The sequence below is a fragment of the Paenibacillus sp. FSL H7-689 genome, from assembly GCF_000517905.1.
Classification (GTDB): domain Bacteria; phylum Bacillota; class Bacilli; order Paenibacillales; family Paenibacillaceae; genus Paenibacillus; species Paenibacillus amylolyticus.
In genome coordinates this window covers 1-57,671 of the sequence record NZ_ASPU01000028.1, presented here as the reverse complement: position 1 = coordinate 57,671, position 57,671 = coordinate 1, and the positions used below count along the sequence as shown (strand labels likewise).

51 protein-coding genes (1 of these 51 running past the window's edge) are annotated in these 57,671 nt (G+C 43.3%); 8 read left to right on the top strand and 43 right to left on the bottom strand.

All coding sequences use genetic code 11. The features are described 5' to 3' along the window. From C170_RS19960 to C170_RS19930, 7 genes are all read right to left on the bottom strand, one after another. Positions 1-3,077: the beginning of a non-ribosomal peptide synthetase gene (locus C170_RS19960; protein ID WP_036613509.1), read on the bottom strand. 8,812 nt of this gene lie to the left of the window's left edge; only the first 3,077 of its 11,889 coding nucleotides appear in the window; the start codon lies at positions 3,075-3,077; its stop codon lies beyond the left edge, outside the window. A gap of 272 nt (positions 3,078-3,349) precedes the next feature. Next, on the bottom strand, positions 3,350-4,555 hold the full coding sequence (fabD, locus tag C170_RS19955) for an ACP S-malonyltransferase (protein ID WP_036613506.1): 1,206 nt from the start codon (positions 4,553-4,555) through the stop codon (positions 3,350-3,352). A gap of 323 nt (positions 4,556-4,878) precedes the next feature. Beyond that, the gene (locus tag C170_RS19950; RefSeq protein WP_036613504.1) at positions 4,879-5,100 is read right to left on the bottom strand and encodes a hypothetical protein; all 222 of its coding nucleotides are present in this window, start codon (positions 5,098-5,100) and stop codon (positions 4,879-4,881) included. An 18-nt stretch (positions 5,101-5,118) separates the two neighbouring features. Further along, on the bottom strand, positions 5,119-6,384 hold the full coding sequence (locus C170_RS19945) for a YncE family protein (protein ID WP_036613502.1): 1,266 nt from the start codon (positions 6,382-6,384) through the stop codon (positions 5,119-5,121). A 176-nt stretch (positions 6,385-6,560) separates the two neighbouring features. Continuing rightward, positions 6,561-7,418, bottom strand: coding sequence for a Cof-type HAD-IIB family hydrolase (locus tag C170_RS19940; protein WP_036613500.1), 858 nt, complete (start codon positions 7,416-7,418; stop codon positions 6,561-6,563). Between the two features lie 74 nt (positions 7,419-7,492). Then, a complete protein-coding gene (locus C170_RS19935) occupies positions 7,493-7,936 on the bottom strand; it encodes an SMI1/KNR4 family protein (protein ID WP_268748591.1) in 444 nt (147 codons plus the stop codon). A gap of 74 nt (positions 7,937-8,010) precedes the next feature. Further along, on the bottom strand, positions 8,011-8,532 hold the full coding sequence (locus C170_RS19930) for a GNAT family N-acetyltransferase (protein WP_051447314.1): 522 nt from the start codon (positions 8,530-8,532) through the stop codon (positions 8,011-8,013). Between the two features lie 221 nt (positions 8,533-8,753). On the opposite strand from C170_RS19930, the gene C170_RS19925 reads away from it, so the two are divergent. After that, positions 8,754-9,911: a S8 family peptidase gene (locus C170_RS19925; RefSeq protein WP_036613498.1), complete on the top strand. Its 1,158-nt coding sequence runs from the start codon at positions 8,754-8,756 to the stop codon at positions 9,909-9,911. A gap of 121 nt (positions 9,912-10,032) precedes the next feature. On the opposite strand, the gene C170_RS19920 is transcribed toward C170_RS19925, so the two are convergent. The 11 genes from C170_RS19920 to C170_RS19865 form a co-directional block, all read right to left on the bottom strand. Next, complete coding sequence (locus C170_RS19920; protein ID WP_036613496.1) at positions 10,033-10,431, bottom strand: RidA family protein; 399 nt, start codon at positions 10,429-10,431, stop codon at positions 10,033-10,035. Between the two features lie 314 nt (positions 10,432-10,745). Then, on the bottom strand, positions 10,746-12,188 hold the full coding sequence (locus tag C170_RS19910) for a 6-phospho-beta-glucosidase (RefSeq protein WP_036613491.1): 1,443 nt from the start codon (positions 12,186-12,188) through the stop codon (positions 10,746-10,748). 34 nt (positions 12,189-12,222) lie between these two features. Beyond that, entirely contained in the window at positions 12,223-14,136 is a 1,914-nt protein-coding gene (locus tag C170_RS19905; protein WP_036613489.1) for a beta-glucoside-specific PTS transporter subunit IIABC, read from the bottom strand. Positions 14,137-14,581: 445 nt separating this feature from the next. Further along, positions 14,582-16,516 carry a beta-glucoside-specific PTS transporter subunit IIABC gene (locus tag C170_RS19900; RefSeq protein ID WP_036613488.1) on the bottom strand — a complete coding sequence of 645 codons (1,935 nt, stop codon included), beginning with the start codon at positions 16,514-16,516 and terminating at the stop codon, positions 14,582-14,584. Between the two features lie 166 nt (positions 16,517-16,682). After that, a complete protein-coding gene (gene licT, locus C170_RS19895) occupies positions 16,683-17,522 on the bottom strand; it encodes a BglG family transcription antiterminator LicT (RefSeq protein ID WP_036613486.1) in 840 nt (279 codons plus the stop codon). Between the two features lie 224 nt (positions 17,523-17,746). Next, entirely contained in the window at positions 17,747-18,052 is a 306-nt protein-coding gene (locus C170_RS19890) for a hypothetical protein (RefSeq protein ID WP_036613484.1), read from the bottom strand. Positions 18,053-18,109: 57 nt separating this feature from the next. Further along, positions 18,110-18,670 carry an AAA family ATPase gene (locus C170_RS19885; RefSeq protein WP_036613482.1) on the bottom strand — a complete coding sequence of 187 codons (561 nt, stop codon included), beginning with the start codon at positions 18,668-18,670 and terminating at the stop codon, positions 18,110-18,112. A 165-nt stretch (positions 18,671-18,835) separates the two neighbouring features. Next, positions 18,836-19,924: an acyltransferase gene (locus tag C170_RS19880; RefSeq protein ID WP_036613480.1), complete on the bottom strand. Its 1,089-nt coding sequence runs from the start codon at positions 19,922-19,924 to the stop codon at positions 18,836-18,838. 140 nt (positions 19,925-20,064) lie between these two features. Beyond that, on the bottom strand, positions 20,065-20,604 hold the full coding sequence (locus C170_RS19875) for a GNAT family N-acetyltransferase (protein WP_036613478.1): 540 nt from the start codon (positions 20,602-20,604) through the stop codon (positions 20,065-20,067). Next, entirely contained in the window at positions 20,579-21,052 is a 474-nt protein-coding gene (locus tag C170_RS19870; protein WP_051447313.1) for a putative immunity protein, read from the bottom strand. The genes C170_RS19875 and C170_RS19870 overlap by 26 nt, the downstream gene beginning before the upstream one ends. A 115-nt stretch (positions 21,053-21,167) precedes the next feature. Then, on the bottom strand, positions 21,168-23,888 hold the full coding sequence (locus C170_RS19865) for an alpha-L-rhamnosidase (protein ID WP_036613475.1): 2,721 nt from the start codon (positions 23,886-23,888) through the stop codon (positions 21,168-21,170). 134 nt (positions 23,889-24,022) lie between these two features. Here C170_RS19865 and C170_RS19860 point away from each other — a divergent pair, with 134 nt between their 5' ends. Continuing rightward, positions 24,023-24,892 carry an AraC family transcriptional regulator gene (locus C170_RS19860; RefSeq protein ID WP_051447312.1) on the top strand — a complete coding sequence of 290 codons (870 nt, stop codon included), beginning with the start codon at positions 24,023-24,025 and terminating at the stop codon, positions 24,890-24,892. Positions 24,893-24,917: 25 nt separating this feature from the next. On the opposite strand, the gene C170_RS19855 is transcribed toward C170_RS19860, so the two are convergent. The 4 genes from C170_RS19855 to licT (C170_RS19840) form a co-directional block, all read right to left on the bottom strand. Next, on the bottom strand, positions 24,918-25,484 hold the full coding sequence (locus C170_RS19855) for a 5' nucleotidase, NT5C type (RefSeq protein WP_036613472.1): 567 nt from the start codon (positions 25,482-25,484) through the stop codon (positions 24,918-24,920). 169 nt (positions 25,485-25,653) lie between these two features. Beyond that, a complete protein-coding gene (locus C170_RS19850) occupies positions 25,654-27,117 on the bottom strand; it encodes a glycoside hydrolase family 1 protein (protein ID WP_036613470.1) in 1,464 nt (487 codons plus the stop codon). A 49-nt stretch (positions 27,118-27,166) separates the two neighbouring features. Continuing rightward, positions 27,167-29,086, bottom strand: a complete 1,920-nt coding sequence (locus tag C170_RS19845; RefSeq protein ID WP_036613467.1) for a beta-glucoside-specific PTS transporter subunit IIABC — start codon at positions 29,084-29,086, stop codon at positions 27,167-27,169. Positions 29,087-29,218: 132 nt separating this feature from the next. Beyond that, entirely contained in the window at positions 29,219-30,073 is an 855-nt protein-coding gene (licT, locus tag C170_RS19840) for a BglG family transcription antiterminator LicT (protein ID WP_036613466.1), read from the bottom strand. 392 nt (positions 30,074-30,465) lie between these two features. Here licT (C170_RS19840) and C170_RS30195 point away from each other — a divergent pair, with 392 nt between their 5' ends. After that, positions 30,466-30,768, top strand: coding sequence for a stalk domain-containing protein (locus C170_RS30195; protein ID WP_051447311.1), 303 nt, complete (start codon positions 30,466-30,468; stop codon positions 30,766-30,768). 229 nt (positions 30,769-30,997) lie between these two features. Here the strand turns inward: C170_RS30195 and C170_RS19830 are convergent, their stop codons facing one another. The 4 genes from C170_RS19830 to zwf form a co-directional block, all read right to left on the bottom strand. Next, positions 30,998-32,101 (bottom strand): metallophosphoesterase, encoded by a 1,104-nt coding sequence (locus C170_RS19830; protein WP_036613465.1) that lies wholly within the window; start codon positions 32,099-32,101, stop codon positions 30,998-31,000. A gap of 247 nt (positions 32,102-32,348) precedes the next feature. Further along, positions 32,349-33,767, bottom strand: a complete 1,419-nt coding sequence (gene gndA, locus C170_RS19825; RefSeq protein WP_036613463.1) for an NADP-dependent phosphogluconate dehydrogenase — start codon at positions 33,765-33,767, stop codon at positions 32,349-32,351. Positions 33,768-33,827: 60 nt separating this feature from the next. Then, on the bottom strand, positions 33,828-34,493 hold the full coding sequence (gene fsa / locus C170_RS19820) for a fructose-6-phosphate aldolase (RefSeq protein ID WP_036613461.1): 666 nt from the start codon (positions 34,491-34,493) through the stop codon (positions 33,828-33,830). Positions 34,494-34,529: 36 nt separating this feature from the next. Then, complete coding sequence (gene zwf / locus C170_RS19815; RefSeq protein WP_036613459.1) at positions 34,530-36,053, bottom strand: glucose-6-phosphate dehydrogenase; 1,524 nt, start codon at positions 36,051-36,053, stop codon at positions 34,530-34,532. 112 nt (positions 36,054-36,165) lie between these two features. Between zwf and C170_RS19810 the strand changes: the two genes are divergently transcribed. Continuing rightward, complete coding sequence (locus C170_RS19810; RefSeq protein WP_036613457.1) at positions 36,166-37,050, top strand: LysR family transcriptional regulator; 885 nt, start codon at positions 36,166-36,168, stop codon at positions 37,048-37,050. A gap of 98 nt (positions 37,051-37,148) precedes the next feature. Here the strand turns inward: C170_RS19810 and C170_RS19805 are convergent, their stop codons facing one another. The 7 genes from C170_RS19805 to C170_RS19775 form a co-directional block, all read right to left on the bottom strand. Next, complete coding sequence (locus tag C170_RS19805) at positions 37,149-39,164, bottom strand: chemotaxis protein CheA (protein WP_036613454.1); 2,016 nt, start codon at positions 39,162-39,164, stop codon at positions 37,149-37,151. A gap of 14 nt (positions 39,165-39,178) precedes the next feature. Then, positions 39,179-39,604: a chemotaxis protein CheW gene (locus C170_RS19800; protein ID WP_017687852.1), complete on the bottom strand. Its 426-nt coding sequence runs from the start codon at positions 39,602-39,604 to the stop codon at positions 39,179-39,181. A gap of 24 nt (positions 39,605-39,628) precedes the next feature. Then, a complete protein-coding gene (locus tag C170_RS19795; protein ID WP_036613449.1) occupies positions 39,629-41,218 on the bottom strand; it encodes a methyl-accepting chemotaxis protein in 1,590 nt (529 codons plus the stop codon). Positions 41,219-41,767: 549 nt separating this feature from the next. Next, entirely contained in the window at positions 41,768-42,448 is a 681-nt protein-coding gene (locus tag C170_RS19790) for a hypothetical protein (protein ID WP_036613446.1), read from the bottom strand. A 207-nt stretch (positions 42,449-42,655) separates the two neighbouring features. Further along, complete coding sequence (locus tag C170_RS19785) at positions 42,656-43,252, bottom strand: cupin domain-containing protein (protein ID WP_036613444.1); 597 nt, start codon at positions 43,250-43,252, stop codon at positions 42,656-42,658. Between the two features lie 138 nt (positions 43,253-43,390). Continuing rightward, positions 43,391-44,347: an aldo/keto reductase gene (locus C170_RS19780; protein WP_036613441.1), complete on the bottom strand. Its 957-nt coding sequence runs from the start codon at positions 44,345-44,347 to the stop codon at positions 43,391-43,393. A gap of 135 nt (positions 44,348-44,482) precedes the next feature. Continuing rightward, entirely contained in the window at positions 44,483-45,289 is an 807-nt protein-coding gene (locus C170_RS19775; RefSeq protein ID WP_235200807.1) for a helix-turn-helix transcriptional regulator, read from the bottom strand. Between the two features lie 161 nt (positions 45,290-45,450). Between C170_RS19775 and C170_RS19770 the strand changes: the two genes are divergently transcribed. After that, entirely contained in the window at positions 45,451-46,989 is a 1,539-nt protein-coding gene (locus C170_RS19770; RefSeq protein WP_036613438.1) for a hypothetical protein, read from the top strand. A gap of 138 nt (positions 46,990-47,127) precedes the next feature. On the opposite strand, the gene C170_RS19765 is transcribed toward C170_RS19770, so the two are convergent. Then, positions 47,128-48,690: an FAD-dependent monooxygenase gene (locus tag C170_RS19765; protein WP_036613436.1), complete on the bottom strand. Its 1,563-nt coding sequence runs from the start codon at positions 48,688-48,690 to the stop codon at positions 47,128-47,130. A 113-nt stretch (positions 48,691-48,803) separates the two neighbouring features. Here C170_RS19765 and C170_RS30495 point away from each other — a divergent pair, with 113 nt between their 5' ends. Continuing rightward, positions 48,804-48,980: a TetR/AcrR family transcriptional regulator gene (locus C170_RS30495; RefSeq protein WP_081745997.1), complete on the top strand. Its 177-nt coding sequence runs from the start codon at positions 48,804-48,806 to the stop codon at positions 48,978-48,980. A 51-nt stretch (positions 48,981-49,031) separates the two neighbouring features. After that, positions 49,032-49,442: a TetR/AcrR family transcriptional regulator C-terminal domain-containing protein gene (locus C170_RS30190; protein ID WP_051447309.1), complete on the top strand. Its 411-nt coding sequence runs from the start codon at positions 49,032-49,034 to the stop codon at positions 49,440-49,442. 184 nt (positions 49,443-49,626) lie between these two features. Here C170_RS30190 and C170_RS31390 read toward each other — a convergent pair whose 3' ends face one another. The 8 genes from C170_RS31390 to C170_RS19725 all read right to left on the bottom strand — a co-directional run bounded on the left by C170_RS31390 (position 49,627) and on the right by C170_RS19725 (position 55,309). Then, complete coding sequence (locus C170_RS31390) at positions 49,627-50,391, bottom strand: glucoamylase family protein (protein WP_235200806.1); 765 nt, start codon at positions 50,389-50,391, stop codon at positions 49,627-49,629. A 159-nt stretch (positions 50,392-50,550) separates the two neighbouring features. Continuing rightward, entirely contained in the window at positions 50,551-50,979 is a 429-nt protein-coding gene (locus C170_RS31385; RefSeq protein ID WP_235200805.1) for a DUF3131 domain-containing protein, read from the bottom strand. A gap of 290 nt (positions 50,980-51,269) precedes the next feature. Further along, positions 51,270-51,773 carry a hypothetical protein gene (locus C170_RS19750; RefSeq protein WP_036613433.1) on the bottom strand — a complete coding sequence of 168 codons (504 nt, stop codon included), beginning with the start codon at positions 51,771-51,773 and terminating at the stop codon, positions 51,270-51,272. A gap of 73 nt (positions 51,774-51,846) precedes the next feature. Next, positions 51,847-52,218: a DUF3784 domain-containing protein gene (locus C170_RS19745; protein WP_036613430.1), complete on the bottom strand. Its 372-nt coding sequence runs from the start codon at positions 52,216-52,218 to the stop codon at positions 51,847-51,849. Between the two features lie 87 nt (positions 52,219-52,305). Then, the gene (locus C170_RS19740) at positions 52,306-52,686 is read right to left on the bottom strand and encodes a hypothetical protein (protein ID WP_036613428.1); all 381 of its coding nucleotides are present in this window, start codon (positions 52,684-52,686) and stop codon (positions 52,306-52,308) included. An 18-nt stretch (positions 52,687-52,704) separates the two neighbouring features. After that, positions 52,705-53,448 (bottom strand): hypothetical protein, encoded by a 744-nt coding sequence (locus tag C170_RS19735; protein ID WP_155985104.1) that lies wholly within the window; start codon positions 53,446-53,448, stop codon positions 52,705-52,707. Continuing rightward, the gene (locus C170_RS19730; RefSeq protein WP_036613422.1) at positions 53,448-54,755 is read right to left on the bottom strand and encodes an SPFH domain-containing protein; all 1,308 of its coding nucleotides are present in this window, start codon (positions 54,753-54,755) and stop codon (positions 53,448-53,450) included. The genes C170_RS19735 and C170_RS19730 overlap by 1 nt, the downstream gene beginning before the upstream one ends. A 284-nt stretch (positions 54,756-55,039) precedes the next feature. Then, positions 55,040-55,309, bottom strand: a complete 270-nt coding sequence (locus tag C170_RS19725) for a DUF6809 family protein (protein ID WP_036613419.1) — start codon at positions 55,307-55,309, stop codon at positions 55,040-55,042. A 253-nt stretch (positions 55,310-55,562) separates the two neighbouring features. On the opposite strand from C170_RS19725, the gene C170_RS19720 reads away from it, so the two are divergent. Next, a complete protein-coding gene (locus C170_RS19720) occupies positions 55,563-56,543 on the top strand; it encodes a serine hydrolase domain-containing protein (protein ID WP_051447308.1) in 981 nt (326 codons plus the stop codon). Positions 56,544-56,627: 84 nt separating this feature from the next. Here the strand turns inward: C170_RS19720 and C170_RS19715 are convergent, their stop codons facing one another. Then, on the bottom strand, positions 56,628-57,650 hold the full coding sequence (locus C170_RS19715) for a serine hydrolase domain-containing protein (protein WP_036613416.1): 1,023 nt from the start codon (positions 57,648-57,650) through the stop codon (positions 56,628-56,630). Between the last annotated feature and the right edge of the window lie 21 nt (positions 57,651-57,671).

Sequence of the window (57,671 nt, the reverse complement as noted above, 5' to 3'; positions counted from 1 at the left end):
ATCCCCGCCGCTTCAAAACCATGTCCAATGTTAGCTTTGGCAGATCCGATCGCACAAAATTGTTTCCGATCCGTATACTTCTCAAAAGCTTTACGCAAAGCATTGAACTCAACCGGATCACCTAATTTTGTCCCTGTTCCATGTGCTTCAATAAAGTTAAGCGTATCAGGAGAAATGCCGGCTTCTTTCCATGCCTGTTCGATCACATTGGTCTGAGACTCCGGGTTAGGTGCTGTGATTCCTACCGTCTTGCCATCCTGATTAATCGCACTTCCCTTAATCACACCATAGATATGATCCCCGTCCTTAATCGCTTGCTGCATTGGCTTCAACATGACCGACCCAACACCTTCGCCAAATCCCGTGCCGTTGGCATCTTCGCTAAACGTTCTCGTCAATGCATCTGGAGATTCCATATCCAGTCCGATACTTATCGGTAATAATGCCGTTCGAATGCCTCCTGCGATTGCCATTTCACAGTCTCCTGCGAGCAATCCTTTACATGCCATGTGAACAGCAACAAGTGAGGAGGAACAAGCGGTATCAATCGTTAAGGCCGGGCCTTTTAAATTCAAGAAATATGCAATTCTGCTCGCCAGTACAGATGGTAAATTTCCAATGATATAATTTTTGAGTTCTGCGGGGTAACTCGCCGTCACGAGCCGTTCGTAATCATACCCAACTTTGGAATACCCCACGTACACGCCCACATTTCTTCCATTGATTCCTTCCCCTGCATACCCAGCGTCTTCAATCGTATGCCATGCCGTTTGCAAGAACATCCTTTGATTCGGGTCCATAAATTGTGCAGTTTTTGGGGTTATGCCAAAGAAAGAATAGTCGAATTGATCAATCTGATCCAAGTAACCACCCTTGATCCATTGAACTTCGCTCATTTCACTTCGCATGGATTGTATATAATCCGCTGCGTCTTTTATCCGACTTTCCGGGTAGTCCCGAATGTTATGCGTTCCATTTTCCAAAACACGCCAAAAATCGCTTGCATTTGATGCACCAGGGAGATTCAAAGACATACCGATAATAGCAATATCTTTGGATGGCGTATGATCCTCTTGAGTTTTGTTGACTTGCATGGTCTCGCTGTAGCCTCTAGCCAGATATGCTGCCAATTCAGTTATCGAGGGATAGGTAAAGAGGTCCGTAACAGCAAGCTCTTCTCCGTATTTTTGTTCTATACGTTCAGCGATTTGGGCCAGCTGTAATGAAGTTGCACCCATATCAAAATAGCTATCCTCAAGTTCAACCTTTTTCCCAACCAGCACTTCAGAAAATAGTGAAGTTAATTCACGTTCTATGACTCGAACCGAAACAGCAGCCTTTCCCTTTGCCTTGTCATTGTCATTCTTGATCCAGTCATGGATGAATGCAGATTCTGTTGAGAATTTGCCTGCTTCATACTGCTTGGCTAACTGATACCGCTGGATTTTCCCACTTGTTGTTTTGGGTAATTTTTTGATGGGCAGTACCTCTTTGACACTCCATCCCCCATGTTTATATAGATGTCTTTTGATTTCTTTAACAAGCGTCAAGAAGTGTTCGATCTTTTTTTTGTACACGACAAACACAATAATTTCTTCACTTTGACTATTCGAATCATACACACCACAAGCAGCAACTCTTCCGAGTTCAATATCATCTAATTGTATGGCGACACGTTCAATGTCATGGGGATATACATTTTTACCATTGATAAAGATAATGTCTTTTTCCCGCCCTGTTACAACCAGTTTTCCATTCATGATGAAACCCAGATCTCCTGTATTCACCCATCCGTCGTGCGTTAATAACTTCTCCGTTGCAAGTGAATTATTATAATAACCTTGGGTGACGTTATCCCCCTTGATTTGAATTTTTCCAATAACCAAATCGGGAACACTGTTCATTTCCTCATCGCAAATTCTAACATGGCAATAATCAATTGCTTCGCCAACGGCAACAAATGATGCTACATGTTCAGCATGTTTCTCGACTTCGATGACACGCTCCCCTAAGTTCAGATGATCCCGGTGAACGTACACCGCAGTAAATTCTTCTTCTACCTTGGGAAAGGAGACGGCAACAGAAGCCTCTGCTAATCCATATACGGTAAACATGGCTGTTTTCTTTAAGTGATATGCTGACAATACATTTAGGAATTCATCACACACTTCGGGTAATATAGGTTCCGCCCCATTATAAATGACTCTGACAGATGACAGATCCCATCCCTCCGCTTTGTCTTCGCGAAAGAAATTCAGGAAGTATTTATAACCAAAGTTAGGAGAAGACAGTATGGTTGCTTTGTGTTCATTTACTTTTTTCATCCATAGAATCGGTTTGCGAATAAATAATTCCGTTGGGAGCAAGTACTGATGAATTCCTGCCACGAGGGGTACGAGATGAAATCCAATCAAACCCATATCATGGGTAAGGGGCATCCAGGAGAGAAAACTATCGTTTGAACTAATTTGTGTGCCATTAATAGCAGCACAAGTATTATAAATCAGGTTTCGATGGGTGAGCATAACGCCTTTGGGATCACCGGTTGATCCAGAAGAAAATTGAATAAATGCCAAGTCATCAGACTGAGGTTCAACTATATTATTAATAGATTCATAATGATATATGGTATCTTGGATCAGATCCGTTCTGACTTCTAATTGATGATGGAAATCAAGCATGTCATGTTCCAAAACAAATCTCTTCATTTTATCCAGCACCTTCTCAGATGCAATCATGAAAGGGTTATTTAGCAAATTCCAAATACGGCATACTTTCAAGTTTTGTTCTTCATCTTCACCAATACTTACAGGGATAGGGATCATTCCACCGAGTATACAAGCCCAGAATGCGACTAAAAACCGTTTGTTTTCTTGAATCTGAAAAATAATCTCTTGTTTAGGTTTAATTCCGATGGCTTGTAGATAACCTAAATACCCTTGTGCCTCAGTAAATAATTGATGATAAGATATAAAAGTTTCACGTTTGTCCGCATCGATAAAACGAATACCGCGGTCGGTTATTTTACCTCTGTCGCGGATAATATCCACTAGTGTTTGAAACTGATTAGTATACATATCTCTCCTCCAAATGAATCATCTCTAACATGCTTATCTAATTATTTACACATATTTCAAGCAAAATTTTACCATAGAAATATATGTAAAATCAATCAGTTTATTGTTACTATATGGTAAAAAATAGAGATTGATTTGTGAGTTATTGACATATTTATTACCAAATATCTGAAACTTCAACAAGTTCAGATGCATTAAAAGACAAAAAGACTACCTTATAAAAAGGCAGTCTGTCGCTGTAATATAGATCTTGCAAAAGAACAGATCGGGTACTAGATTGCATCAATCAACGCGGTTCCATCCAATGGAATTTTTTTTGCAATAATAATGGAATGACATACCTGTAGAGCATCATTTATCTCTTCTTCACTAAGTTCACATTCATTGTTGTTTACTTGTTCCTTTGCCCGTTGTAATTGGTGAAATAATGGCTCAACCGTTTTGGCATATGATATCGAATCTGGGTTATAATTCCGTGAAATGAGTGCCGTTACTATTAGTTCTGATAACAACTTTTTAAGAATCGTTAACCGTTTATTTTTCCTTTCTTGTGTATTTGTAAGCATTAGTAAATCGGAAGGCTGACTTAGCGAGTACGGTACAATACGCTTCGTTATTTTACTCATAAGACTAACTAACACATGTTTAGAGCCCAACTCTACAACTTCAGTGACTCCCTGTTTAATCAAATAGTTCATCGACTCTAACCATCTTACAGGCATCGTCATCTGCATGGTTAAATAATCCACGACAGATCGATCAGACTCATAGGGTGCTGCTGTAACGTTGGAAATAACCGGGTATTTTGCATGGGCATATTGATATTGATCCAATTCAACTTTGAATTGTTCTGCTGCGGTTTGCATCATGGGAGAATGATAGGGACCACTTACATTGATATACGAATGTTTCGTTCTCAGGGCTTCTGTCCTTTTAATAATTTCTTGTATAGAGTGCCGATGTCCCGAAATGACAAACTGCTGGTCAGCGTTCACACAAGCCACACAAGCAGGACGCTCGATCGTGGAAACTTGTTCGCATATGTTTTGAAGTGTATCTAAATGAATACCTGAAATGGCGGCCATGGTACCTTTCTGATCCGGGTCTGCATTGTGCATAATGATACCTCGTTGTCTTACCAGTTTAATGGCATCATGAAATGATAGAACACCTGCGCAGACCAGAGCCGAATATTCTCCCAAACTATGCCCAGCCAAATAAGCGGGTTCCATCCCTATTTCTTGCATATACACCTGATATGCTATGACACTAACAGTCAAAAGTGCAGGCTGAGCATTCATCGTCATTGTCAAATCAGCCATGCTACCTTCAAAACATAACTTTCTCAAATCGAAAGAAATGGCATCACTGGCTTCTTCAAATAACTTCTTAGCCACATCGAAGTTATTCCAAAAGTCTCTACCCATCCCAACCATCTGAGAACCTTGCCCAGGAAACAACAGAGCTACATTACTCATCCAGCATCCTCCATGTATCTACTTTATATTTCATGCACTTCGACAAACATAAACCAATAAATTCCTTGTTTGCAAATTTATAATAAACTTTCATTAGGAGTTATGCAATAACAAAGTCAAAAGGAGGGGCATCTATTTCTATGAACGGAAAAAAATTCGTCATTCTTTTTTGGCTCCCTGTTGGCCTCTATATTGGAACATTAAGTGCTGTTCTTTACTGGATCTTGTCTGTAGTCTGAGTACTATACAAATAGACACCTCCATTGAGGAGATGCCTGTTTTGTTCTAATCTGATCATTCAAGACTCGCCATTCCCCTTATCCTCAGAGAAAAGGATTCCTCTTTATTTCAGATCCGATTTTTTCGCTCGCTTCGTTCTCTGTATCACTCAACATCCGATCTGAAGATCGCACAGTTGAATAATCGTCCTGTAATACAATTACATACATCCCCTTACCTGGAATCCTAACTTGGCATACAGAATTTTCTTTGTTCATGGTGATCAGCTGCTCCATTAAGTCTGATGCCGTTATAACTTCTTTCATCCAAATCCCCTCACCTTTCTACGGATTTACACCTACTGCGAACGGACGTGCCCCCACCGGAATAGTAGCAATCACCGTATTTGTTTCGCCATCGATCACAGAAATGGTATTGTCATCTTGATTGCTTATATAAACTCGATTAGTTAACGGATTGGCGCCCGCTCCGTTTGGATTATTCCCGACCGGAACAGTAGTAATCACGGTATTTGTTAATCCACTAATTACTGAAACATTATCCGTGTCTCGATTGGGTACGTAAATGGCGTTTGTGGAGGTATTAACCGCTACTTCAGCTGGCGTAACGCCGACCGGAATGGTATCAATGACGGTATTCGTCAATCCATCAATAACGGAAACCGTATTACTGGTTAAATTCGATACATAAATACGGTTGGTGGCTAGATTGACACCTACACGGAATGGATTGACCTGAACGGGGATTGTAGCAATCACCGTATTCGTTTCTCCATCGACCACAGACACCGTATCAGAATTAAAATTAGCTGCATAGATGCGATTGGTTAAGGAATTGACACCTACTCCAGTTAAAAAATTGAGCCCCGGAATAGTGATCGCATCAATCACCGTGTTAGTTAATCCATCAATGACGGTTATATCTTCAGTTGTGTCCAATGAATTAAAATTTGCCGTATAAATAGCATTGGTCGCTATATCGACCCCTATGTCACTTGGCTCGCTCCCAACCGGAACAGAAGCAATCACTGCGTTGGTTATACTATTAATGACGGAAATGGTATTACTGCTTCTGTTCGCAACATAAATACGACTCGTTAATGGATTGACATCAATCCCTGCAGGATTCGTCCCCACAGGAATGGTAGCAATCACCGTATTCGTAGCGCCATTAATGACGGAAACATCGTTACTATTAAAATTGGCTACATATATGCGGTTGACTGACGTATTATCCCCCTCTATTTCAAGTTCGGAAGAAACTAATCGATGTGCAGCAACAAGCTGACCGTTTTCATTTTTGCCCCACACGGAAATCTCTGTCTGCTCTATAGCTACACCTTCAACTGCAAAGACAAATTCAAATGCATCAAGATTGGCAAAATAAGTTCTTGTCACTACCTGATCCGGATCAATTGAAATCTGCTCGCTGACATATAAAGTCCTCGTAGAGGTCAGATTATACCCTTGTATCAAAACAACGGATCCATCCAGAGAATTCCTGTTATCAATTTTAACGGTAACTTGTTGTGTTGGCCGTACATCACTGACGGCATTATTCTCGATAGGTCCGGTTGATAGAATGGCCATTTCGATTCTCTCCTTCACTTAGATGTTATGGTTTGATTAGAACCCTTTTGTAAAAATATAAATTGATCTGTTTTAAACCAAAAAAAGACCCTGCAATAATATATGCAGGGTCTAAAATAAGGTTTGGGACAAAGGGTGTACGTATTAACTGTTTTCCAGATTGCCTCATTTCTTTATCAAGTGATCAATCCATACTTCACAAAACTATGATACAATCCATCTTCCTCAACTGTTCCAGTAATATCATCTGCAATGGCTTTCAGTCCAGGCTTCGCATTACCCATGGCAATTCCGATGTTACAAAATTCCAACATCTCGGCATCATTCATGCCATCACCGATGGCAAATGTATCTTCTTGGGACATGCCCAGATGCTTCAGCAGATCGGCGATCGCAATGGCTTTGTGAATGCCAGGGATCATCAGTTCACCACTTCCCTCACCAAAGATCGGCACAGTGCACTGAATGACTTCGAATTTCCCTTCAAACTCTTGCTTGATCCGCTCAAACGGGATGGCTGAGCTCTCCAAGAAACATACTTTGTTGACATCATCCTTGTACAGGTCGGCCTCTCCATACGTTAATCCGGCAATAAACGGGTGCGGTTTCAGCTCCTTCTTCTCTCTGGCTACAGGGTCATTCTCCACATCGCCATAGATACGGCGTTCCAGGTGAGGTTGAAGATTGCTACTCGCATACAATGCCGAATTGGATTCAAGGTAGAAGTCAATGCCATTTTCATTAAAGAAATCGACCATATGTCGAACATCTTCCGCTGTTACCCTTTTGTGATATAACACGTCCTTGCCAAACTCCACATAACCCCCACCTGCACCAATCAGACCATCGAATCCGACATCCCAGATGGAATCATAAATTTCTGCTTTGGATCGGCCAGTACATAAATAGAGCAGATGTCCGTTCTCTCTGGCCTGTTTACAAGCCTTCTGTGCTGACAACGGAATGTTTCCATCATCGTCGACCAATGTGCCATCAATATCAATAAAAACAATTTTTCGCTTCGTTTCGTTCATCTGCCTAGCCCCCATCATGTATGTTGTCTATGTCTAACCGAGCGAGTGCCGACAGGCATTTTCCTTTTACAAAATTACCTATTCCGTGGTGTTCGCTGATCGATCAACTTCTCCAAAAATTCGGCAAAAGAATCCGCGTATACTTCAGGTTCCCCATTAAAGTAATCCAAACGCATCACTTTGTACTCTCCAAGGTGATCTGCCGTCCGCGTGTCAAAATAGTAATATTCATCTTCGTCCGGTACAAACAGTTCCAGCTTCCCTTCCTTCTTCGCGTCTTCGTCGGCAAGTCGGTATCTATACAAAATATCAGTGTCCGCATACTCTCGGTGTTCTGGAGGCGATATGGTCAGAATTCCGGTTCCACTTAACATCGCTATACCATAATTCAGAAGCCACCAGCGATAGGACGGAGGTAACGGAAAGCCCAACTCCTGTTCAATTTCGGTAATCCAGCTCTCTTGAACTTGATGATTCGGGAACCAGCGTATAACCTCGGTATGCTCCAGTTTCTCAATCAGACTTGAATATATGGATAGATCTCCCCCATTTTACCATCATAATGTCATTTCTCTTCAATAAATTCCAATGGTCACTTACATGCCAACTTGTCCATATGTACGGTTTGCCAATCATCATCCTGCTCAGCAATAACCGTAAACCCTTGGCGTTTCCAGAAATCTACGGCTCCTGCCAAGAAGCGATGTGTATGCAAATACAGCGTCGTATAGTGCATATCCTTTACCACGCTCTCCAGTTCGTTCATCAACATCGAGCCAATGCCAAACCTACGATACGCGGGATCTACATAACATTTTACTATTTCGGCAGCCGATCGAGCTGCATATCGACCTTCCACAGCTTCGATACGTCCATCATAAGGTAATATTCCAATAGAACCGACGATGCCCGCATCCTCCATCATTGCAACAAGAAAGATCGAACCATCGGAGTGCAGATAATGTTCTCTGAACTGCTCGAAGTCCACAGGCAATTTCGTATGATCCATCATCGGAAACACTTCTCTGCGTACACGCATGGCAAAATCAATGGCGTCATGAATCTGGTGTACCTGAACTGGTGTGACTGTCGGTATACTCTGAAGTTGTGTCAATAAAACCACATTCCTTATCCTCTGTATTTAGGAGTTACCTCTCGGCCCTGCCTTAAATCTTGTTCATGCCAAAGCGGCTCTCTTCATATCATCTTACCGAATTTATCCCTTCCTATCAATCTATCTACACTACTATCCAAATTGCAAGAGTGCCCGCGCAGTCTGATAGAGTTCGCATACGATAAGGCGTGTCACAAATCATATTGGAGGGATAAACGCTCATGTGGTTATGGTTAGGTATTTTTGTTTTCATTTTGCTAGTAATCGGGTTCATGTATCGTTATCTGGACCAACTTGCCGAGAGCAAGTTTCATCCGCACGCTCCCAAGCAGCTCTTCGTCAAATTCAAGGAAGGTACAACCGAGGATGAGATGCATACCCTTCACAAAAAAGGGAGATGTAAGGTCGCTGAGACCTATGAAGATTTAGGATGGTACCGTGTGGAATCCCGCAAAAAAATGCACCGGATGCTGAAACATTACAAAGATCATGAGCTTATTGAACATGCAGAGCCGAATTACCTCGTTGAGGCTTCCTTCACTCCTAATGACCCTTTCTTTCCTTATCAGTATAACCTGTCCAAAATCAATGCACCCGCTGCATGGGATATTACGCAGAGTAACAGCTCTGTCAAAATCGCCATTATCGATACCGGTGTACAGCTGAATCATCCAGAATTGGCCTCCAAGCTCCTCCCCGGTTATGATTATGTTGATTATGATAACATTCCTGAGGACGGGAACGGCCACGGCACCCATGTAGCTGGGATCGCTGCCTCCGTTACCAACAATGGTGTGGGCATCGCAGGCGCTGCTCCACTCGCATCCATCGTTCCGCTCCGGGTACTGGATAACAAGGGGCAAGGAACGATAGGTAATGTCGGTAATGGGCTTGTCTTTGCTGCCAACAACGGTGTAAAGGTTGTTAACCTGAGCCTTGGTGGGCCGATGGGAAATGCTTTCCTTCAAGCTGCCGTACAGTATGCTTGGGATCGAGGAGCTGTGATTATTGCCGCAGCCGGTAACGATAACACTTCATTCCCAATCGTACCCGCATCGTATCCCAATGTGATTGCTGTCGCTTCAACCAACCCTTCCGATCTCAAATCCAATTTCTCCAACTATGGTTCCTGGGTGGATATGGCTGCACCGGGTGATACCATTCTATCCACATACCTGGGTGGTTCCTATGCCTACCTTAGCGGGACATCCATGGCTACCCCTCATGTGGCTGGAGTGGCTGCACTTCTCGCTGCACAAGGGAAAACAAATGCTCAGATTCGGGACGCGCTGTGTTTCGCTTCTGATCCGGTATCAGGCTCCGGGATCTACTGGACATATGGTCGACTGAATGCTTATCAGAGCTTGCAGGTGCCATAATACACCACCTACTATCGCTCATGATTGCACACAGGCATATCCTTTCCATTTTTCACAAATAAAAAACGAAGGGACATCTGTAAGTAAGATGCTCCTTCGTTCGGTTAAAAAGTATTCGATGTTACACTTTTGCTGCCCAAAGCTCTATTTCAATTTTAATCTCTGGTAGACCTAACGCCGTAATATATCCAATCGTCATTGCAGGATAATCCGTACTAAATAATTGTCCCCACTCGGCATATAAGAAATCCCAATCGATTTCCTCGGTTGCCCATACGTTCACTTTGATAATATGTTCAGCATCTAAGCGCTCAGATTCGAGCACTGTTTTAATATTATTAAATGTATTAGTGACTTGCTCATTCAGACTCTCTGGAAAGAGTCCATTCTGATCTGCTCCAATTTGACCCGAAGTCACAAATAACTCTGCATTCCTCGGGATTCTTGTAATATGCGTGTACTGACCTACAGGAGCTGGCATATTTTCTGGATTTTTTCTAGTAATTTTGTCAATATTCATTTGGATTACCTCATCATTCTTAAGATTTTTCTGCGTTATTTCCTAGTTTTCTTCCGATTTTGGGCAGACTTCACCCTTGGAATAGATTCTAGAAAAAGACAGCAGTGGAGTATCCATATCCCGAAGATATAAACGCAAGTGATTTTTTCTTCATGAGTGGATGCTCCTCCCTTCTTAAGTGACAAGATTCTCTTCATTTCTTTATTATATCTGAAAGCCACATCATGGGTCAAATTCATCCCCTCATAAACAAAGAGCAATCCCATAATAACGAGACTGCTCTTTGTTTATTCTATAGCGTCGGACATCTTGTATCAGAAATATTGTGCGCCATTACTCGCAATGACATCTTTGTACCAGTGAAAACTCTTCTTTTTCAGTCTGCGAAGTGTGCCCGTACCATCATTATTTCTGTCTACATAGATATAGCCGTAACGTTTCTTCATCTCTCCGGTACCCGCACTGACCAGGTCGATCGGTCCCCAGCTTGTGTAACCTATGAGCTCTACACCGTCTTGAATCGCTTCAGCCATCTCGGCAAAATGACTATTCAAATATTCGATGCGATAATCATCTTCTACGGAGTCATTGTCTAACAACACATCGGTTGCTCCAAGTCCATTTTCTACGATAAACAAAGGTTTGCCATAGCGGTCATGCAGTTGATTAAGCGTAATTCGAAGCCCCTTAGGATCAATGGTCCACCCCCACTCGGAAGCTTGCAGATAAGGGTTCTTTACTGAACCAAATACATTGCCTTCTGTCGAATCTTTCAAAATCTCAGGGTCCGTACTGGTGCACCGGCTTGCGTAATAGCTAAAACCGATATAGTCGACTGTGTTCTGCATCAAGATCTCTGCATCTTCAGGTTGCATTTCAATCTGAATGTCATTTTCCCTGAAAAATCTTTTTGTATAACCCGGATATGCTCCCTTCGACTGCACGTCGATGAAGAAGAATGATTCGCGATCTTTCTCCATGGCTTTCCATACATCATCCGGATTAGAGCTGTATGGATACACCATTCCAGCGGCTAACATACAACCAATCTGTGCACCCGGAATGATCTCATGACAAGCCTTAACAGCAAGTGCACTCGCTACCAATTCATGATGTGCTGCCTGATACAGAACCTGATCTTTGTTTTCACCATCCTGCAGAACAATACCCGCTCCAATGTACGGGAGATGCAGCAACATATTGATTTCATTAAACGTCATCCAGTATTTCACTTTATTCTTGTATCGATTGAAAAGCGTCGTCGCATATTTCTCAAAGAAACCAATCATCTTACGATTCTTCCAACCGCCGTAAGACTCGACCAGATGTACAGGTACATCGAAATGGCAGATCGTCACGACAGGTTCAATGTTGTATTTTAATAACTCATCAAAGACATCATCATAAAATTGCAAGCCTGCTTCGTTTGGCTCCGCTTCATCACCATTAGGGAAAATCCGTGCCCAGGCTATGGAAAGCCTGAGGCACTTAAATCCCATTTCTGCAAATAACGCAATATCTTCCTTATATCGATGATAGAAGTCAATGGCTTCATGTGAAGGATAGAATTCCCCTGTTTTTGGTTCATACGAATCCAGGTTACCCAGAGCAATATTCCATCGATTGGCACCAATCGGAATCAGATCTACCGTTGTTAAACCTTTGCCACCTTCCAGATAAGCACCTTCCAATTGATTCGCTGCGGTTGCTCCTCCCCAGAGAAAATTCTCCGGGAAGGCTGTAAACTTTTCATTCATCGAGGAGTTCCTCCTTAACCATCCTTAGTTAGAATTAGCTTAATACCGTGATCAATTTATCTTTCTCATGAACGGATGCATCTTTTGTTCCTACAACGTCCAGATAATTTGAAGTATTAGTGACAATGATCGGTGTAACCGTCTCATATCCTGCATCCTTAATCGCTTGCAGATCAAACTCAACAATCAGGTCACCTGCGTTAACACGGTCTCCATCTTTCACATGGGTTGTAAAATGTTGACCTTTCAGCTTGACCGTATCCTGTCCAATATGGATCAGCATCTCTACACCATCATCGCTTACAAGACCAATGGCGTGTTTGGTACGATATACGGTTTGAACGACACCTGTGATTGGAGATACCACTCTACCACTGGTTGGACGAATTGCAATCCCTTTACCCATGTGCTCTCCTGCAAACGTTACGTCATTAATTTCGTTCAGTGCAACAACTTCACCAGCCATTGGGCTTACAATTTCGTATCTGCTGTTCGGATTTGGATCAAGTACTGGTGCAGGTGCAGCTACTTTTTCTACCGGATCTTTGAATCCAACCACATACGTCAATACGAAACCAAGAACGAATGCAATCAATGAAGCAACTATAGCCATGTAGAACGCGAAGTCTAATCCTGTTTCTTTATTAATAAAAGTTGGATAACCGAATACGCCAAGTCCGCCAATCATGTATATCTTCGAACCTGCATAACCGAGAATACCGCCTCCAATCCCCCCAGCAATACAACTCATAATAAAAGGTTTTTTCAATGGAAGCGTAACACCATAGATCGCAGGCTCTGTTACTCCAAATATACCGGAGATAAATGCTGGTACACTGAGTGTTTTTATTTTCGTATTTTTTGTTTTGAGTAATACGGCAAGTACAGCACCGATTTGAGCAAAAGAAGCAGCAAATGACATTGCGATAACCGGATCAGCGCCTGACGTACTAAGATTCAATAATGCAACCGGAACCAGTCCCCAGTGAAGTCCGAATAATACAAACACTTGCCATAGTCCACCGATAATCAATCCTGTAACAATAGGACTTAATTCATAAATATTAGTAGCTCCCGCGCCAATCAATTGTCCTGCCCATGTGGAGATTGGACCAATGACCAAAAAAGTCGCTGGAACAATTACAAGCAAGGTGAAAAAGGGAACAAGGAATGTGCTTACCACTTTCGGAATAACGTTCTTGAAGAATCTTTCTAGTTTTACAGCAACAAATGTCGCTATAATGATTGGGATAACCGATGAAGCGTAGTCCATCAAGATAACCGGAATACCCAGGAACGTAATGTGGATAGGTGATTCAAACAATGTACCTGTAAACAAGGTGTACAGTGGATCTCCTGCCTTAAGACCGCCCAATGTCGGATAAACAAGAGATGCACCTATCGCCATACCCAGGAACGGTGAACCGCCAAACTTCTTGATTGCAGTGTAACCCAGGAAGATCGGGAAGAAGTAGAACAGACAGTCCCCCGTTGCTTTCAATAATTGATACGTTCCGGAATCCTGAGTTATCCAGCCAAAGGCTACAAACATCTCGTTAAAACCTTTGATCATACCTGTGGCAGCCAGCAAACCGAGTAGTGGTGTGAACACACCGGAGATCATGTCGATAAATCGGCTGAACAACCCTACTTTTTTGCCTGAGTTGTCCGTTTCCTCTTCCACTTGTCCTTCACTTGGGAAATTCCCTACTTTAACGACTGCTTTATATACATCCGGCACTTCGTTGCCGATAACAACTTGATATTGTCCACCACTTTGCATGACGGTAATAACACCTGGCAGATTTTTAAGTTCTTCCGTTTTGGCTACGCTTTCATTTTTCAGTTTGAACCGCAGTCTTGTTACGCAATGGAATACACTGTTTACGTTCTCGCGACCACCTACACGTGACAGAATGTCCTTAGCTAATTGATCGTAGTTGCTCATTGTAATTCTCCCTCTCTAAGTAGACTCCCCATGACTTTTGAAACAAATAAAACCTGAACCACTGAACATACACAACATACCGGATCGTCCGGAAATCAGTCGTGTTATTCAGCAATTCAGGTTTTGCCCTTAACGGTTGCAACCCTGTAAGGCTGTACACATTGGTATTTAATTATTTGGAAAACGAAAGTAAGTTACATTCCATACCCTCTGAACTGAGGGTGGTCGGCATTGCCTGATTGAACAGTTACAACCCGATCAATGTATGCGCTTACTTCTTGAACTCATCATAGTACATCTGAACTACGTTTGCAACACTTATTTTTATTAATTTCACAAATACATTTTAGTGACCGAAAATGAAAAAAAGAGACCACTTCGAAAACATCAAAGTGGTCTCTATAAAGCTAATGTTCAGATTAATAAAATTCGCACTAAAGCAGAATTAACCTATAACCGTAACCAATTTATCCTTTTCTTGCACTTCACGACTTGTTGTTGCAACCACGTCCAAATAATCAGCCGTATTCGTTACAATAATCGGTGTTACGGTCTCATAACCCGCCTCAATAATGGCCTGCAGATCAAATTCAACGATCAGATCGCCAACACTCACACGATCCCCATCTTTCACATGTGCAGTGAAATGTTGACCTTTGAGCTGTACTGTATCCTGACCGATATGGATCAGAATCTCTACACCTTGATCATCTACAAGACCAATTGCATGTTTGGTACGATAAATCGTCTGTACCACACCATTAATCGGGGATACAACTCTCCCACTGGTTGGGCGAATAGCGATCCCTTTACCCATATGTTCACCAGCAAATGTAGCATCATTAATTTCTTGCAAAGGAACCACCTCACCCGTCATCGGGCTGGCAATTTCGTAGCGATTGTTTGGATTAGGCTCAAGTGCAGCCTTCTCTTCTTTTACTGGCTCTGGAGCCTGTTTGGCAGCCTCTGGATTAGCAGGATCTTTGAATCCTACAAAATAAACGAGAACAAAACCTAGTACAAAAGCAATGATAGTGGCAATCATGGCCATCCAGAATTCATAGTTGATTCCCTCTGTGGGACTAATCAGCGCTGGAACACCAAAGATTCCTGAAGCAAATACAAACATTTTGGAGCCAGCGAAGCCAATAATACCACCAGCGGTTGCAGAAGCAATACAACTCATAATAAATGGTTTCTTCAATGGCAAAGTAAGACCATAAATAGCAGGCTCAGTTACACCAAAAATCCCGGACACAAAGGCAGGAACACCCAGTGATTTGAGTTTGGTATTTTTCGTTTTAAGCATAACGCCAAGAACGGCACCAATCTGAGCAAAGGAAGCAGCAAACATCATAGCCAGAATCGGATCTGCTTTCAGTGTGGACAGATTAAGCAGCATGATTGGTACGATACCCCAGTGTAACCCGAAGATCACCAACACTTGCCACAATCCACCAACAACAATACCGGTTACCAACGGACTCAAGTCATAGATGCCCGATACCCCGGCACCAATCAGCTGACTTGCCCATGTCGCAATTGGACCAATCAAGAGGAATGTTACAGGGACAACAATCAGAATTGTAAAGAATGGCGTGAGGAACGTTCTCACAACAGATGGAATGATCTTTTTGAAGAACGCTTCTACCTTTGCTCCAAAATAAGCAGCAATAATAATCGGAATGACGGATGAGGAATAACTCATCAAGATAACGGGAATACCCAGGAACGTGATATGAATCGGTGATTCAAACAATGTGCCTGCAAACAGCGTATAGAGCGGTTCCCCACCACTAAGACCAGATAAGGTCGGATATACTAGTGATGCTCCGATGGCCATCCCGAGGAATGGAGATCCACCGAATTTTTTCATAGCTGTGTAACCCAGGAAGATCGGGAAGAAGTAGAACAGACAGTCTCCTGCAGCATTCAACAATTGATATGTTCCTGAAGCCGGGTCCAGCCATTCGAGAGAAGTAAACATGGACAGGAAACCTTTGATCATCCCTGTTGCAGCTAGCAATCCGAGAATTGGTGTAAAGACACCTGAGATCAAGTCAATAAACTGACCCAAGAGACTCTCCTTTTTACCGGAAGATTCTGAATCACTTGAGACCGGTTCATCCGCATTCATATTACCCACCTGTAACAAGGCTTTATAAACATCAGACACTTCGTTACCCACAACTACCTGGTATTGCCCCCCGCTTTGCATTACCGTTATGATTCCAGGCAGATTTTTGAGTTCGTCTGTTTTGGCATTATTGTCATTTTTTAATTTGAGACGAAGTCTGGTCGCACAGTGCACCACGCTGTTAATGTTCTGTTTTCCACCAACGCCAGACAGAATGTCTTTGGCTAATTGCTCGTGTTTCATGAAGTCTTTTCTTCCTTTCTGGCTAGACACGGATTCAAAGCATATTGGAGAGAATAAAAAAACCTGAACACTGAATGTATGGAACACCCGGTTAACGGTATGTTCAGTCATTCAAGCGTTCAGGTTTTGCCCTAGTGGTTGCAACCCTGCAAGCTGATCTATGGGATTATTCAGAAGTTGCATTCACAACTCTCTCAATATGAATCGTTAAGTACATCAATTCTTCGTCAGTTAGTTGATACGTGTAGTTGCTTTCAATGAATTTCTTGATTTTCTCCGAGCACTTGTGCGCTGCTGGATACTTTTTCTGAATCATCAGGAACAATTCATCATCGTTGTTGCTCTTGTAATGTTTTCCCTTAACCAAACGTTGGGCGAAAAACTTCAAATGCGTCACAAAGCGATAAAATGTCAGTGAGTTCTCATCAAAATCAATCTTGAAATGATACTTGATGATTGTCAAGATTTCCTGCATGACCTGCGTCATACTCTTGATGTTGGGCATTTCTTCGTTCAAAGCTGCATTGACAAAGTGAAGTGCCATAAAACCGGCTTCGTCCTCGGGCAAGATCACACCAAATTGATCACAGATCATATTGAGCGCTTCCATTCCGACTTCATATTCCTCTTTGTATAACTGCTTTGTCTCCCAGATTAAGCCGTTGCGTATAGGCAGATTCTTGCGATACCGCTCAATGGCAAAGTGAATATGGTCTGTGAGATGTAAGTAAATGCTCTCATTTAATTTCTTGCCAAGTTTTAATTTGGCGTAAGCGATGATTTCCTCGGATACTTTCATGTATTCCAGAGGAATGCTTGAGATTAATGCCTTGAAGTTTTCCTGAATATCTTCATTCTGTAAAGTAAATATCTTGTCGATATGCTGCTCGGAAACCATATCACCCGCCCGCTTCTGATAAGCAATCCCCCGGCCAATGATAATAACTTCCTGCTCGTCATTCATTGCAACTACAGCATTATTGTTCAGCACCTTCTCGATTTTCACTTTATCACTCCAATATACAGAAAAAGACAAACCAATCCCTTTTCTCAAGGTATACGGCTTTGCCTGATTCAACAGTTACAACCCGATATGTTGTACGCGCTTCCCTCATATTATTACAAATTTCTACACAGTGCAACAAAAAGTTAATATCGAATTAGCATGACTCCTGATCTAGGTAAATATACTCACAGGAGTGAGCAAATCAAGAATTATTTTACAGGAATTCACGGTTTATTGTTTTTGTTGTCTTTCTCCAGGTCTGCTTCAATTTTTCGATTAATCATGTCCATTTCTTCTGAATCCAAACGATCGACTTGAGTGTATTCTTTATCCATTTCGTACTCCTGCGCCTCGCCTTTGTTCATTAGGCCCAGGTGATTCTTAATATCCCGGATATCTTCACGCATATGCATCGTCTGACGGTAATGATCTATCACAAGTGCGAAAACAATGCCCCCAGCCAAAATCGGACCGAATGGGATCAGATAACATAGAACAAGTCCTATGAGCAAAAATATAACAAAGTACATGATGTAGTGCCCCTCTCATATAAAGTAACTTATCTGCTAAGTTAGACGTTTCTCAGATTACAAATTAAAGCGTTCCTGGATTAACTGGGCCACTTCATCCGGACTCTTGTGGGTGTTATCAATCCGTATGTAGTGCTCATGCTTGATTTCTCCCGGTTCCGAATTCAATCGATATAGCTTCATCGTATCAAGCAAATCTCGCTCAGACCACGCGATGTCTCGCTTTGTTGGCTTATGCAGCAGCCGATGCGGACTCTTGTTACGCTCCAGTCTTTCTGATGCATCAGCCTCCAGTTCCACATAACAGACCTGTCCTCCATTAGATTCGAATAACTCGCTGATTTGACGAATGTACTCTCCGTCTTGCTTCAGGTCAAATGCCCACACAAATGTGAAAATTAAACCCGGCAGGTCACTCTTTGCCACTTCTTCGAAAATCTCCTGACGGAACAGACTTACCAGTCTTTTGCCTTGTGGTGTGCCATAGCTGAAGAAAGGAGACACCAATTCAATCGTCATATGGTTATGAAACAATTTAAGCTTTGTTATCTTCTCCAGTTCTTGCCCAACCGTCATTTTGCCCACAGCCTGCGGACCAAAAATAATCACCAATTTCATTTGATCACTCCTGACAAGGTGGTGTTCATTCCATTAATTCAATTTTATGGACATTAAACTCTATAATACCTTCTTTAGGGCAAATAAAAAAGAGGTTTCAAGTGATTCCCTCAACGGGTGAGGGCTTGAAAACTCTTATCTTAAATGAAATATGTTTATTTTAACTTAACGTCCAATCAGTACCCATCCCCACTTCATCCGGCGCAAACCCATCGCACAGATCCATGAGATCAGGAGCGCCACAATATAAGATAGTATGATGCCCACGCTGAAGTGGCGAGCCAGGTCATCTGTGAATTCACGTCTCCAGAAGAGCAATACGAGTGGATGCATTAAAAATACACCGAACGCAACTGTACCCAAGGAGTCCAGAATACGAGTAGCTTTACGAACCTCGGTATGTTTTCCTGTGCCGATTCGTTCACTAAAGATCAACAGGAGCAAGCAGGCTGACAAGGTAAACAGATTACGGAACAGGAACAGCACGGTATAGGTAATAAGCGGGTATGCAGCAAAAGTGGTTTTGATATAAGCATTACCATATATAAAAATGGCACCTCCACCTAACAACGCAGCTATGAGCACATAACGGTGAGTATACAGTTTGCTCAATGCCCACTCAAAGTTCAACCCAACCCATGCGCCAAATCCAATCACGATCAGATAACTGGGTAACAAACTTCCTGTCCGTTCGAAGTGAAACTGCAAATGTAGTGCATAGAAGATCGCTTGGCCCGCAATAAAGAATAATGGCAAATAATGATTAAACAAACGATGGCGTGTAAGGGACAGAAGCCACGGAAAAACGATATAGAATTGAAGAATAATCAGAAAAAAGTACAAGTGCGTATGAGCGGTTCCCATCACTAATTGTTTAGCAAATTGAACACTATGGGTCAAAGGTTCTTTGCCCGCAAGCAACTGTTTAATGGCAAAATAGATAAGGGACCACACCACATAGGGTACAAATACATTAAATAAACGCTTCTTATAAAAAGCGAGCATCCAACCCTTCTCATTCACCTTGGATCTGTAGTTGTAGAACAAGACCAGGGAGGACAGGAACAGAAACGCTGGAACGGCAAATTGCAAAAACGTGTTCCAGAAATAATACACATCATGATCTAATGTATGCTTGGGGTAATGCGCAACTGCTGTTGAAGTCGCATGAATAGCTACCACTGCCATGATGGCAAAAGCACGATAGAGATCCAGATACTCAATTCGCCGGGGCCGATTAACCGGTTGATTCATAAAGATAACCTCACTTGTGCCTGATATGGGATGATAGTTTCCGGCCGCAATCCAGATTCTATGCTTCATTTTAATCAGCACACGAGGGTAATACAATCATAATCCATATTATTTTCGTTTTATTTCATCATTATTCTGCATTATTCGACATTCTCTATCCAGAATCGTTCAACAACGTTGCCATTGGACTCCACATAGTCTTCATCCCGAATGCCACCATTTCGAAGGATAACCCTTCTGGAAGGCTCATTAACCGCATCGCATACGATCAATACTTTAGTGATTCCAAGCTCTCTCGTTTTCTCCAAAGAAAGCCTGAGAATTTCGGAACCATAGCCATTGTGCCGCTCTCCTGGACGAATACCATATCCAATATGCCCTCCACTGTTGAACAATTTGTCGTTAAGCTCGTGCCTTATATTGACGGCACCCACGATTTGTTGACTCTCCGTGACCAGCCAGTATGTACTGTCTTTGACCCAGCCCTCCGGGATGTCAATCCCTTGTTCATTGCGCTGCAAAAACGTCAACATCTCATCGAACGCATAAGGATCTTTGGAAATGACCCAAGGAACCATCAATTCTCCACTTCTGACCCAGTCTTCATAAAATGCCAAATACGCATCCTTATAGGCTTTTGATGGTTTAATTAATCTAACGTGTTCTTTCCCCATGATCATTACATCCTCCCAACAGATATTGATATTGCCACGTTCTCTCTTCCAAGACACGACGTTCTTGTTCTTCCATCAAAGAGTCATAAAAGATAGCTTTCACTGCATAGGTTGCGGCATGTACCGCATGGCCTTTGACATGGGCCGTTGCAGCTGCGTGTCCCGCCGCACGAGAGGCAGCAGAGGCAGCGACATGATCGGCTTCCCGTGCAGCAGCATGAGCTGCAAAAGCCGCCTTTCGTGCATCAACCATGGCAATCTCTCCACGGATCCAACCTCTTCCTGCATCAATGGCATCATGGGCCCGGAGATCCTCCGTCTTCTTCTCAAATATATACAAGACACGTGCCGCACACTCCGCAGCCCAACAAGCCAATGTATGGTGATCCTGTTGCTTAGCCAAATCCTCTATTTCACTACGTAAAGGTGCATCTTTGAATGCAGGTTTTGCCATGATCATGCTCCTTTCATTGTTCAAAAACTACAAATTTACTCTCAGACAAGTTCGAAAAAGGACCTGCGTGTGTGCAGATCCTCTTCAAGTGTACCTCTTCCCGCTTATTCTATCATTATACGGACTCTGTCAATGCAGACTGTTGAACATCCCGATCCTTCTTCGCATTCGTGTCTTTGTACGTAAATTGGTAACTCCCAGATCCAAGTGTGACTTCAACATCGTCTCCAATGTTTTGAATTTCCTGAACTCCACTTATCTGATCCAACGTTTTCCCTTGCTCCAGAACGATCTGTGCACCTGCTCCAGGAAGACGTACCGTACCTCTCGTGTTGGCGGGAATATGCACCCGAATCTCCATTTCACCCTCCGCCAGCCGGCGCCAGCTTGAAGCAACTTGACCATACATCGTCTCCAGACTCGCTTCCACCCAATCCAGTCCAGGTCCGGGTTGCGGCTCAATATGCACCATTCGGAATCCTGGCTGATGTTCATCGGACCGAATGCCGGCAACGTAACGATACAACCATTCTCCAATCGCTCCGTACGCATAGTGGTTAAATGAGTTCATATCAGCACTCCAGAGACTGCCATCTTCTTTTATCCCATCCCAATGTTCCCAGACGGTCGTTGCGCCTTGAGTCACCTGATATAGCCAGGACGGATAATCCTCTTGAAAAAGTAATGTATAAGCCAGGTCGTGAAGACCTGCATCACTCAATACCGGATTCAGATAAGGTGTGCCTACGAAACCTGTAGTAAGATGATTGCCCGCCTCTTTCACAAGTTTCGCCAATTGATCAACAGCACGAGTTCGGGCAGTCGCGTCCAGCAGGTCAAATTGAAGCGCAAGAACATGTGCTGTTTGCGTAGGAACAGCAATTTTGCCGGCTGGAGTCACGAATTCATTTCTAAACGCATGAACAATGTTTGTGTGCAACTGCTTGTAATATTCAGCATCATCTGTCTTTCCAAGGACCTCAGCCGCTTTTTGAGTTAACGAAACCGAATAGGCATAGAAGGCAGATGCCACATATTCCGTGTCCGTTGCGCCAACATAACTATCAGGCTTGGAGTCCAGTCCCAGCCAATCGCCAAAGTGGAATCCCGTGTTCCACAGATACGGATTGTCACCCTGCACATGAATATACTCGATCCACTGCTTCATACTCTCATATTGTTCGGCCAGTAATCTGGCATCCCCATACATCTCATAGATGGTCCAAGGACAAATAACTGCTGCATCCCCCCAAGCGGCGGAAGAATGACTGGTGTCTCCCCACCCTTCTGAGGTGGAACCTCTCAGATCCGGAACGAAGAATGGAATACCGCCATCTTCTCCCTGATCCGCTTCCAGATCCCGCAACCATTTGGTGAAGAAGGGAGCCGTATTCATCAGGTAGGAAGATGTGCGGACAAACATCTGTGCATCCCCGGTCCATCCGAGCCGTTCATCCCTCTGTGGACAGTCTGTCGGCACATCCAGGAAATTCCCCTTTTGCCCCCACAATATATTGTGATGCAGTTGGTTTACCAGCGGACTGGAGCATGAGAACTGACCTGTTTGCTCCATATTCGAGTGCAGCACTATTCCGGTGAATTCATCCAGACGAACGTGTTCCGGAAAGCCAACCAGCTTCACATAGCGGAACCCTTGGAACGTAAAATGCGGTTCAAAAGTTTCCACGCCATCCCCCTTGCAAGTGTAGCGAATACACTGCTTGGCGGCGCGAAGATTATCGGTGTAAAAGTTGCCTTCATGATCCAATATCTCAGCATGGTGCAGCTCAACCGTCTGACCTGCCTCACCATGAATGCTGAATCTCACCCATCCCACCATATTCTGCCCCATGTCTATTACACGATCTCCCTGTGGGGTTGTTAACAAAGCGATTGGCTGTAGCTGTTCGACTTGGGTGACGGGTACATTCTCCTGCGCAACGATGATATCTTTCGGATGCTCCAGTACGTTCACGGGTGACCAATTCGTCTGAGATGAATCCGACCAATCGGACTCCATTTGTGCATCATACGTCTCGCCCATATAGATGTCCGACATACGAATGGCACTAGGAGCAGCGGTCCAATCCCCATTGGATATAATACATTCCTCTGATCCATCTGCGTATTTCATATGCAGTTCCAGCAGCAATGCGGACGTTGAACCAAATATCTCCCGTTCTTTGTTCCAGCCAAGATATCCTCGGTACCAGCCATCACCCAGATATGCGCCTAATATGTTCTGCCCATCCTGAAGTAGATGAGTTACATCATAGGTTTGATATTGTAATCGCTTACAATAAGAGGTCCAACCAGGTGTAAAATAATCTTCTCCTACTCTTGTGTTGTTCATATGCAACTCGTATAATCCAAGTGCTGTCACATATATTCTGGCAGAAGTAACAGGTTGTTTCACATTAAACTGCTTGCGCATACGCGGGCATGACGTATCTCCATCATCTGATGGTTGAGCTGTGATCCATTCTGCTTGCCACTTGTTATGACTATCCATAAGTCCCATCTCGAAATAAGCCGTTTCGGACCAGCCCGAATCACTTCCTGCATCATCCCATGCCTGAATTCGGTAGTAGTATCGCGTTTGTGGAGAAGGCTGAAAATGGCTTAACTCCACATGTATGGATTGATCCGTACTTATCTCGCCAGAATCCCATGCAATTCCATCAAAATCTTCCGTCAATGACAGCTGAATCTGGTAAGCGGATTGCATGCAGTTCCGACGATCAGACTGTAACTGCCAGCTTAATCTCGGTGATTTGACATCAAGGCCTATCGGATTAATTCTATACTCACAGCGAAGGTGACTAACGTTGAACATTAGCAGATCGTCCTTTCCATCTTGGCTTCCCATTCAGGGTTACGATATAATTATATCGATCCTGTTGCCCTAAATACCCGGTAATCAGGACTATTTCATCCGGTGATTCAGCCATCTGTGCGAGGAGGTTGCTTGTGAATTCATCTGTACAGCTCATGAAAAGTGAATACTTTCTGCATAATCATCTGCAACTTTTTGTCAATCGATGCTCTGAAGATTTTGTGCTTCCTTTTCACGTACATGATTTTATTGAGTATAGTTATGTTGCCGAAGGAAAGGGCTTTCATCATATCGGTGAAGATGTCATTCCGGTGAGGAAGGGCATGCTGTTTGTTATTCCTGTCGGCGTTCCTCATGTCTTTCGTCCTGTCAGCACCAACGTAACCGAGCATCCGTTAATTATATATAATTGCTTATTTAATGCTGAATTGATCCACACGCTGACAGCAATCATTCAGGAAAAAGAAATCATTCAACATCTGATGGATCTGGCACAAAATCAGGTTCCTTATATATCCGTTGTGGATCACAACGACCGGATTGAAGAACTAATGGTGAAACTGTACCGTGAATCCTCCGTTCCGGGAATCGGTTCGTCTACCATGTTATACACCTTGGTAAGCCAGTTGGTATTGATGACCTACAGACAACTTTATCAAAAGGAACATGATGAAGAGCATCATTCCACCGGTTTTGATTACATCCTTCACTATATCAAGGAACACGTAAGCACTCGTATTCGGATGTCTGATCTGGTCCGTGTATCAGGCTGGAGCGAAAAACAGATTGGCCGAATGTTTCTGCGACATACCGGTCAGACCTTTAGCAGCTATCTGCAACACCTGCGTATACAAAAAAGCTGCGAACTTCTAAAGAGTTCACAGCACAAAGTCAGTCTGATTGCAGAGCTGGTTGGATATCGGGATATGGATTCATTCTATGCTGCATTCAAAAAAATAACAGGCGAAACACCTCTCGCCTATCGCAAAAAATCCAGAGCATAGCACTCTGGACAATAAGATTTTGCTTTCAGACACCAACAACTTGTAACACTTCATCTATGTATGCCTTGGCCTCTTTCCATGAAGACATCAACGGAAAGTTGTATCGCTCACGCTCCTGTATGTTCCATGGATGTGGGATACAGATGACCTTTTTGCCATCCTCATGCGCGGGGATCAGGTTATGTGCTCCATCATCAATGAGCAGATCGAAACCGAGCAAGTTTTTTCTTTTGCATGTAATAAACTGTTCTGCGGTTATAAAAGGCATATGCTGCTGAAGCCAGTTCCACTTCTCAACGACTGTTCTTGGTTCTGCTGCCGTCACAACAATAACATCATAAGCATCGTTCAGCTTTCGCATCTCATCTACAACATACTCGTCGTATAATTCCAATTCCTCGAACAGACCCGGCCGACCATAAAATACATCGTGCGTGCTCTCTGGATGACGCAAATGGGATGTATCCCAATGAATCATATCCTCGTAGCGCAACGGATGGGTCGGGAAGTTGAGGTTGTTGTGATATATAGCCCGCTTGACCAGATGACATATCGTGTCATCCATATCTACAGCAATAATAGGCTTCTTCATGGTTATCCCTCCCCCCAATACGAACACAGTATACCATCCAGAATGTTATGTAGTCATCTTTTTTACCTTGAAATGCCAATAGCGTTGATGAGAATTCTACCTGATCATATAAAAAAGGCGCCCCGTCGCTGTAATACCAGCTACGCCCGGGGTGCCTTTATAGATTAATCTATTCCAAGTTCTCACCATTCGAGGCAATGACTTTTTGGTACCAGCCAAAGCTCTTTTTCTTATACCGATTCAATGTGCCTTGTCCGTTGTCATCCTGATCCACGTAGATCACGCCATAACGCTTGGACATTTCCGAAGTGGATGCACTGATGATATCAATCGCTCCCCAGTTGGTATATCCCATCAGGTCCACTCCATCCATAACGGCTTCTTTCATTTGTGTAATATGTTTTCTCAGATAATCAATCCGGTAATCATCGTTGATGGAACCGTCTGCTTCAACCGTATCTTTGGCACCAAGGCCGTTCTCTACCACAAACAATGGCAGTTGATAACGGTCATACAGCTCTTTCAGTGCAACGCGCAGGCCGATCGGATCAAGCTGCCAGCCCCACTCTGTACGCTCCAGATTCGGGTTCTTAATTGTACTGTACAGGTTACCTCCAGTTACTCCATATTCCTCCGGGTTCACTGCGGACACCAAGGATGTGTAATAACTGAACGAGATGAAATCAACCGTGTGGTCACGCAGGATCTGCTCATCTCCCGGTTCCATGGCAATCGTAATCCCGTTCTCTGCCCAATACCGAGCCATAAACGTTGGATAACTACCACGAACTTGTACATCCGTATGCAGCAGGTTCAGCTGATTATCGATCTGAGCTTGCAGCACATCCTCTGGCTTCGATGTCGCCGGGTAGTGAATCATACGCGCAAGCATACATCCGATCTGGAAGTTCGGGTTAATCTGACGTGCTTTTTCTGTCACCAGGCTGCTGGCTACAAATTGATGATGAAGTGCTTGATAAGAAGCCTGCATCGTGTTCTCAACCCGGTCTTCAATAATACCGCCACCTGTGAACGGTTCAATAATGGTTGTATTAATCTCATTAAACGTCAACCAGTATCTAACCTTGTCCTTGTACCGGGTCATCACCGTTTCTGCATATCTTACAAAATGTCCAATCACTTCGCGGCCAGCCCAGCCGTTATATTTGAGGACAAGCGCCATAGGCATCTCATAATGCGAGAGTGTTACAAGCGGTTCAATATCGTATTTACGGAGTTCATCGAACACTTCGTCATAGAAACGCAATCCCTCTTCATTTGGCTCGGCATCATAACCATTCGGGAAAATACGCGGCCAGTTGATGGACAGACGGAATGTCTTGAAGCCCAGCTCGGCGAACAGCGCAATATCTTCTTTGAAACGGTGATAAAAATCAATCCCGTAGCGCTTCGGATAACCTTCTGCACTGTGATGTGCCATTGCTTTCTCAACCGTTGCACTGGTAACATGCATCAGTTCTCTAAGGTTGGTGTAGTCCTTTTTCTCAAAATAAGGAACCATGTCGGCTGTCGACCATCCTTTGCCGCCAGCGTCAAATCCACCTTCAGCCTGGTTAGCGGCAATAGCGCCGCCCCATAGAAAACCTTCCGGAAACCCTTGTCGATTAATCATTCGTATCTCTCCTTCTTTTGTTGATATTGTTAGTCCTAAGACGGACAGTTTAGATCTCAGCTTTCAAGACGTCTTCACCCATCGTGATTTCGCCCAATTTCACAGGTAGAACCTGCTTGTAATCAGCCGTATTGGTAACAACCATAGCGGTTGTGATGTCGTATTCTTTTGCAATCTCGGCCAGTTCAAACGTGAGTAATTTGTCCCCAGCCTGTACACGTGCTCCAGTAGCAACATGTGCATCAAAATACTGTCCACGCAGCTTCACCGTGTTAATTCCAACATGAATCAACAATTCCATTCCGTTATCACTGCGGATAACGATCGCATGTTTTGTTTTGAACACATTCATGATGGTACCTGTCACTGGAGAGACCAATTCACCCACCGTTGGAACAAATGCCACACCTTTACCCATCAATTCATCACCAAATGTTGGATCATTGACTTCTTTGAGCGGGATGGATTTACCTGTCATCGGTGCAACAGCTAATGCATCACTCGTTGGTGTTGGATCGCCCATGTCGTCCACATTTACGGTTGCAGCATCGTTGGAAACATCTTTCGCTGGTGCTGTAGAAGCACCCGGTGAGAATTGAGCTAACGCCTCTGCGTCTCCCTCTTCTTCCTTGATACCAAATATCGTAGACATGATTGCACCCACAATAAAGGCCAAAATCATACCCCCAAAGGAATACCAGAAGGTTTGTCCGATCAGGGAAGGAAGTCCTGGCAGACCACCGTTACCCGCAAGTACATACGCTTTCGCGCCAAAAGCAAGGGCGAATCCGCCACCCACTGCACTACCAATCATCGCTGCGGCAAATGGTTTTTTATACTTCATGTTAACCCCGTACATAGCTGGCTCCGTTACACCCATGAGTGCGGTGAAGCTCGTTGACAATGCCACGGTTTTGAGTTTTTTATCTTTTGCCCGGAAGAATACGCCGAGTGTTGCACCAGCCTGACCCATATTGGAGATAAAGGTCAACGGCAAGAATTTATCGAAGCCCAGTGTAGCGATATTACTCAGGATGATCGGCACAAGTGCATAGTGCATTCCTGTCATAATAATGAGCGCCATCGCGCCGCCAAGAACAATACCTGCAATCAATCCGCCTTCATTCAGCAGCCAGTTGATACCGCCAGACAATCCGCTACCTACAAATGTACCCAATGGACCGATCGCAATCAGCGTTACCGGAACCATAACAAGTAAGGTAATCAGCGGCACAAGCAGCAGCTTGAGTGCAGCAGGGATAACGCGGTCAACCCATTTCTCAACATAGGACATCAACCATACTGCAAGAAGAATCGGGATAACCGATGAAGCATAACTTACTGCTGTAACCGGGATTCCCAAAAATCCAACCGATTCACCGCTAGATAACAATGCTGTCATGTCTGGATACATGAGTGCCGTACCTAGTGCAATCGCAACAAACGGGTTACTGCCGAATTTACGAGCAGCGCTGACTGCAATCAGTAAAGGCAGGTAGTGGAATACGCCGTCACCAATGGCTGAAAGAATACGATACGTGTCCGTTCCGGCAGACATCCAACCTACGGACACAAATAGTGCAAGTAATCCCTTGAGCATACCTGCCGCAGTAATCGCTGGAAGCATCGGGGCAAAGACACCTGCGATTGTTTCAAAAATTTTCAGCACGACATTTTGTTTTTTATCCGACTTTGGCTCTTTCTTTTCTGTAGTTTGCTGGATTGCTGGATTTTCCCTCACCATAGCATCGAACACTTTTGCCACATCATTACCGATAATGACCTGAAATTGGTCGCCGGAAATATTCGTTCCCATGACCTTATCCAGTTTCTTGAGTGAGCCATTATCAACTTTCTCGTTGTCTTTCAGATCAAAGCGCAAACGTGTGACGCAGTGATACACCGAGTTAATATTGTTTGTTCCCCCAACGGCTTTAATGATTTCCTGCGCCGTTTCCTGATGTTTCATGATGTTTTCCTCCTCATTTTTCCAATAAAAAATACCCGAACGAATCTAGCGCATATTGATGGCGCCATCTCATTCGGGTATTGCCTGATTGAACAGTAACAAGCCCATAGGATATCCAGTTGTAATTTGATTCTATTGCGTGGACTTTTCGTCCCGCTTGGTTTTCATCAAACGTTCCAGATGGAGCGTTAGATATAACTGCTCAGAGTGAGTCATGTCATACTGATAGTTCTTATGGATAAAAGTCTCGATCTTGCCAATACATTTGAATGTCTCCGGATAGTTTTTCCGAACCACTTCATATAAATACTCCTCAGCATCATCATGTGAAGAATGTGTAATGACACGCTGACAGAAATATTTCAAATGGGTGATGAAGCGGAAATAATTGACGCTATCTTCATCCAATTCGACGTTGAAGTGATATTTGATGATATTCATGATCTCCTGCAACAGCTGCATCAGATGGGTGACATCGTTCATGGAATCATTCACTTCCGCATTGATGAAATGTAAGGCAATATTACAGATTTCATCTTTGGGAAACTCAATATCCAATCTTTCCTTCAGCAAGGTCAGTGCTTCTCTGGCCACATCGTACTCCGCCTTATAGAAGTGCTGAACTTCCCAAGAAAGTGGATTACGAGTAATCATTCCTTTTTCCAAGCGCTGAACAGCAAAGTGAATGTGATCAGATAGCGAGACATAGATCCCGTCACTGATGGTTTTGTTCAATTGCGTTCGTGCCAGTGTCACAATATCATCGGTTGCCTGCAGAATCTCAATCGGCACTTCAGCTACGATGGATTTGAATTTCTCATAAATCGATGCATCCTGAAGACGAAATACCTTCTCAATCCGCTCTTCATCAATCTCATCGCCTGCTTTGAACTTAAATCCGATACCCCGGCCGAGGATCAGTAGTTCCTGATTTTTGTCATCCACGGTACTGACAATATTGTTATTAAATATCTGTTTAATAATCATTATGGACCCACCTGGTTTTTTTTGAGGAATAAAAAAGGGCAAAACCAAAACAGAAATAATAAAATCATTTCCATAGTGGTTTTGCCCGCATTACCGGTAACAAGCCTCGGATATAATTTATCATAACCTGAAAACGGTGTCAACCCAAAAATACTACTATTGCTATTCCACTTCATTCCCTTACATGAGTCTTTTCCCTAAGCTTCCACGTTTAAGGGTGCATATGCTTTAGTATTCACATGTTGATGCAGTTTCAAACGAAATATTTCCAACGACTCATCGCTTGAATTGAATGAGATTATAACTAAAGTAAATGTTTTGAAGGATTTTTCACCTTAAATAGAGAAATGATTTAATTGTAGGAAGTAATTTTAGATAAAGGGGATTTATTCGTGAGGGACAAAGTAAAAGGATTACTCATTGGTATCACAATTGGATCAATGCTTACAGGAGTTACAGCTTATGCAGCATCAGGAACGCCAATAAAAGCTTTACTACAGAAAGTAAATATTTATGTAGACGGAACAAAGAAGTTGACAGCTAATGCAATAACCTATAACAACACTACATATGTACCAGTTAGAAGTATAAGTACTGCACTGGGTGAGAACGTAGCTTTAAAGTCAAACAATCTGTACATCGGCAAACAACCATTAATTAAATTAACAGGGAATCAAGCGTTTGAACTGTTATAAAAAAAAATAAAAAAAGAAATCGAAATGTATAGTCTAACTGTTGATGAGGAACCAAAAGACGGAGATTATTATGTAATGCGTTCATACTCTGACAGAGAAACACATGAAGTAACTTATGGCCTTTACTACATACACATGTACACAGGGGAAGTTTACGAATGGAACTTCAAATCCAAGAAAATGGTAAAACTATAGTTATTGAAAGGCCCTTCTTTCGAAGGGCCTTTCATCATTGCTGGAACGTCACATTAATCTGTACAATCTCCGAACGACTACTTGTGCGAATTGGAGGTCCCCAGAAGCCAAATCCTGAGGTTACGATGGAGTGCATAGAGCCCTTTTGCAGATAACCCCAATCGTTCTCATAAATGGCCTGTGTGATGAACTGAGCCGGTGCAATCTGACCACGATGGGTGTGACCAGATACGACCAGATCTACATTATTCTGCTCCGCAATATCCAGATCATACGGCTGGTGATCCATCATAAGTACCGGTTGGTTCAAGTCAGTACCTTGCATTAACGTAGCTACTTCTGCCCGATCCTTCTCTGTTCGGTCTTTCCGACCAATGAGGGTGATCTTGTCATTCAGCACGATCTTGTCATCGTACAAAACTTGCATGTTGCTCTTCTCCAGCGCAGCAATCAGATCTTCAATCGGACCATCGAACTTATCGTGATTCCCGAGTGAAGCATAGACGCCGTATGGAGCCTGAATGTCACTGATAATATCGGCAATTCCGCTATTGAGGTACATATCCAGATTGTCATCAATAATATCTCCAGGATACAGCACCAGATCCGGCTTCAGTGCATTAATTTCCTCCACCATGCGTTTGGCATGTGCAGGGCCAGATAGAAGTCCAAAGTGCATATCGGCAGCCATGACAATGTTAAGCTTGTCTACACCTTCTACTTTTTTATCAATCTGGATATTATATGTTCTGACTACAGGGCTGTAAGCGTTGAAAATTCCGTAACCCAATGTGGACACTAACAGCACCAGCGTAACAACTCCCGCCCATTTCTGTGTGTGATGTCTTGGAATACGGGTTAATCTCAGCAACCACATCGTGAGGTGGACGACGGGCAGGATCAACAATAACAACGAGAAGATTGCCAGCCAGTAAGAACCGATGATACCGAGGAACGAAATGCTTCCAAATACCCTTGCCAAAATGAAGGAAACGGCAAGGAATACAAGCGCTATAATATACAACCACCGAAATCTGGCGGACACAACTGGTTTCATCCAACTCCAACCGCTCCAGCCTATGTAGAACACTAATAAACCGTATACGACCAAAAACAATATACCTGCTAATACAAACATGCCCGGTCTAACCTCCACGTCAATAAGTTGTATTCTGAATTTTCATCACGGACACAGGTCCGTCTGAACAAGTATAACGTAGTTGATGAGTCAGATCATCTGTTTGGCAAACCCAGATTCGTACATTTTATTACAATTTGATGATATTCAAATTCGAACCATTAACGAGAAAAAGCATTCCCACAGCTGCCCTGAATAGCTAAATTCAAGGACAACCTGCAGGAATGCTATATTTTCGAAATTAAAATTACTCGTTTGTGTCCATCCACTGGAAGTGGAATGAACCTTCTTTGTCCACACGTTTGAATGTGTGAGCACCGAAGTAGTCACGTTGTGCTTGCAGCAAGTTTGCTGGCAAACGCTCTGTACGGTAGCTGTCGTAGTAAGACAGTGCGCTGGAGAATCCAGGTACTGGAATACCTTGTTTTACAGCAGCCGCTATAACTTCACGCCATGCACCTTGATAAGATTCAACGATGTTTTGGAAGTAAGGATCCAAGAGCAGGTTTTTGAGTTCTGCATCTTTGTCATATGCTTCTTTAATGTTTTGCAAGAACTGCGAACGGATGATGCAACCACCACGGAAGATCATGGCAATGTTACCGTATTTCAGATCCCAGCCGTATTCATCGGAAGCTGCACGCATTTGTGCAAATCCTTGTGCATAGGATACGATTTTACTTGCAAACAATGCTTTACGCACGTTCTCGATGAACGCTTTTTTGTCGCCGGAGAACGCTTCAGTCGCTGGTCCATTCAGGATTTTGCTAGCTGCTACACGCTCGTCCTTCATCGCAGAGAGGAAACGGGAGAATACGGATTCCGTAATCATGGACAATGGAACGCCGAGATCCAGCGCACTTTGGCTTGTCCATTTACCTGTTCCTTTTTGTCCAGCCGCGTCCAGAATAACGTCAACCATTGGTTTGCCTGTTTCTGGATCGTATTTGGAGAAGATATCTGCCGTGATTTCGATCAGGTAGCTGTCCAGCTCCCCTTGATTCCACTCGGTGAAGATCTCATGCAACTCTTCAACGGAAACGTTCAATACGGATTTGAGCAAGTGATAAGCTTCACCAATCAACTGCATATCTCCGTACTCGATACCGTTATGCACCATTTTCACATAGTGTCCGGCACCGTCTGGTCCGATATATGTGCTGCAAGCGTCATCGCCAACTTTGGCAGAGATCGCTGTAAGGATCGGTTCTACCAACTGATAAGCACTTTCCTGACCGCCTGGCATGATTGCCGGGCCTTTCAGTGCGCCTTCTTCACCACCGGATACACCTGCTCCGATGAAGCGGAAACCTTTTTCTTCCAGTTCTTTACTGCGACGTTGTGTGTCAGGGAAGTAAGCATTACCTCCATCGATAATAATGTCGCCTTGATCCAGATGAGGAAGCAGTTGCTCGATCGTTGCATCTGTTGCTTTACCTGCTTGCACCATGATCAGAATTTTACGCGGAGACTCCAGGGATTCCACGAATTCTTCAATAGTGAACGCACCTGTCAGGTTTTTACCTTCTGCTTCTTTTAGAAGATCGTTCGTTTTCTCCGGGGAACGGTTAAATACCGCTACCGAGAAACCTTTGCTTTCAATATTCAAAGCCAGGTTTTTACCCATTACTGCCAATCCAATAACACCAATCTGTTGTTTACTCATTATGTCCTCCCAATACTCCATTATTTATATAGTAAGTTGAAACGAATGAATGGTTATAGATTATTGTACTGTTTTTTTCCAGTCCGCTGCAAATTTGTCCATACCTTGATCTGTCAGTGGGTGTTTGGAGATTTGTTCAATGACGGAGAATGGAACAGTAGCGATATGCGCTCCCGCCATTGCTACACGTGTAACGTGATCGGGATGTCTTACAGAAGCCGCAATAATCTGTGCATCCAGGTTATGTGTACGGAACAATTCAGCAATTTTGGTAACCAATTGTACGCCATCCTCGGAGATATCATCAAGACGTCCCAGGAATGGGGATACATATGTCGCACCAGCACGAGCAGCCAGAAGCGCCTGGTTCACAGTGAAGATCAACGTTACGTTGGTTTTCACGCCTTTTTTGGTCAAGTAACGGCAAGCTTCAAGTCCTGCAAGTGTCATTGGCAATTTGATCGTAATGTTTTTGTCACTGTTGTTAATTTTGATCAATTCGTCTGCTTGCGCGATCATTTCTTCAGCAGTAAGGGCATCTGGTGTCACTTCCGCAGAAACGGACTCCACTTCAGGTACCAAACGCAAGATTTCTTCAATACGATCTTCGAATTTCACGCCCTCTTTGGCTACCAAAGATGGGTTTGTTGTTACGCCAGACAATACGCCGATTTTGTATGCTTTTTGGATATCTTCCACGTTAGCTGTATCGATAAAAAATTTCATGATTAAATTACCTCCAGATATATTTTTTATTTTGGTTTAGAGATTCGCATTAACCGCCAAGGGTATGCTATTTGTAACTACAGACTCCTGATCCGCCGGCTCATCAAACCACCAGTGGTGACCTTCTTCTTCAAGCATAACATCTGATTCAACCGGTCCATAGCTACCCGCAGGATACAGGTGAAGTGGCAACAGATTTTCCTGGAATGCATCCAGAATTGGCTGCACCCATGCCCATGACAATTCTACTTCATCCCAGTGGGCAAAGAAGGTTGGATCACCCAGCAAAGCATCACGAATCAGATTCTCGTAAGCTTCCGCAAGGTCACCTTTGTCCGGAGAAAGATCAATATGAACCGGTTTGAATTCACCTTTATTCTCAGGATCACTTGCATTCAGTTGCAATGTCATGCTCTGATCCGGACTCATCTCAATGACAAGCAGGTTTGGCTTGGAACCCTTGTTTTTCAGCACATTAGTCTGTCCTGAAGGTTCTTTGAATTCAATCACGATACGTGTTGATTTCTCCTTCATTCTTTTACCCGTGCGAATGTAAAACGGAACACCACGCCAGAAGAAATCATCAATTTGCAATTTGGCAGCAATGAATGTGTCATTCATCGTATTCTCGGCTACACCCGGTTCAGCAGTATACGCATTTACCGGTTTACCTTGAATGTTGCCTTCTGCATACTGTCCACGGATGATGTTTGCGCCCACAGTTTGTTTTTGTAACGGCTGGATCGATTCCATAATGTGTTTTTTCTTCAATCCAACTTTTTCGGAAGTACTGTTGTATGGAAGCTGGATCGCCATCATCATGAGCAATTGCAACATATGATTCTGGAACATGTCTCGCACTGCACCAACATGATCATAATAGGATGCACGTTCTTCGACACCTACAGTCTCATTCGCCGTAATTTGCACATTGGAGATGTAACGGTTGTTCCATAACGCCTTCATGATTGGGTTACTCTGATGCAACGTCTCCAGACGCTGTACCATCGGTTTGCCCAAATAGTGGTCAATCCGATAAATCTCTTCCTCCGTGAACGATTCGCTTAATTTGCGATTAAGGTCTCTCGCAGACTGTAGATCGTGACCAAATGGCTTCTCGATAACGAGGCGTTTCCATCCCTCTGTGGAACCCAGTCCACTTTCTTGAATGTTCTCGGCAATCGGTTCGAAAAATTCCGGACCAACCGAGAGATAAAACAAGCGATTGGACGGAATGCCAAGTTCAGCTTCTCTTTGTTCAACTAATCCCAACAGCTTTATATAATCTTCCTTATGGCTTATATTCAATACACTGTAGCGGAAAGCTTTCACAAATGACTTCACAACTTCAGGATCAGCTTGGCGTCTGGAAAATTCATTTAATGATTTTTCCACTTGTGCCTGAAAGAATTCATCAGACCAATCTCTACGCCCCAGACCAATCAATGAGAAGGTTTCAGGAAGCTTCTGCTCAAGATATAAGTTATATAAGGCAGGATATATTTTTCTTTTGGCTAAATCGCCAGTTGCACCAAATAAAACAATGGTAGTTGGTTCCATCTTACCGTTCTCCTTCCAAGTAACTCTGGTTTCTTTGTTGTAGTTACACTATAATACGTTTTATAGCCATACAAGTAATTAATATATTTCACAGGAGCTATAGACCACATCTATGACTACAAATTACGAACTATATAAAGTCTTTTATTGGGCCGCCAAAACGGGAAGTTTGACACAGGCTGCGAAAGCACTGTATATCACTCAACCCAGCGTCAGTCATGCCATTAAGCAATTGGAAGAGAGCTTTGGTCTTACCTTGTTTTATCGAAATTCCAAGGGTGTAGCGCTGACACAGGAAGGTGCCAGTCTATACTCCTATATTGAACAATCCCAGATTCTGATCTCACTTGCAGAAGAAAAAATGGCCGCACTGAAGAATCTCGACAATGGTGAATTGAGAATTGGTGGCAGTGACTCCCTGTTCAAGCATTACATGCTGGCGTATCTAGAGGAATTCCACACCTTGTACCCTAATATCAAGCTACATCTGAGTCATGGAACTACGCCGGAAGTCATCACCTTTCTGAAAGAAGGCAAGATTGATCTTGGTGTTGTTCGGATGCCCATTGTTGATCCACAGCTAGAAGTCAGGGAAAGTATTCAGTTGAAGGACTGTTTTGTAGCTGGGGAACGTTATGCTCAGTTGAAGGGTAAAATCATGACACTTGAGATGCTTCTGGAGCATCAACTGATCCTCTTCTCCCGGAACAGCCGTGTTCGGATGGCTATAACTGAGTTGTTTAACAGCTATAATTACACGTTAAAACCTGAGATTGAGGTTGGTAGTGTTGATCTGTTGATTGAGTTTGCGCGTCGAGGACTGGGTATTTCCTATGTCACACGTGAATTTATCTCCAAAGAGCTGGAGGAAGGCTCTCTCTTCGAAATTCAGCTTGATGTCCCGCTCCCCCCTTCCCATGTGGGGATTATGACCAAACGCAATATGCCGATCTCTCTGGCAGCCAACCGGTTTATGGATCTCATTTTCAAATCCTGAGTGGTCACAATGTCAAAAGGTTCAACAAATAGCCCCACCGTCCAGTTATGGATGATGAGGCTTTTTGGCCTGTATAAAAATTTGTGTTTATCTAACGATTAAATACTCACCAGATAGGACGCGTCCAATATAAGGGCAACCTTACCATTACCGAGGATCGTTGCTCCAGATAGATGGTTCATCGCTCCCAGATACGTACCGAGTGTCTTAATAACGACTTCCTGATTTCCTATAATCTCATCTACTGCGTAAGCTGCAATTTTATCAACGGAACGCACGATCACCAGTGGAATGGTCTTGGATTTGCGGTCTGTTCGTGGATAGTTGAGCCTGTCACACAGTCGGTGAAAAGGTACAATTCGTCCATGATTCAGGATCGCTTGTTGCCCCTGGATCATCTGAATATCTTCAGGTGAAATTCGAACAATCTCAGCAACATTATACATCGGCAAGATCAGCACACGACCCGATACTTTGACTAACAGACCTTTAATAATCGCCAGTGTGAGCGGTAGACGAATCGTAAACGTGGTACCCACACCAACCTCCGTATCAATATCAATGATACCGTTGAGTCGCCCGATCTGACTACGCACGATGTCCATTCCAACACCGCGTCCTGATACTTCACTGACAGAAGAAGCCGTCGAGAAGCCAGGTTCAAATATGAGGTGGACAGCTTCCTGTGTTGTTAGGCGTGCAGCCTGTTCCTCACTAATGATGCCCTTGCCCAAGGCGGAAGCTTTAATCTTCTCACCATCGATACCTTTGCCATCATCCGAATAACGAATGACAACATGATTTTCTTCATGAAACGAAGTTAAGGTAATACGTCCTTTGGACGGCTTACCGTTCTCCGCCCGAACCTCTGCACTTTCAATGCCATGATCTGCACTGTTGCGGATGAGATGGATCAGCGGGTCACTGAGTTCTTCAATAATCATCCGGTCAAGCTCAGTCTCTCCACCTTGAATAACCAGTTCCAGATCCTTACCCAGCTTCTGTGATAGGTCACGAACCAATCTCGGGAAGCGACTGAATAGTTGATCAATGGGTAACATCCGTGTCTTCATTACACCTTCTTGGAGTTCCTTGATTACCCTGCCCATATGATCGGATACACCACTAATACTCCGGATGAGTGTTGAAGACTCCTTACGCGCACCCGATCCACTCAGATCTGCAAGGGATGTCTGATCAATTAACAGTTCACCGACCAAATTCATCAAATGGTCCAGACGTTCAACACTCACACGAACTGTAGGTTGAGCAGCTTTCACTTTCTCATCCGGCCCAGTTGTATTCACGGTAGGAAAGCTTTGTTTCGTTTGCTCTGTTTCAGAGATTAATTCAAGTGGTGCAGAAGTCGCTGCAACCTCATTGGATTCCAGCAGATATGGATCAATCTCCAGCATATGAATATCCGAATCTGAAGACAGCTCTGCCTTAAGCTGCTGTGGGTCCTTCGACGTTGCTACGATGATGATGAACTGACCATAATGATCATCTTCATTCTGCGCGCCCGGTTGACTCTCCATGAGCGAAGTAGCGACAACCGTACCACAGATGTCCTCAATGCGTTGTCGTAAAATATGATATCTGGCCGCTTTCATCATGCTCTTCTGCTCCAGCACAACATGAATGGACAATAACTGCTTCCCTGACACAATAGCTACCTGTGCCATAATCGATTCTGCTGGTTGCAATTGAGGTATTATAAGTTTTCCGACTACTGCCGGAGTCTGAATTAAATCCTTTATTTCTCTTACTACTGCTCGAAAATCTGCATAAGCTTCCCCACGGATGTACTGATCACGAAGCACCTTCATGGCGTCCAAAGAGCGGAACAACGTATCAATTAGCTCCGAAGTCATCTCCGGTTTTTTCTCCCGGACCCATTCAAGAGCATACTCCACTTCATGCGTAAGGTCGCTTAATTCACGGAAATCCATAGTGGATGCCGATCCCTTGATGGTATGGGCTGCCCGAAACAGCGTCTGAACCAGTTCTACAGAAGGCGAAAGCTCCAATGCCAATAAAGACTGATCCATACGTTCCAGTTGATCATTCAGTTCTTCGATAAAGATGTCACGGTAGGCAGACAAATCCATCATTCGTATATACCTCCCTAACCGCCCAATATTTCGTCCAGTTTCAAAATGCCCACAAGCTTGTCTTCCTGTTGACCCACACCATGGAATAAACCTTCACGGTTACGACCATATCCGCCGGTTGGCGGATGTATTTCGGAATATGTGGTTACCTTGTTCACGCGATCCACGATCAAGCCAATATATTCTTCCTGATGTCGAACTACGATAATACGCGTCGCTCTGGTGTCCGGTTCATCCGGCATACCCAGCAGATTACGAAGGCTCATTACACATACAACCTTGCCGCGCAGATTAACTACCCCTTTGATCTCTGGACGGCTAAATGGAATATCTGTGATGCTAAGCATTTTAATAATTTCGTGAATTTCTTCGATTCGAATGGCGCAAGTCTCTGCACCTACAGACAGTTCAATATATTGTTCCTTCTGAAGTGAAGACATCAATTCACCCTCAATTCAATTTTATTAATTTGTTTTGAAGGCAGCTGCCGAATTTGCCAGCTCTTCCGCCAGACGTGCCAGAGATTGGCATGTTGCCGCCGTCTCTTCAGACGCTGCAGCGGATTCCTCACTGGAAGCCGAAATGGATTCAACAGAGCTCATCACCTCTGCGGCTTGGGCTGCTTCCTCTTCACATGCTGCAGCAATTTCGTTTACTTTCTGTGAGGAGTTATTGACCATGTCAATGATCTGATCAAACGCCTGTCCAGTCATGGAAGACTGCCCAACACTGGCTGCTACAGCCTGTACACTTTGTCTCGTATTTTCCTGCATTGCTTTGATGATGGCTGTAATTTCTTTGGTCGCCTCGCCACTTCGTTCGGCAAGCTTCCGGACTTCATCTGCTACTACGGCGAATCCTCGTCCTTGTTCTCCGGCACGTGCCGCTTCAATTGCAGCATTCAGCGCTAGCAGATTGGTCTGCTCAGCAATATCGTCAATCACTTCAATGATGTCACCGATTTTACGAGAATCATCTTCAAGCTTGGTCATTTTTGTATTAACAGCTTGCATACCTTCCAATGAAGTCTGTACAACAAGTCCACCTTCACGAGCAGTCTTCACCGTATCGTTGGACAGTTCAGCCGCTTCTTCCGCACTTGCAGCGACGGAGTTAATGGCAAGTGAAAGCTCCTTGAACAATTCGGAGATATTTCCCGCCTCACTGGATTGGCTTGTGCTGGTGCTCGCAATTTCCTGTGTGCTGGCTGAGATCTGTTCCGAAGAAGCAGCAACACTTTGGGAGTTCATCACGATATTGTTAATTAACTCTTTCAGATTATCGACCATCCGATTCAGTGCCGCGGCTAGTTGACCCACTTCATCTTTGCTGGATATGTCTGACTTAAGGGTGAGATTTCCGTTGGCAACTTCCGTAGCTAGACCCAGCATAGCCATGAGCGGCTTCGAAATGGAGCGAGAGATGATATATCCAATGAGAATACTGAAGAGTACAGACAGAACCACAAGAATTATCGTTACTTTAAATGCTTGTGAATAGGCAACCTGAGATTGTATATTCGCCTGTTCAGCCATACTTTCATTAAGGTCGATCAAATTGGTAAGGAGTTCTACAATCCTGTCTCCTTGTGGTTTAAGCTCAGATTTAAGGAAGGTATTAAAGGCACTTTGATCATCTGCGACAGCCAGATTAGTTGCTCGTTCAAACATTGTTAAATATCCTGGATATTCCGCATCAAAATTACGGAGTAACTCTATTTCTTCAGGGGTTGTTGCAAGCGGACGATAGATGGTCAGGCGATCATTCACACTCTGACGGATCGAAGCGATGTTCTCCGTGATCCGAGTTTTTTCGGTTTCAACGGTTTCGAAGCTCAAATCACGCACGTTCACACGCATTCTTTGATAATCAATCTGAGCAGATGATAATTCTTTGACAGAGATTAGATTGTTGTTATACATCTCTTGCATTCGTTCATTCGTACTTCTCAATGTTACTACAGAGTAGACGCCAAGCGCCGCAAGGATTATCGACACAACTAAAAACGCTGAGATAATCTTTGTTGCTGTTTTCAAATTTCCAAACCACTTCATGTAATCTCCTCCTAGGCATCGTAGTGTCCAGTTATGTATATAACGCTTGGTAAACCCTTCTCTAGGTCGCGCTCCAGACAACTTACGATCTATTTCGACATAAATATATTAAAACTGAATAGGAGATTTTTATTTCTATAAATTTGCACTATTATGAATTTTTATTTCAGATATAAAGAATCTTCTTTTTAATATAAATTATACTTTTTACCTATTAAATTGTTTTTTTAATTTACATATATACGTATAATCAACATTCTGCATTGACTTACACATACATCTCCATACAAAATTTCATGTGACATGATCTTCTTTTATTTATACAAGAAGTTATATAGTTCTTACGTCTAACAAATATCATTTTCCACAAAAAAAATTATGTATTTTTTCTGTACACACTCAACATTTCAAGACCTAAGTCTAATAAATGATTACTTATACTGAGTCCTTTTTCCCATAAAAAAAAACCAAACCCGAATCAACAAAGTTTGGTTCTGAAGCGAAAAAATACACTTTAAATTAACATAAAACCTGTTTAAAACCAATTATTTATGTGTTATATAGCTGCTCCAGTTCCATTAGGCGGTCCTTAATCCTGTGCGGAATAATTCCAAACAGATTATCCCACGTCATGAACATCTCCGGTTTTAGTAAATATTCTTCGAACTCCATGGTAGGTACAAACGCTTTGGTCTGCAGATAACGCTCTACCTGATCATCGATCTGTTCATTTGTTTCAAAATAATCTTGAAACAACTCATTTACAAGTAGCCCATCACATCCAGCTTCGGCACCTGCTGCACTATACAGGTTTGGCAATAACTCAAATACAACCGGAAGTGGTGAGAAAGCATGTTTGCCAGGCTGTGAGTACAGACATACATGATGTCCAACCACATTGACCCGTTCCTTCAATAATCCGCGCAGCACCTTCCCATGAAAGCTGGCTTCACAGTCTACTACCTCTCCGTCATGACCCACATAAACCCATACATGCTCCATTTCATACAAATGTCCAATCTCATAATCCCACCAGATTGCATATTCAATTACATATTGTACTACCTCGGTCGGAAACTTAATGTCCCTTCTGAACGATGGTGAAGGCCCAGATTGATGCAACACAGAAATGCCAACAAAATCAGGATAAAAGGGTTCGGCTCTGTCAAACATCAAAATAGGTGCATAACTCATTGCAGTTTCAAGCGTTCTCATTTCTGACATGTTCATTCATGAGTCCTCCGTTTTTGTTGGATGTTCATACTATACTAACAGAGAACGTAACCCACTGACTCAGGCATTTTGAATTTTTTTCTAATATAATACCAACCCCTCCATGGACTTCATACGATTATTACATCGACACATCAAAAAGCCTGCAACTGATATTCTCCAGTTACAGGCTGTGTACTTTGATAATAAATAAGGAATCTTGAATTAAGATTTCAGCTTATTGGATGGTGACACGGACGTCTTGGAAGGTGAAGTCGATTGATCAGAAACCTGTGTATCACACCCTATTGGAGGGCCCAGAATCGCATCATTTTTAATGGAAGCAACAGCTCTCGCATATGCCTCTTCATCCAAACAGTACGCGCGGTGAGCCACCTCCGGCGGTGTAGCTGCCAAGAAATCCGCTCCAAATACAATATCAGGCGTTGGTTGATCGAAGATAGTTAATACATATACATCATCTGTCTCAGCGACAAACCAGTGAAACCAGCCTTTCGGAAATACCACTACCTGCCCTGGTTTCAGACGATATGTCAATCGCTCACGCGTAAACGGATTGAAGACTGATGCTGTAATTTCACCGGTGATGACCACAACCATCTCCGTGACATTGGTGTGCCAGTGCGGCTGCACAATGATTCCTTTGCTTAAGTATACGTTGAAGAATCCATTCGCAATGGTCGGCAGCTGTTCTCCAAACAACTGGGTTACATAGTTGCGTGAATCCCTCTGATAATTGACAACCGCATTGGAATCGGCTGCCAGCGGAACATTCGGGGCTTGTAAAATCGGATTCATCATACGATCATTTCTCCTCCTTGGGCATACATCTCATTGTTGTACTGTATGCCGGAGAATAGAAAGATAATACCGTTGACACATGTTATATATTGTTTTTAATCCTGAACTTTAGGTTTCTTAGAATCTTGTTTAAACAAACTAGACTTGACCAGGGAATCTGCCTCCGGCTGCAATGCCTTGGGGTGATATGTGATCTATCTGGTTCATCTCATCATCCGTAAGCGAAACCTGTAGCGCCCCTAAGTTCTCGTGAACTCTTTCCAGATTGCGAGTCCCCGGGATCGGAACGATATGTTCTCCCTTTCCAAGCAACCAAGCCAGAGCAAGTTGAGAGACCGTACACCCTTTTTGCTTAGCCATCTCTTGGATCAATCCAACAACCTCCAGATTTTTCTGAAAGTTCTCACCTTGGAAACGCGGATAGTGACGACGATAATCATCTTCCGGCAGATCGTCTATAGAACGGATCTGACCTGTCAGGAAGCCCCGCCCCAAAGGGCTGTATGGAACCAAGCCAATGTTCAATTCATGCAGGACAGGCATAATCTCATCCTCAAGCTCTCGACTCCATAATGAATATTCGGTCTGCAATGCTGTAATCGGATGAACAGCATGTGCACGCCGAATGATCTCCACTGGCGCTTCGGACAAACCAATATATCGAATCTTCCCCTGTTGAACCAGATCGGCAAGTGTGCCTACCGTCTCTTCAATGGGTGTATTCGGATCAGGACGATGTTGATAATACAGATCGATATAATCCATTCCCAGGTTGTAGAGACTCGCATCTACTGATTTTTTGATGTAGGCTGGATCTCCTTTGGGGCCCTGCGTGTGTGTTATACCAAATTTGGTGGCAACGATTGCTTTGGATCTTCGACCTTGAAGCGCGCGTCCAAGCAGTTTTTCATTCCCACCAAATCGCTGTTTTTCATACTCTCCGTACAGATCCGCCGTATCAAACATGGTGACTCCTGCATCCAGCGCACCCTGAATGGTATGTACAGATTCGTCATTATCCGGCATCATCATCACACCCAGGCCGAGCGCAGATATTCGTAATTTATCATTTCCCAGTGTTCTTGTTTTGAGCATGAGGCTCCCTCTTTTCATCTTGAAATAGAAACGTTAACTAGATACGTATGAACTTGAGTTCATTCTATTTCACTTCCGAGACCCCAACCACACTCTGTTTATGCTAGTAAAGAAATTACCAGTTTGATTAACTTTCTATATGGCAACAGGAACGTAAATACAACAATGAATGCCTGATTGGCTGTTCAGATTATTCATGGAAAAGATATCGTATGCATGCACAACGCCATCTGCCCGATCCGTCGTTTCAAGCAGGACACGATTGACTTGTTTGAATTCAACTTGGTGCAGGTTCCAGATCGTTCGGAAGTCTACACTTTCTTCACTCAATTGTTTCACGATTCTGCTGAATTCGGGGTCACTCGGATACTTGTCATAATACGTACGGAATACGGCTACCGAGTGCCGCGCGAATTCCTCCCAGTTGTGCATACGCTCCCTGAGCGCTGTATCCAGAAATAAAATCCGCATCATTAAACGCTCATTCACATTCATCAACGAGAAGTTGAAGAGGTTCGTGTCTGCAGCTTCATTCCAGGCAAGTACCTCAGAACGTTCATTGGTAATAAATGAAGGATGAGTCAACTGGCCAATAATGCTCTGCCACCCTGGCTCCAGTTGCGAATACGAAGCAAGGAATTCATGTTCCGTATTAGGGTCCCATAAGTCAAACAGATGACTCTTCTCTTCCAGGGTTAAACGGAGCGCATTCGCTATACTCTGCATCACTTCTCGTGAAGCCGCCAACTCTCTACCCTGTTCGAGCCACGTGTAATACGTTGCACTGACACCAGCCAATACTGCCACTTCTTCCCGCCGTAGACCGGGTGTTCTTCGCTGTCCATGAGATCCTGACAATCCAACTTGTTCCGGTTGAATGCGGCTCCTCCGTGATTTCAAAAACTCACCCAGTTTTTTGTTGCGGCTCATACTTGTATCCATAGACATCGTTCCTTTTTATAAAAGTATTCAAGCCTATTCGACTCTATCCAAAATGGTAGTCTCTGAATGACTTTGATATAATTCATCTATTATTAGTTCTACAGAATACTTGGTTTACAAGTAGCTTAGCATCGATTGATGCAGAACGAAAGGAGCATAACATGATCCCCAATGTTGGAGATGTGTACTGCGTGTACGTCGAAAAATCACAACAATATACAGCCTGCCAGGTAACTGGACTGAAAGAAACAGAGGGTAAAACTTCTGACACGCTTGCCTCCGTCCTTCAGTTGGATTGGACTGGTGATCAACTGCCTAATGAAATGCATCTTCATCAGATGAAACCACTGATCTGTAATTTCTATTTCTGGAATGACCGACTTGCCCATAGTTTCGTGAGTGCTAATGTTCCTTCACAGTATGTGCTTGCAGGCAACATCCCTCCTCTCTACACCGAGGAAACAAATACGTATGGCGGAGGCTGGCCGATCGGAGAAAGTCTCTATCTCCAGCGTGAATGGGAAGGTATCGATGCGATCCGAAGAGCGCAGTTCAAACAAGCTGCGGATGATGACGAAGAAGTGATGATTGGCGATCGTGTAATGCGGCGCAGTACGAGTACACTCCGCGATTTCAGCCCTACATCTTCTGAAGATGTAGCCGAACTCGCAAAGCTACCTTGTCTGACACATATTGAAATGGATGGATATACGGAATCAATCTTTCCATTTATAGAGGACAACCCGTTCATTAATGAACTTCATATCATACATCATGGTCAAACGATGCTCGATATCAGCAACAGTCACCTGACCAAACTTATTGTGGATGTTAGCGGGTTGAAGGAGTTAATTTTGAACACAAAGATGAAAAGTCTGAATTTCACAGGAGAGTTGTCTCCTGATCTGCGAATCTTGGCTTATGAAGACGGTAAATGCATCACTCTCAACGTTCCATCGGGCCTTCCACAGGTTACGGGTATCTCACGACTTGAAGGTCTGTATATCAGAGATATCACGGAGCTCCATCTGGAGCTACTTGTGCAGTATTATCCTGAGCTTTCAGAGTTACGATTGTGGGGTAAACCCGGCAATGTATCCCATATAGAGTCGATTCAGCATTTGGCAAATTTGCAGACCTTCACTACATATGACCTGTTCGGCTTCAATGGTGAAGAATTCCCTGATCCAGAGCAACTTCAGAAATTGGCTACGCTGTGGCTAACCAGCCTTCCTGCCGATGCAGCCAAATCAATCAAAACAAGATATAAAAAATCCGTTGCTGCCGGACTTGATATGGAAATCACCAAAGCACGCAAACCGGAATGGCTTGCGGAGAACCTGAACAATCCGTTTCGGGATTGGGATGGGCGGGACCACATCAAGGCAGCACACGCCAAAAAAGCAGCTCAATTGTACAAGCAGTGTTTGAAGAAAATACGTCAGTTAAGTCAAGATTTTAATAATCAGGAAGCTATGCACAAACAGCTCGTATCCATGGTTGAGAACTACACACAGACCTTCAACAAGATGGATGCCAAGACCGGCTTTATTGAAACTGTTGAGCGGGAAGAGATTTATGTTGTTCTAACGGAGTTGCTGGATCAATTACAGCAGCATTTGGAACTGCGTCAAGATGAATTGATTAAGGTTAATCACGAGGAATTATATGAGGTATTTGATCGTTTGAGGGATTTTTAGTTTACCAATAGACCGTTGTTTACGGAAAATGGGTCCTGTTATGAAAATGGCAGGACCCTTTTTTGCATGAATAGAATTTCTTGCACTCTATTTTCAATAAGACGACGTGATTCGGGCAGAGCCTTGGGTTGCTCGATTCTATGATAAGCCACACAAATTCAAGTAATTCAGGATCGATGCGGTATCATCAATCGAGGTGCGCAGGGCGATGTAACCGTCAGGACGAATCAATACAAGTTCTTTAATTGCGACATCGTAAATTCGATAAGCATTCCCTGCAGTGTCTATTATGCCTTCCGCCCCCTCCACCTTCGATGGAAGGATATAATGCAAATGGAGTGCATCGTTGGTGAAGTTCTTCAGAGAAGGATCGATGTAGCTTGCAAAAGCCAAAAGCGTCCAGTGTGGGCCGCACAAGAGGTCAAAGACACTTCCTGCAAACCCGGTGCCTTGTAGTCCAGTAGCATTAGGAGCACGATCTCCAGGAAGTAAACGGGTAGCATTTGTTCGAGCAGACGGACGGGTAAGCGAACTTGAACGATAGGAAATGAGAAGCCCGCTCGTCAGATCGTCGGATATGGTGCTCAAGGATTGGGACAACCCTCCGCCTTCAGTCGCCGTTCTTATAACGCCTCCCATCTTCTTAGTGCTGTCTTTGAGCACGGCCTGAGCCACTGGGCGGCGCTCCTCATCGTACGTGTCAAGTAATGCGGTGTCCGCTCCGCGTATGACAGCCGCCAGCTTCCAGCCGAGGTTGTATGCGTCCTGTATTCCCGTATTCATGCCTTGACCGCCGGCCGGCGAATGAACATGAGCAGCATCACCGGCAAGGAAAACCCGGTTGTTTCGGTAACATTCAACCATACGAACGTTGACCCGGTAGATGGACAACCAAGAAGCATCCGTAAGCCGAACACGTCCGGACCCGGCACGACGGTCAAACATGGCTTGATACACCTCTAGCGACGGTTGCTCTGGTTCATCAATGTCTGCCGGAATTGTAGCCTGCAGTTGCCAAATATCGGATTTTGGCAGCGGCGTCACCCCGATCATCCCCTCCGAAGAAGTCCAGATATGGATATGGTCACGATCTAACCCTTCCAATCGTACATCGCCAAGATACCATCGCTCATGATCATGTGTTTCCCCAACCAACGGTAAGTGTATAAATTTGCGGATATTGCTTTTGCCCCCGTCAGCGCCGACTACATAACGAGCACGAATTTGCTCTTCTCCTTGTGCTGTATTCACCGTTATCGATACACCATCCACATCCTGAACAAGCCCTACAGCTTCCATGCCCAACTCAACTTGACCGCCAAGCATTGCATATCGGTCGCGCAACGCTTTTTCCACATCAAATTGAGCAATCCAGACCGGATCACGATAGGGTGTCTCAAGTTCGGCGCTCGCTGCAACGGTAATAGTCGGCTTGTCCACACTTCTGCCATCTGCGGTATAATAACGAACAGGTAAGTCCACAACACCTGTATCAACAATGTAGTGAACGGCTTCCAAATCATCGATGACTTCAAGCGAGCGAGGCTGGATTCCTTTGGCGCGAGATGCAACGTTATACACGGTGCTTCGTTCAATAATACGATGGTTGACGTTTCGACGGGCAAGGTCGCAGGCAAGTGTAAGCCCTGTGGGTCCGGCCCCGACGATGAGAACATCAACAACAGACGGTATGGTATTCATGGATAAAAAACCTCCTTGAGCATTGATTTGTTACACTACACCGTACAGTGTAGTTTGTAAAGCAGGACTCTAATCCATTTCTTAAATATACATATAAGGGGGAAAACGTAAGAATGGATCATACGGAAAACAAGAAAATCCGCAAAGGCTCTTCAGACAAACGAGCTAAAATTATTGCGGCGGCACGAGATCTGTTTCTTTCAGACGGGTTTGATCGTTCCAGCGCCGATGCGGTCGCAACTAAAGCGGGAGTTTCCAAACGGACAGTTTATGATTATTATGGCGACTAACAGAACCTACTGCTTGCCGTTGTGGAAGAATCCAGTTCGGCGATTCTGGTCATGATTGAGCAAGGGATTTCAGACCACCTCTTGAAATTCGAAGATCTTGAGCAGGCGCTCATTTTATTTTGTGAACAAATCGTAGCTTCTGCAAACGGTTCGTCCGATTACAAGGCTTTGATCCGTCTGGTTATGGTGGAAGCTGCCAACCTGCCAGACTCGTTTTTTGATAGGCTGGATAACGCAACTGAAGAGGGGATTATCAGGAGGTTTACAGAGTTTGGACAAAACGGACTGCTTCATGTGATTGATCCTAAAATGGCTGCAAAGCACTTCGCTGCATTAACGTTTTTATTGGTATTCAATCAACCGGGAAAAATCGGGACATTAGATGAGGAACAAAATAAACATATCATCACTGAAGGCGTACGCGTCTTTCTTTGCGCTTATGCCCCACAACGTAAGTCTTAAAATCGCCATTGTAAATGCCTTGTCTTTTTCCGGATAAATTCAATAATCTAATCGATCTGCGACTTCATTATCAGTGGTAAACGCAAAAACGGAACGAAGCATGCTGATACCCTGCTTCGTTCCGTCCATCTTTTAATCTTCGTCCCATTTCGTTAGTGATCTTGCTCTAATCTAAAGCAGCCCTTCATTGAATGGAAAACACTTCTTTTTTCAATAATTCTTCTGGCGTCTGCCCTATCACATCACTGTGAAAATAATCGCGGATAACGCCATCTTGAAGATAGTTGGCGATCGACACCATAATCATCCCTTGATCCAGTGCCAGATAAGCTTTTGCAAGTTCTCCCGTTTCAACATTGACTGAGTCATAGAACCCATATTTGCCAAACATTTTGAAGTTCTTTAAAGCTTTAATGTTCTTTCGAACTGCTTCAGGGGCATAATCTAGAGCAAGGAATGTTGCGTGTGCTGTTACCGTTGCTCCATCTTTGTAACCTGAGGTACCTAACGGCGTTGCTGCAAACTCAGTGTAACCTGTCGGAGTGGCAGAAGGTGAGAAGCCCCATGCGGCATACCCTTTTTCTTTGGCATATTCGATTTGCAATTCGACATGACGCTGGTTGTTCAATCCCAAAGCTTGAGTACCCAGGTCTTTTTCCTTTATGACCATACCGGGCATAAGAGCTTCAAACATACTACCTCCCCAGCTTGGTACGAACTTTTTATCCTTGTATACATAACTTCCTTCAAACACATCCACTCCATCGTACTTAACGGATTTGCCTTGAGGAATCTGAGCTTGCCAATCCCATTCTTGAGGTAATGTGCGATACATCTTCCACCAATGATCTTGAGGAACGTCACCTTTCCCAATAGCAATATAGCTGCCTACACGTGGTTCCGTATAAAACATCCCATAATGGTGGTCCGTCAGCGCGCCTTTAGCCACATCATAACCGCCGCGGAATTGGCCGACTTCAGGATCATATAGCGGAGTATAATTCATATTTGTAACCAACTTGCTTGTTTCCCCATGAAGTTCTTCATAGGCTTGCCCAACAACAATTAAACCAGCGGATAACCAGCCATTATCGACTTGGGAAATAAATTACCCCCAATCTTTCTTCACCGAACCGTCATCTGTGTTATACCAGTTATAAAATAGGCCGTTCCACTTTTCTAACTTCTCGAGGGAATTTATTGTCGTTTGCAAGCGATGTACAGCTTCTTTCTTTGAAATAATGCCCAATTGTTGCGCTGAAACCGTACTCATCATATACATTGCGATGTTTGTGGGCGAGGTACGTTTAGCTTCTTCTATCCCGTTTTCAGTGTGCCGTACTTCATCGTAAGTCAAGCCAGTATTTTGATCCGTATAGTCCTCAAAAAACGTATAGGTCTTATATGCAACCGCTTTCAATTCTGCTCGAAATCCAATTAAATTGCTTGAGTCACCTGCTGAAGCCATAGGAGTTAAAGCTAGATTAGCTAACAAACAAAAAGTTAAAATGAAGCTGAATTGTTTTACTTTTTTCATGATTTTCTCCCTTCAAATGGATTCGAAACGTTTCGTGTATATGTTATCATAAATTTCCCATTTTCGTAAACAATAAAATAGAACGCTTACAAATACTGATTATTATGCGGTTTATTAATAAATGTAAATTCGAAACGTTTCATTAAAGGGACTACATTAAGGCAACTCACGTGGAATTATATGACGATTTGATCGTTAGGGGGTCTTTTAGAGATTCTAAATTGAGGAGATTAAAAGCCTGACTCCATAGGAATCAGGCTTAACCCTTCACGTATCTATTCTGAACCGTTCTAAGTTGCTACAACTGTTGTTCCGCAATACTCGCAGTCCGTTGATTGCTTAGGAAGCACTTTTGCCTTCGCCCCACACCCCGGGCAACTCACTGAAACAGGCCTTTGTGGCTCTTCAACTTTTTCATCGGCTTTCTCTTCAGTGTTTTCCTTATCTGAAAAATTGATCTCTGTATAGTTAATTGTATTATGACTACTGTAACTCACGGTGTTGCTATTGTAACTTGAATAAGTATGCGGATTCACATTTTCGCGATCAAGATGACCTCCATAGTCTCCCCCATAAAACTTTCGTTCAGGGACACGCTTTTTCTTAACACGTTTTTTCCTAAGCAATTTAATACCAAAAAACAAAAATAAAAATTCAATAATAATAACTCCAATTATGCCAAATAGATCCCACTTTTGTGATTGTCTGCATTGAAAAAAGCAATGGGTGTGCCAATTGCATACACCATAAAAATGAGCCCGAAAAACTTCCTCAATTTGATTCCTCCCAAACAAACTCTACGCCTAACCGACACACTACAAGTATCCGTCCGCTAAAACTGTTAAAGTCTATTTATGTTAGCTACGACTAAGAAATTCTCATTGTCGTTCCGCAATACTCACAATCCGCAGACAAAGTAGGATATACCTTTACCTTGGCTCCACACCCTGAACAATTCACGGCTACAGTTTCTTGAGGTGCCTCGTCATATTTCACACGATGCTGATCTTCCTGATCTTGCTTATCATTAGAATCATAATGCTGGTATGGATTAGTCTTAGAATGAGATTTAGGTCTACCACACATTTTAATGCCTGTAACAAGTACGATAACCCCAGGGATAAAAAGAATAATTGTACTGATAATGGCCGTTTCTGTTCCTTCGGATATTAATATTAAAGATAACAGGATCGTCACAGACGAAAGGATAATGAATAAAATGCCAAAAAATTTCTTCACCGCGTTTCCTCCTTAAAACATCACACTCTACCTAGCAGTGTATATTACAAGTATCCGTAAAAGAAGTCATTTAGTCCGCTACACGGTTTACGAGATTCTCATCGTTGTTCCGCAATATTCACAATCCGCAGACGAAGTAGGATATACCTTTACTCTAGCTCCACACCCTGAACATATTAAGGATAAAGGTTCTTGAGATTCCTCGACTTCTTCATACTCCTCGTGATAGTTACCTCCGTCATATTGCACATTACTACTAGAATCGTCATCATAATGTTGATCGGCTTTAAGTTGAAATTTAGGTCGACCACACATTTTAATTCCTATTACAAGCAAAACAATTCCACTAACAAAAAGTACAAATGCATTAATAATTGCCACATCAGTTCCCTCAGATAGTTCAAATAAAGAGAACATAATTGTTATACATGAAATTATAATAAATATAATCCCAATTTTCTTTTTCAAAGTTTCTCCTCCTGCAATTTATGATTTGCTTGTCATGATCTGTTGATTACGCTCTTTCAAACGGAACTTTAACTGAGATAGTTGCGAAGCAAAACGTTCACTATTTACCAATTCCCCTGCTTCGTACTGATTTGCAAGCTCACTGTTCATCAATTCAATATCTATCAAGATCTGGCGGTCATTTTTCTCAAGGGAATCCGGAGTGATTGGGTCACTATACTTTACAAGTTCAATTAATGACTGAACGGTTTTGCGCTCCTCTTCCACAGTTAGGACGGAATGTTGCACCATGGTATGAAGCAATTGCTGTAAGGCTTTTTCGATTAATTGTAAGTTTGCGATTTTTGTATGTTCATCTGTTTCATGACGGCGCGCACTCTGAATATAGATCATAATGATTCCGCACAAAATAATTGCGATCGCAATCGTTACCGTGTGTAACAATACGAACCAGCGAAGCGCATGATCTGCTGAACCTGTTAACAACGTGTAGATCATCACACAAATCAGATAAATAACCAATACTACACCTAACGCTGTGTAACCTGGAACAAACCGTTTAAACCGATCCATATTTTGCATAATGAACCGTGCGTAGATCCAAATAGCCGTAATCGCTACATAAGAAGCGACGAGATTCATCCAAAAAGAAAACGATAGTAGCGCATGATTAAATACCGTAAAAGAAACGATTGACGATACTAACATGCATATTAAATAGACGACATCCAAAATCAAGAGATTACTCCGTTTTACCATCACTATGCCTGTCCTCCTTCTTGCAGATTGTTTCCGCAATCGAGACAGAACTTCTGGCCGGGTTTTACTTCATGTTGGCAACGACTGCATTTCAAGCTTAAACCTGTGCCACAGTTGCCACAGAATTTTGTATGACCGGAATTCATATGGTTACAATTTGGGCATGGGCTAGGCATCGGTTGATGACATTGGATACATTCCAATGCGTTCTCCGCATTATCCGCCCCACATGAAGGACATGCATGGTATTTGTCACCACAGTTAGGACAGAATTTGGTTCCCTTTGGCAAGGCATGTCCACAATTGTTGCAATCTGTTGTTGCTACCGATTTTTCGGCTAATGAATTGCCACATTTGCTGCAAAAAGCGCTGTTCTCCTGATTCGGATGATGACACTGCTTACATATACTTACTGCAGGCGTTTCCTTCGTAGACATCACTTTAGACATCTGGGACATCTCGCCACTGAAAGAACCACCCAGACCAACCCCCATGCCCATACCAAGCCCTGCGCCCATGATGTCTGACTGCATGCTTCCTTCATTCTTCGCTGCACCTTCAAGCGTATCAAACGAACGTTCTTGCTGGTATGTGTACCCAATAATATCCATCTCGGCTTTGCGTGCCAAGGCTTCTCTTAATCGAATGACTGATGGGTCTTCTTCGGGCAGATTAACATTGTGAATATACAAATTGATTAACTCAATACCAAATTCTTCAAAAGTAGGAGCTATCGTATCTGCAAAATGTCGTGATATCTCGGCGATATATGCATTGATCTCCAAAACACTTACTTTTCTATGTATTAGATATGATGACAACATGGAGTTAATATTCATGATAATCAGCCCGCGGAAGTAATTAATCATATTAGCTTGGTTAAACTCAGGCAGTGTTCCCACAAGCTTGACCAAAAATTTTCGTGAATCCGAAATTTTAATTCCCATTTGTCCAAATGTTCTAACGGGAACAATAATATTATACTTGGGATCCTGGATCTGAATCGGATTCGCCGTTCCCCATTTAACGTCCAATGCGCTTACTTGATTGACATACCATACTTCTGCTGCAAAAGGTGACTTTCCTCCGAACGGAAGGTTAACGAGTCGGTTCAAGATTGGGATATTTGCAGTACTCAACGTATGCCTTCCGGGTCCAAACATATCAAGCGCTCTTCCATCCTTGAAAAGAATTGCTTGTTGAGATTGATTAACAATTAACTGAGTCCATGTTCCCAGTTCAGTCCCGGGATGTTTCCAAGCAAACACATCAGGTGAGCCATCATACTTAATTACGTCAATAATCGCCATGTTTAATTCCTCAATTCAGTATTAGATTACTATAATTTACTATAAAGTTTTTTTGCTAAATCACTGATTCTACACTATTTCCTAAATTTAATTATCTTTCATCTACTTGTTCCATGTTTAGGCATTGATATTCTACCATTTCTAACCTTAATACGCACTAACATAGTTCATGTTTCATATGATATTTTTCCTATATTGGCATGTTCATATTAGTAAAAACCTCTTCCATATGTTCATAGGAAAGAGGTTAACTATATAACCACATGTTGTGAAAAATCAAAATATTAGCTTGAGTATCCACTCCCGATCATTATCAACGTCCCAATTTTGAAACCACTCGCAAAAGCCTCTTTTGAATGTATAGAGTGAACTTGATCCATCATATCAAACAATACCTCGAGTTGTTTAAAGTCATCCTCCGAAAGCTTGCTCTGAAATTTTTCGATATAAGCTGTAATCTCCTTATTAATAGAACGATACTCCGAATCTTTAGGAACAATATTCTCCTCTGGTCTCAGGTTACCGTAATATAATTCTTCTATTATATTTCCCACATCACAGACCCCTTTCTCTTATACATGTCTGGTACTCTTCTCATGACAATTATATAAGATTGACAGACAATGCTGGGAATTTATGCGATATTCGCATGTGATTCTTATCGCTTTCATAGGATATCGCATTTTACATACTTGCTTTGACATAATAATGTAGCGCTTGTTGAGCCCTACCTCGGGAGTATGCTAAGATAATGGACACCTATTTCTACAAAATCCTATAACAAATCAACCGCACAGAAAGGACACTATGAATCCTTCATCACTGTTATCCAAATTACAACAGATCGTTCCGCAGCTGGATCTGCGAAGCTGCCTCGTCAGCGTACGCGGTGAGATTATGTACGAACACTACCGCAACCAAGAGGCTGCGACTGATATTGCAAAAATCAATTCATGTACCAAGAGTGTGCTGTCCGCACTCATCTGTATAGCGATGGATAAAGGCTTGTTGCCAGAGGCATCAACCCCAATTTCCACCTTTTTTCCACAGTTGACATCCGATCCTGATCCTCGTAAAGCAGCGATCACACTGGAACAACTGCTTACCATGACAGCCGGGTTCAACTGGGACGAGTTCGGCGGGCAGAATTCATTCCCTCGCATGACCCGCACCGATCATTGGGTAGATTTTGCGTTGGAACAACGCCTAAGTCATGAACCTGGTACATACATGGAATACAATTCAGGAGTATCACAGATCCTATCCGCCATTCTGATGCAAAATGCAGGTATGAACGTAGCCGAGTTCGCGGAACGCTATCTTTTTGGCCCGCTGGGAATTAAGGATTATGAATGGGAAAGTGACCCTCAAGGTGTACATACCGGCGGATTCGGTCTTAAAATGTTACCCGTAGATCTGCTAAAATTCGGTCAGCTGTTTCTACAGCAAGGGATGTGGGAGGGTAAGTCTCTCATTTCAAGTGATCTCGTTTCCCGTTCGACACAGCCTTTCATTACAGTCACTCCACCCAATCACGGCAGTTATGCTTGGCATTGGTGGGTGGATGTCTATCCGAACGGAAGGTCTGACTCCGAAAATATTGCTGCTGAAGACGACCAACCCAATCTCCATTATTATTACGCGCGAGGATTTGGTGGTCAGTATGTATATATTGTCCCAGAGCTCGAACTTGTTACGGTGTTAACCAATGACAAACGAAAGAAAGAGAAACCTCCGCTGGATGTTTTCCCTCGATTAATCGCCCCTGAGCTATGGAAAATGTTATAACCGCAGGCAGTCCTTCTATCCTGTTCGACCAATGAACCCCCAACCTTGTGGCCATAACCTGACCATAGGTTGAGGGTTTATTTGTCATGCCAAAGCTTCTTCGATAGCAATTGTTATTGGATAAGGACCAGACTCTTGATTAGAGACCACAACCAGTTGTAGATCATAGTCCGGATACACGGAAGACATGAACGACACCCCTGGATCAAACCCCATGACATGAAATTTGAAAATCGCTTCTCCCTTACGGTCAATCCAGATACCCTGCCCATAATACTCTTCATCCTCTTGATGAGCATGTGGAGTTAATAACTGCTGTGTCGCCTCTTCATTTAACAATTGGTGACCCAGCAAAGCACCCCAAAATCGAATCATATCCGGTGCCGTAACATAGGCTCCACCATCTGATCCACCTTTGACAGGAATAGAGAACATATTGGTGTTCCAAGAGCCATCTTCATGATCGATATACCCTAAAGCTGTGTTACGCGGGAGCTGATCTGTTACGAAATAACCGGAGTCCTTCATACCACACCTTTTGAAAATGTGCTCTTCCACATAATCTGTAAATGACAGTCCTGAATGTTGCTCCACGATAAGTCCCAGCACAATGAAACCCGCATTGTTGTAGTGAAAACGTTCACCCGGAGCAGACTTCATTGGCAGATGCTGAAACATGGGCAGAAAGTCACTTAAACGCCGCATCGCGTAGACGGGTCTGTCTTTCCACAATTCTGAAAAGTCATCCATCACTTCTTCATCGAAATAATCCGGAATGCCTGACGTGTGTGTTAACAACTGCTGGATGGTGATCCCTTTGTCCCACAGTGGAAACTCCACATCCAATACATCCGTAAGCTTGGAATCCGCAGACAATTTACCCGCTTCAATTAGTTGGCATATACTCACTGCCGTGAAAATCTTACATCCAGATGCAATTCCAAAGCGTGTATCCACCTGATTGGCAAGTTCTTCACTGCGATTTGCATAACCACGTTTCATATTCAAAAGGGTTTTCCCGGCTTGCTGGAGTAATACAACACCCGAAAAATTCACGCGTTCCATGACTTCTTCTACTTTTGTTGTCAGCTCTACTGGATTCAACATTTTGTTGTTCACCTACTTGTC

Excerpts from the sequence above, each read along its gene's own strand:
- fabD (WP_036613506.1), bottom strand. The coding sequence starts at position 4,555 with ATGAGTAATGTAGCTCTGTTGTTTCCTGGGCAAGGTTCTCAGATGGTT.
- C170_RS19950 (WP_036613504.1), bottom strand. The coding sequence starts at position 5,100 with ATGAAAGAAGTTATAACGGCATCAGACTTAATGGAGCAGCTGATCACC.
- C170_RS19945 (WP_036613502.1), bottom strand. The coding sequence starts at position 6,384 with ATGGCCATTCTATCAACCGGACCTATCGAGAATAATGCCGTCAGTGAT.
- C170_RS19940 (WP_036613500.1), bottom strand. The coding sequence starts at position 7,418 with ATGAACGAAACGAAGCGAAAAATTGTTTTTATTGATATTGATGGCACA.
- C170_RS19925 (WP_036613498.1), top strand. The coding sequence starts at position 8,754 with ATGTGGTTATGGTTAGGTATTTTTGTTTTCATTTTGCTAGTAATCGGG.
- C170_RS19920 (WP_036613496.1), bottom strand. The coding sequence starts at position 10,431 with ATGAATATTGACAAAATTACTAGAAAAAATCCAGAAAATATGCCAGCT.
- C170_RS19910 (WP_036613491.1), bottom strand. The coding sequence starts at position 12,188 with ATGAATGAAAAGTTTACAGCCTTCCCGGAGAATTTTCTCTGGGGAGGA.
- C170_RS19905 (WP_036613489.1), bottom strand. The coding sequence starts at position 14,136 with ATGAGCAACTACGATCAATTAGCTAAGGACATTCTGTCACGTGTAGGT.
- C170_RS19900 (WP_036613488.1), bottom strand. The coding sequence starts at position 16,516 with ATGAAACACGAGCAATTAGCCAAAGACATTCTGTCTGGCGTTGGTGGA.
- C170_RS19890 (WP_036613484.1), bottom strand. The coding sequence starts at position 18,052 with ATGTACTTTGTTATATTTTTGCTCATAGGACTTGTTCTATGTTATCTG.
- C170_RS19885 (WP_036613482.1), bottom strand. The coding sequence starts at position 18,670 with ATGAAATTGGTGATTATTTTTGGTCCGCAGGCTGTGGGCAAAATGACG.
- C170_RS19880 (WP_036613480.1), bottom strand. The coding sequence starts at position 19,924 with ATGAATCAACCGGTTAATCGGCCCCGGCGAATTGAGTATCTGGATCTC.
- C170_RS19875 (WP_036613478.1), bottom strand. The coding sequence starts at position 20,604 with ATGATCATGGGGAAAGAACACGTTAGATTAATTAAACCATCAAAAGCC.
- C170_RS19870 (WP_051447313.1), bottom strand. The coding sequence starts at position 21,052 with ATGGCAAAACCTGCATTCAAAGATGCACCTTTACGTAGTGAAATAGAG.
- C170_RS19865 (WP_036613475.1), bottom strand. The coding sequence starts at position 23,888 with ATGTTCAACGTTAGTCACCTTCGCTGTGAGTATAGAATTAATCCGATA.
- C170_RS19855 (WP_036613472.1), bottom strand. The coding sequence starts at position 25,484 with ATGAAGAAGCCTATTATTGCTGTAGATATGGATGACACGATATGTCAT.
- C170_RS19850 (WP_036613470.1), bottom strand. The coding sequence starts at position 27,117 with ATGATTAATCGACAAGGGTTTCCGGAAGGTTTTCTATGGGGCGGCGCT.
- C170_RS19845 (WP_036613467.1), bottom strand. The coding sequence starts at position 29,086 with ATGAAACATCAGGAAACGGCGCAGGAAATCATTAAAGCCGTTGGGGGA.
- licT (WP_036613466.1), bottom strand. The coding sequence starts at position 30,073 with ATGATTATTAAACAGATATTTAATAACAATATTGTCAGTACCGTGGAT.
- C170_RS19830 (WP_036613465.1), bottom strand. The coding sequence starts at position 32,101 with ATGTTTGTATTAGCAGGTATATTGTTTTTGGTCGTATACGGTTTATTA.
- gndA (WP_036613463.1), bottom strand. The coding sequence starts at position 33,767 with ATGAGTAAACAACAGATTGGTGTTATTGGATTGGCAGTAATGGGTAAA.
- fsa (WP_036613461.1), bottom strand. The coding sequence starts at position 34,493 with ATGAAATTTTTTATCGATACAGCTAACGTGGAAGATATCCAAAAAGCA.
- zwf (WP_036613459.1), bottom strand. The coding sequence starts at position 36,053 with ATGGAACCAACTACCATTGTTTTATTTGGTGCAACTGGCGATTTAGCC.
- C170_RS19810 (WP_036613457.1), top strand. The coding sequence starts at position 36,166 with ATGACTACAAATTACGAACTATATAAAGTCTTTTATTGGGCCGCCAAA.
- C170_RS19805 (WP_036613454.1), bottom strand. The coding sequence starts at position 39,164 with ATGATGGATTTGTCTGCCTACCGTGACATCTTTATCGAAGAACTGAAT.
- C170_RS19800 (WP_017687852.1), bottom strand. The coding sequence starts at position 39,604 with ATGTCTTCACTTCAGAAGGAACAATATATTGAACTGTCTGTAGGTGCA.
- C170_RS19795 (WP_036613449.1), bottom strand. The coding sequence starts at position 41,218 with ATGAAGTGGTTTGGAAATTTGAAAACAGCAACAAAGATTATCTCAGCG.
- C170_RS19790 (WP_036613446.1), bottom strand. The coding sequence starts at position 42,448 with ATGAACATGTCAGAAATGAGAACGCTTGAAACTGCAATGAGTTATGCA.
- C170_RS19785 (WP_036613444.1), bottom strand. The coding sequence starts at position 43,252 with ATGATGAATCCGATTTTACAAGCCCCGAATGTTCCGCTGGCAGCCGAT.
- C170_RS19780 (WP_036613441.1), bottom strand. The coding sequence starts at position 44,347 with ATGCTCAAAACAAGAACACTGGGAAATGATAAATTACGAATATCTGCG.
- C170_RS19775 (WP_235200807.1), bottom strand. The coding sequence starts at position 45,289 with ATGGATACAAGTATGAGCCGCAACAAAAAACTGGGTGAGTTTTTGAAA.
- C170_RS19770 (WP_036613438.1), top strand. The coding sequence starts at position 45,451 with ATGATCCCCAATGTTGGAGATGTGTACTGCGTGTACGTCGAAAAATCA.
- C170_RS19765 (WP_036613436.1), bottom strand. The coding sequence starts at position 48,690 with ATGAATACCATACCGTCTGTTGTTGATGTTCTCATCGTCGGGGCCGGA.
- C170_RS30495 (WP_081745997.1), top strand. The coding sequence starts at position 48,804 with ATGGATCATACGGAAAACAAGAAAATCCGCAAAGGCTCTTCAGACAAA.
- C170_RS30190 (WP_051447309.1), top strand. The coding sequence starts at position 49,032 with ATGATTGAGCAAGGGATTTCAGACCACCTCTTGAAATTCGAAGATCTT.
- C170_RS31385 (WP_235200805.1), bottom strand. The coding sequence starts at position 50,979 with ATGAAAAAAGTAAAACAATTCAGCTTCATTTTAACTTTTTGTTTGTTA.
- C170_RS19730 (WP_036613422.1), bottom strand. The coding sequence starts at position 54,755 with ATGGCGATTATTGACGTAATTAAGTATGATGGCTCACCTGATGTGTTT.
- C170_RS19720 (WP_051447308.1), top strand. The coding sequence starts at position 55,563 with ATGAATCCTTCATCACTGTTATCCAAATTACAACAGATCGTTCCGCAG.
- C170_RS19715 (WP_036613416.1), bottom strand. The coding sequence starts at position 57,650 with ATGTTGAATCCAGTAGAGCTGACAACAAAAGTAGAAGAAGTCATGGAA.